Genomic DNA, 57671 nt, shown 5'->3' on the forward strand with positions numbered 1-57671 from the left:
GGATATTTACAACGCGGAGCGGCCGCATCATGCGTTGAAATACAGAACCCCCGATGCGGTACATAGGGGGTTCTGAGTAGAGAAATGCTAGTTGAAAATGTGTAAACCTATTTCAGGACTAGACATGCTTATGTCCACAGTCTGCCGAGGAGGCTCAACCCTTCGTCAGGTCCAGCCGGATGGCACCGACCGGTTTGCAGCAACAGGGCAGACATTCACCCGGGGAGACAAACGCCAGCGGCACATTGGGGTAGTGCACCGAGCCTGCCAGCAAGGGCGTGCGGCAGGCGCCGCAATAGCCGCTGCGGCACTGGAACTCCAGCTGATGGCCGTGGCGCTCCAGGGTCTCCAACACGCTCTCGCCGGGATGGGCGAGCAGGGTGCCATCACAGGTATGTACCAGCGGCACCTGTGGTGCCTCCTGCTGCGTTGCAGGCTGCAGGGCAGGGGCCAAGGTGTTGGTTGCGTCACTCACAGTTCAACGTCACCTGATAAATTGTCTGCATCTAGGTTTCTGCCGGTCTGACCGAGCAGCATATCGGGTAGCTGACTTACAGCTCGAAGTCACCGAGATCATCGGCGTGTACTTCGCTGTCAATCTGGCCGACCAGGTAGGAGCTCACTTCCACTTCCTGCGGGGCAACCTGCACGTTGTCGGACGACAGCCAGGTGTTGATCCAGGGGATCGGGTTTTGCTTTGCGCCGGCAAAGGCTGGCTGCAGACCGACCGCGTTCATGCGCAGGTTGGTGATGTACTCCACGTACTGGCAGAGGATGTCTTTGTTCAGGCCGATCATGGAGCCGTCCTGGAACAGGTACTCGGCCCACTCTTTCTCCTGAATGGCGGCTTCCTTGAAGATCTCGAAGCAGGCTTGCTCGCACTCGGCGGCAATCTCGGCCATCTCGGGGTCGTCCTGGCCGGTGCGCATCAGGTTCAGCATGTGCTGGGTGCCGGTCAGGTGCAGCGCTTCGTCACGGGCGATCATCTTGATGATCTTGGCGTTGCCTTCCATCAATTCGCGCTCGGCGAAGGCAAAGGAGCAGGCGAAGCTGACGTAGAAGCGAATTGCCTCCAGTGCATTGACGCTCATCAGGCACAGATAGAGCTTCTTCTTCAGCTCGCGCAGTGTGATGGTGCGCATCTGTCCGGCGACGCTGTGAGTCCCTTCACCGTGCAGGTTGTAGAGCGCGGTCGCTTCAATCAGGTCATCGTAGAAGCAGCTGATGGAGCCCGCGCGTTTGAGGATCTGCTCGTTGGTCACTATGTCATCGAACACCTGACCCGGGTTGTTGACGATATTGCGAATGATGTGGGTGTAGGAGCGAGAGTGGATGGTCTCCGAGAAGGCCCAGGTCTCGATCCAGGTTTCCAGCTCCGGAATGGAGACCAGCGGCAGCAGCGCCACGTTCGGGCTGCGACCCTGGATGGAATCCAGAAGAGTCTGGTACTTCAGGTTGGAGATGAAGATGTGCTGCTCGTGGGGCGGCAGCGCCTGATAGTCGATGCGGTCGTGGGAGACATCCACCTCTTCCGGGCGCCAGAAGAAGGAGAGCTGCTTCTCGATCAGCCGTTCAAAGACTTCGTGTTTTTGTTGATCATAACGGGCCACATTGACCGATTGGCCAAAAAACATCGGCTCTTTGAGCTGGTCGTTTTGGGTTTGGCAGAAAGTTGAATAGGCCATGGTTACCAGAATGTATTGAATGGATAAACAGGAGAGCGGGAGCTTGTCGCTCCCGCCCGGTTGTCAGATCTTGCAATAGCTTATATTTTACAAGCCCCACCGGCACAACCGTCATCTTGCATATCGGCTTGTGCGTCATCCGCCCCATCACGGGTGTTGTGATAGTAGAGGGTCTTGAGGCCGTATTTGTAAGCGGTCAGCAGATCCTTGAGCAACTGTTTCATCGGTACCTTGTTGCCTTCGAAACGGGCGGGGTCGTAGTTGGTGTTGGCGGAGATCGCCTGATCCACAAACTTCTGCATGATACCGACCAGCTGCAGATAGCCATCGACGCTCGGTTGCTTCCAGAGCAGTTCGTATTGATCTTTCAGGCGATGATACTCGGGCACCACCTGTTTGAGAATGCCATCCTTGGAGGCCTTGACCGAGACGAGGCCGCGCGGCGGCTCTATGCCGTTGGTGGCGTTTGAGATCTGGCTGGAAGTCTCGCTCGGCATCAAGGCGGTCAGGGTGGAGTTGCGCAGACCCACTGTCTTTATCTCTTCACGCAAGGTTTCCCAGTCCAGGTGCAGCGGCTCGTTGCACAGGTTGTCGAGATCCTTTTTATAGGTATCGATGGGCAAAATGCCCTGGGCATAGGTGGTCTCGTTGAACGCCGGGCAGGGGCCGAATTCGCGGGCCAGCTGCACGGAGGCTTTCAGCAGGTAGAACTGGATCGCCTCGAAGGTGCGGTGGGTCAGCGCCAGACCGGAGCCGTCGGAGTAGCGGGCGCCGTTCTTGGCCAGGTAGTAGGCGTAGTTGATGACGCCAATGCCCAGGGTGCGACGGTTCATGCTGCCTTTCTGGGCGGCCTTGAGCGGGTAGTCCTGATAGTCGAGCAGGGCATCCAGGGCGCGCACGGCGAGATCCGCCATCTCTTCCAGATCTTCCAGCTTCTCGATGGCACCGAGGTTGAAGGCAGACAGGGTGCACAGGGCAATTTCGCCCTCTTCGTCATCCACGTTGTTGAGCGGCTTGGTGGGCAGTGCAATCTCGAGGCAGAGGTTGGACTGACGTACCGGCGCCACGCTTGGATCGAACGGGCTGTGGGTGTTGCAGTGATCCACGTTCTGGATGTAGATGCGACCGGTGCCGGCGCGCTCCTGCATCATCAGCGAGAAGAGGTCGACCGCCTTGATGGTCTTCTTGCGAATGGCCGGATCCTGCTCGTACTTGACGTAGAGCGCTTCGAACTTGTCCTGATCCGCAAAGAAAGCATCGTACAGGCCAGGGGCATCGGACGGGGAGAACAGGGTGATGTCGCCGCCCTTGATCAGGCGCTGGTACATCAGCTTGTTGATCTGCACGCCGTAGTCCATGTGACGGACCCGGTTCTCTTCCACGCCGCGGTTGTTTTTCAGTACCAGCAGGCTTTCCACTTCGGTGTGCCACAGCGGGTAGAAGAGGGTGGCCGCACCACCGCGTACACCGCCCTGGGAGCAGCATTTGACCGCAGTCTGGAAGTATTTGTAGAAGGGGATGCAGCCGGTGTGGAAGGCTTCGCCGCCACGGATGGGGCTGCCCAGACCACGGATGCGGCCGGCGTTGATGCCGATGCCGGCGCGCTGGGAGACATAACGGACGATGGCGCTGGCGGTGGCATTGATGGAATCCAGGCTGTCATCGCATTCGATCAGCACGCAGGAGCTGAACTGACGGGTCGGGGTACGGACACCGCTCATGATGGGGGTCGGCAGCGAAATTTTGAAGGTCGACACCGCATCGTAGAAACGCTTGATGTAGCTCAGACGGGTATCTTTCGGATACTTGGAGAAGAGGCAGGCCGCTACCAGTATGTAGAGGAACTGCGGGCTCTCGTAGATCTCGCCTGTGACGCGGTTCTGCACCAGGTACTTGCCTTCCAGCTGCTTGACGGCGGCGTAGGAGAAGTTCATGTCACGCCAGTGATCCAGGTGCTCGTTGAGCTCCTCGAATTCGGCCTGGGTGTAGTCGGTCAGCAGGTGCTTGTCATATTTGCCCATGTCTACCAGACGGGCGACGTGCTGGTAGAGGTGGGGCGGCTCGAACTGGCCGTAGGCTTTCTTGCGCAGGTGGAAGATGGCCAGACGGGCAGCCATGTACTGGTAATCCGGACTTTGCTCGGAGATCAGGTCAGCAGTGGCCTTGATGACGGTTTCGTGGATATCGGCGGTACGGATACCGTCATAGAACTGGATGTGGGACTTGAGTTCCACCTGGGAGACCGACACGTTGTCGAGCCCTTCGGCGGCCCAATCCAGCACGCGGTGAATTTTATCCAGATCGATGGGTTCTTTGTGGCCGTTACGCTTCGTCACAAACAAGTTCATTGGCTGATGACCTTCAGTTGATTCCCGAAAAACCATCGCACTGCGCTGGCCTCGGCGCCGTGAACGGCTGCGGGAGGTGGGGGCGTATTGTGCGATGAATCACAAGATATAGTGTTATTTTGAGTTCGAGCTACAAGATAGTGAGGTCGCCCCCGCTTTGCAATCTGTGGATAAGGCATTAGCTGTGGATAAATTGTGGGTGTCGGGACCCATGTTAGTGGACGCTCACAGTGAGTGGGTTTTCATGCGTCCGATCCGGTAAATGCAAGTCTGATGATCGAACATGGAAAATTTAAATAACTTTTTTTGCTTGCGAAAACGGGGTGTTTTTACTAGCAAATTCAGTCTGGTTATCCCTTGTGCAGCAGGGGTCAAAAGGTGTCCTGTCCCAGTCTGTTGGCGGTTGCCAAATCGCAAAAAAGGGAGATCAATCCGGACCTCCCCTGGTCTCATCCTTGTGCCTGCAACGGTCGCCAATCGTGCTCATCTGGCCACCGATTGGCGATAAAGCTACCTTTATGATCCATCAATCTGGCTGTCTGGCGGCAAACAGGATTAGCTCAGCTCGTAACGCAGCCAGTGGTGCAGGGCCTGCACGGTATCGAAGTGCAGATCCGCACCCCAGTCGGCGGGATCCTCGTCCTCGTTCAGATAACCCCAGCCTGCGACGGCGGTGCGCATGCCCGCATTGCGGCCCGCCTCTATGTCACGCACATGATCCCCCACATAGAGGCAGTGGGCGGCGTCGACCCCCAACTGTTCACAGGCAAAGTACATGGGGGCAGGGTCGGGCTTGCGCACCGGCAGGGTGTCGGCACTGACCGTCACGCCGCAACTGGCAAGCTCGGGCAAGGTAGCCAGCAGCGGTTCGGTGAGAAAGCCCGGCTTGTTGGTGACTATGCCCCAGGGCAGTTTTTTCTCGTCCAGCCACTCTATGAGATTCACCATCCCCTCATAGGGTCGAGTGCCGACACAGAGGTTGGCCGCGTAGTAGTCGAGCAGGGCGGTGCGCAGGCGAGTGGCCCCCAGCTCCTCGAGCAGCTCATCGCCAAGCCCGGCTTTGAGCAGCCCAAGCGCGCCGTGGGAGGTGGTCTGTCGGATGATGGCGTCAGAGAGCGGCGCAAAGCCTTCGCTCACCAGCACATGGTTGACGGCGGCGCCCAAGTCCGGCGCCGTATCGAGCAAGGTGCCATCCAGGTCAAACAGCACACAGCGCAGCGGTACCGGCGTGTTATCGATCATCAGCCATGCTCCGGGCGGATGAACTCCACCATGTAGTTGACGTCGACATTCTTGCCAAGCTTGAACTGGTTGGAGAGCGGCGCGTAGTGCACCCCGCTCATGTCCCGTACCAAGAGGCCTGCTGCTTCACCCATGCGACACAGCTCGGCTGGGGTGATGAACTTCTTGTGATCGTGGGTACCTTTGGGAACCATCTTCATCAGGTATTCGGCGCCGATGATCATCATCAGATAGGCTTTCGGATTGCGGTTGATGGTGGAGACGAACACCCGTCCGCCCGGGCGCACCAGAGTGGCGATGGCGCGCAGCACCGAAGCCGGATCAGGCACATGCTCCAGCATCTCCATGCAAGTGACCACGTCATACTGGCCAGGGGCCTGGCCTGCGTGCTCCTCCGCCGTCATCTGCTGGTATTGGAGCTCCACCCCTTGTTCCAGGGCGTGCAGGCGGGCGACCCCAAGAGGCTCCTTGCCCATGTCGATGCCGGTGACGTGAGCACCCCGACGGGCCATGCTCTCGGAGAGAATGCCGCCACCGCAGCCGATGTCGAGGATGCGTTTGCCAAACAGGCCGCCGCTCTTGTCGGTGATCCAGTCAAGGCGCACCGGATTGATTTGATGCAGTGGCTTGAATTCGCCCTCCATGTCCCACCAGCGGGAGGCAATAGCTTCAAATTTGGCGATTTCTGTCAGATCGACATTGGCATCACTATTCATATTTTGTGGATCCTGTGGCAGGGCGCGCAGGTAGCAAGACTCGGGCGCAATCTATTGTCCTGGCGGGCATTATAACGGAGACACTTTGTCACACCAGCCCGACTTGTTACCCGGATTTGTGGCTTAAGGTATTTGGCTCAGTGTGTTACCATAGCGCGCTGTTTAAGCCAAAGAACAACTAATTAGGGATTAAGGCTTTCTATGAGCGATCTGGCCAGAGAGATCACGCCGATCAACATCGAAGAAGAGCTCAAGAGTTCCTATCTTGATTACGCCATGAGCGTGATCGTAGGACGAGCTCTGCCGGATGTGCGTGATGGCTTGAAACCGGTTCACCGCCGCGTTCTGTTTGCTATGAACGAGTTGGGGAACGACTGGAACAAGCCCTATAAAAAATCGGCCCGTGTGGTCGGTGACGTAATTGGTAAATACCACCCGCACGGCGACAGTGCCGTGTATGACACCATTGTCCGCTTGGCGCAGGATTTCTCCATGCGTTACATGCTGGTCGATGGTCAGGGCAACTTCGGTTCGGTCGACGGCGACAGCGCCGCCGCCATGCGTTACACCGAAGTGCGGATGGCACGCATCTCCCACGAGCTGCTGGCCGATCTGGACAAAGAAACCGTGGACTGGGTGCCCAACTATGATGGCACCGAGATGATCCCGGCTGTCATGCCCACCAAGGTGCCCAACCTGCTGGTCAACGGTTCATCCGGTATCGCGGTGGGCATGGCGACCAACATTCCTCCTCACAACCTCACCGAGATAGTGAACGGTTGTCTGGCGCTTATCGAGAATGGCAATCTCACCATCGATGAGTTGATGACCTACATCACAGGGCCTGATTTCCCCACCGGCGCCATCATCAATGGTCGTGCTGGCATAGTGCAGGCCTACCGTACCGGTCGCGGCTCCGTCTATGTGCGTGCCAAAGCCGAAGTGGAAGTGGACGACAAGACCAGTCGCGAGACCATCATCGTTCACGAGCTGCCTTATCAGGTGAACAAGGCGCGGTTGATCGAGAAGATCGCCGAGCTGGTCAAAGAGAAGAAGGTCGAGGGCATCAGTGCCCTGCGCGATGAGTCTGATAAAGACGGCATGCGCATCGTTATCGAGATCAAACGTGGCGAGTCTGGCGAGATTGTGCTGAACAATCTCTACAAGCACACCCAGCTGCAGACCACGTTCGGCATCAACATGGTGGCGCTCGATAACAACCAGCCCAAGGTGATGAACCTTAAAGACATTCTGGATGCGTTCCTGCTGCACCGCCGTGAGGTCGTGACCCGCCGGACCGTGTTCGAGCTGCGCAAGGCGCGGGATCGGGCTCACATCCTTGAAGGTCTGGCCGTCGCGCTGGCCAACATCGACCCCATCATAGAGCTGATCCGTCACTCCGATACGCCCGCAGACGCCAAAGCCAAACTGGTTGCCCGCGGTTGGGAGCTCGGCAACGTGGCCGCCATGCTGGAAAAAGCAGGCGATGACGCGGCCCGCCCCGAGTGGCTGGAGCCGGAATTCGGCATCCGTGAAGGTCAATACTTCCTGACCGAGCAGCAAGCCCAGGCCATCCTTGACCTGCGTTTGCACAAGCTGACCGGCCTCGAGCACGGCAAGATCCTGGAAGAGTATCAATCTCTGCTGGATCTGATTGCCGAGCTGCTGTTCATCCTGGCAAGCCCGGAACGGTTGATGGAAGTGATCCGCGATGAACTGCTGGCCGTGCGCGAGCAGTATGGCGACGAACGTCGCACCGAGATCAGCGCCTCCAGCGCCGAGATCAACATCGAAGATCTGATCACGCCGGAAGACGTGGTGGTTACCCTGTCTCACCAGGGTTACGTGAAATACCAGCCGATCACAGACTACGAGGCCCAGCGCCGCGGTGGTCGTGGCAAGTCGGCCACCCGGATCAAGGAAGAGGACTTTGTGGAACGTCTGCTGGTGGCCAACACCCATGACACCATTCTGTGCTTCTCCACCCGTGGCAAGGTCTACTGGCTGAAGGTGTATCAGCTGCCGGAGGCGTCCCGTGGCGCCCGTGGTCGTCCGATCATCAACTTGCTGCCGCTGGAAGAGGGTGAACGTATCACCGCCATCCTGCCGGTCAAAGAGTATGCCGACGACAAGTATGTCTTCTTCGCCACCGCTGATGGTACCGTGAAGAAAACCAGCCTGTCTGCGTTCAGCCGTCCGCTCTCCTCCGGTATTCGTGCCATCAACCTCAAAGAGGGTGATGAGTTGATCGGGGTGGACATCACAGATGGCAGCAACGAGATCATGCTGTTCTCCGATGCGGGCAAGGTGGTTCGCTTCAATGAAGGTAGCGGCCGCGCCGATGCAGCCGATGCTGATGTCAGCGATGATGTCGACGGAGATGACGAGAGTGTCATTGACGCTGGCAACGACGATGATGGCAGCGACAACGGCGAAGGCAGCGAGAGTACCGAAAGCAAGGGCACCTTCAAGGGCGTGCGTCCCATGGGCCGTACCGCCGGTGGGGTACGCGGTATCCGCCTGCTCAACGGCGACAAGGTGGTTTCCCTGATCGTCCCCCGTGGCGAGGGTGCCATCCTGACCGCGACCGAGAACGGTTACGGCAAGCGTACCGCGCTGACCGAGTACCCGACCAAGAGCCGTGGTACTCAGGGCGTTCGTTCCATCAAGGTGGACGAGCGTAACGGCAAGGTGATCGATGCGATCCAGGTTGACGATACCGACCAGATCATGCTGATCACCAATGGCGGCACCCTGGTCCGTACTCGCGTCTCCGAAGTGAGCATCATAGGTCGTAACACAGGTGGTGTTCGTCTGATCCGTACCGGTGAAGATGAAACCGTGGTCGGCCTGCAGCGCATTGCCGAGAGCGATGAGGAAGAGAACGACGTCATGGCCATTGACGGTGAGGTGTCTGAAGGCACCGACACCACGCAAGACGCCGGCTCTGCCGCCGCAGGATCCTCTGAAGGGTCTACTGAAGAGGGCGCAGCGAGCGACGAATAATCGCGCGTTTGCTGCCATGAAAAAGAGCGACCCTTGGGTCGCTCTTTTTATTGCTGTTTTGTGCCTTGCTGCTGCTTTTACATCCGCCCTGGGAGCCAGCTGATCGTGCCCGCTTAGACTCCTCTGCATTGCCGCACTCCCGCAATTTACCCCAAATCCTTCATGCTGGTGTCATCTCGCTGTCATTGGGCGGGGCCAAGCTGCCCCTTGTACTCAACAAGCATGCCAAGCGGGCCTGGCGCCTGCATCCATCAACAGGAGCATCTTATGACTAGCTGGGTAATGTGGGAGATCTGGTGGAGCCGGGTATGGGGCGAACATCAGCAAGGATCGCTGACAGAGGAGCATGAGGACGAAGTGGCCCATGAGCCTGCACGACTGCCCGCCGAATTGACTGCACAGGGCAAGGCCACGCACGCGCCTCGGCCAAGGGGTTGAGGCCCTGCTTGTCGGCATGGTTAACCTTGTGGTGCGCCGATTAAGGGGAGGCGTTGTGATCCTTGCCGATGCTGTCGGGGCGATCAGAAGAGCCGCAGTTGTTCACCCGGGCGGATAAAGCCGTCCCGCCGTAGCTGAAGATGGCGCTTGCCCAGGCCCAAACGCTTGTTGATGAGCCGAAAGCGCTGGGCGAGCAAGTCCGCAAACTGGCCCTCACCGCGCATGCGGGTGCCAAAGGCGGGGCTGTTGAGCCCGCCATCCCGACTGGCTCGCAACTGGTTCAGGATGGCCTCCTTCTGGCCGGGGTAGTGCTCCTCCAGCCAGTCGCTGAACAGTGTGGTCAGCTCGTGGGGCAATCGCAGCAGTATGTAGTCGGCGCTCTGGGCGCCGGCTTCGGCTGCCGCCTTGATGATTTGCTCGAGCTCAGGTTCGTTGAGGCGCGGGATCATGGGCGCTGCCAGCACGCCGACCGGTACTCCTGCCTGTGCCAGCTTTTCAATCACCTTGAGCCGACCCGTGCCTGTGCTGGCTCTGGGTTCCAGCTGACGGCGCAAGGTTTCATTTAATGTCGTCACCGACACCATCACCTGACAGAGTCCCTCCCGAGCCAGTTCGGCCAGCAGATCGAGGTCGCGCAATATCATGGCGCTCTTGGTGATGATGCCGACCGGGTGGCGATGGGCCTGCATCACTTCCAGCAATTGGCGGGTGAGGCGATAGTGATGCTCGATGGGCTGGTAAGGATCGGTGTTGGCGCCGAGCACTATGGTCTGTGGCTGATAGGTTGGCTTGGCAAACTCCCGGCGCAACAGCTCGGCGGCATTGAGCTTGGCAAACAGCCTGGTCTCGAAGTCGAGGCCGGGGGATAGCTCCAGATAGGCGTGACTCGGTCTGGCATAGCAGTAGATGCAGCCATGCTCACAGCCCTGATAGGGGTTGATGGATCGACCAAAGGGCACATCCGGCGAGCGGTTGTAACTGATGATGCTGCGGGCGGTTATCTCCTTCACCTCGGTGCGGGGATCACTGGCGGCAAATGCCGCTTCCCACTCGGGTTGAGCCCAGCCGTCATCGACCGCGTCGACCCGCTGGCCGCTGAAGCGGTGATCAACATTGTGGAAACTGCCTCGTCCTGCCATCACATCACACCGACACTGTTTATATATACAGTCATCTTGCAAGCCTCAGAGCCAAAACACAAGCTCTCGCCATCGCTTCCTTGCTTAAAGCAGCATGACAAATGGATCTCTTGCTTGATCCCCCTGATACATTTCGTTTACATAGACAAAATGCGAACTGGATCACGGAAATCATCATGAAACCCATTGTCTCCCGCTGGCTGTTTATCGGTGTACTTGGCCTGGTCATCTGGCGGCTGATCCCGCTCTCCACCGATCAGGAGCTGGCATCGGCCAATCGAGCCTGGCGTAGCGGCCAGTTCGAGACGGCGACAAAGATCTGGCAACCGCTGGCCGAGCAGGGGATCCCCCGGGCTCAGGCGCTGCTGGGCTGGAGCCACGAGGTGGGGCAGGGAACGGCGCAGGACATGGAGCAAGCCATCAGCCTTTATCGCCAGTCGGCGCAGGCCGGAGACGCCTTTGGCCAATACCGGCTGGCGGAGGTCTATCTGCGCGGCGCCGGGGTGAAGCGGGACCTGCGGGAGGCATTTCACTGGATGGAGCTGGCGGCCCGCAACGGTGACGTGCCCGCCATGCTCAAAGTCGGCGTGCTGCACCTGATGGGGGTAAGTGGTCGGGTCGATCTGCCCCAGGCCAAGCAGTGGCTCTATCAGGCTTCGCAGAAGGGCAACAAGCTTGCATTGAAGGTGTTGGAGGAGCTTGCCCTGGCCGAGGAGGGGAGCAGTACCTTCGATTTCAACTGGCAACCCCTTCTGGGTGAGTGACTGGCAAGCGATTCATTTGGTTGTAGAAAATCTCACCAAACTCGATACAGCCCCGCCTACTTCTGGTAGCATGGTCCGGTTTTTGGTTTGCCTTGTGCCGTTAAGCAAGCTGTTTGCGGCGCAGTGCGCCTCTGCAAAGTGCTGTAGAGAGCCAGAACATCACCCTTTTTGAATGATTTTTTCCATCCCGCATGTGCCCTTTGGTAGGGGGCACCACTGTATAAGGAAACACACAATGCCAATCATTACTCTGCCTGACGGCAGCCAACGTCAATTTGCCCACTCCGTTTCCGTCATGGACGTGGCCGCGGACATAGGTCCGGGTCTTGCCAAGGCGTGCATTGCCGGTCGGGTAAACGGTGAACTGGTGGATGCCTGCGAGCTCATTGAAGCCGATGCCTCCCTGGCCATCATCACCGCCAAAGACGAAGAAGGTCTGGACATACTGCGCCACTCCTGTGCTCACCTGCTGGGTCATGCCATCAAGCAACTCTGGCCCCAGACCAAGATGGCCATCGGTCCTGTCATCGACAACGGCTTCTATTACGACGTCGATCTCGACCGCACTCTGACCGACGACGATCTGGCTGCCCTGGAAGAGCGCATGCTGGCGCTGGCCGCTAAGGATTACGACGTCATCAAGAAAAAAGTCTCCTGGCAGGAAGCGCGCGACGTGTTCGAAGCCCGTGGCGAGACTTACAAGGTCGAGATCCTGGATCAGAATATTGCCCGTGATGACCAGCCAGGCCTGTATCATCACGAAGAGTACGTCGACATGTGTCGTGGCCCGCACGTGCCCAACATGCGTCACTGCCACCACTTCAAGTTGCAGAAGATGTCTGGCGCCTACTGGCGTGGCGATTCTAACAACAAGATGCTGCAGCGCATTTATGGCACGGCCTGGGCTGACAAGAAGCAGCTCAAAGGCTACCTGCAGCGTCTGGAAGAGGCGTCCAAGCGCGACCACCGCAAGATAGGCAAGCAGCTCGACCTGTATCACATGCAGGAAGAAGCGCCTGGCATGGTGTTCTGGCACAACGATGGTTGGACCATCTTCCGTGAGCTGGAAACCTTCATCCGTGGCAAGCTCAAAGAGTACGACTATCAGGAAGTGAAGGGGCCCTTCATGATGGACAGGGTGCTGTGGGAGCGTTCAGGCCACTGGGAGAAGTATGCCCAGGCCATGTTCACCACCCAGTCCGAAAACCGCGAATACGCCATCAAGCCGATGAACTGCCCGGGTCACGTCCAGATCTTCAACCAGGGTCTGAAGTCCTACCGCGATCTGCCGCTGCGTATGGCCGAATTCGGCTCCTGCCACCGCAATGAGCCGTCCGGCTCCCTGCATGGTCTGATGCGGGTGCGTGGTTTTACCCAGGATGACGCCCACATCTTCTGTACCGAAGAGCAGATCATGGAAGAGGTGTCCGCCTGTATCCGTATGGTCTATGACGTCTACGGTACCTTTGGTTTTGAAAATATCGTGGTCAAGCTCTCAACCCGTCCTGAGCAGCGTATCGGTTCCGATGAAGCCTGGGATCGCGCCGAGGCCGCCTTGGCCGAAGCTCTGGTGCTGAACGGCCTGAAATACGATCTGCAGCCGGGCGAGGGGGCTTTCTACGGTCCCAAAATCGAATTTACCCTGCATGATTGCCTTGATCGTGCTTGGCAGTGTGGTACCGTGCAGCTCGACTTTGCCCTGCCTGGACGTCTGGGTGCCACTTATGTGGGTGAAGACAACGAACGCCACGTACCGGTGATGATCCACCGGGCCATTCTGGGTTCACTCGAGCGTTTCATCGGTATTCTGACCGAAGAGTACGCCGGACTGTTCCCGACTTGGTTGGCTCCGACTCAGGCTGTGGTCATGAATATCACAGATAATCAGGCCGATTATGCGGTAAAAGTAGCCAAAGCATTGAATGATGCGGGTCTTCGCGCAAAAGCGGACTTGAGAAATGAGAAGATTGGCTTTAAAATCCGCGAGCATACTTTGAAGCGAGTACCTTTCATGCTGGTCTGCGGCGATAAAGAAGTTGAAGCCGGTAAGATTGCAGTACGGACTCGTAAAGGGGCTGACCTGGGCACTTATCCTGTTGAAGAGCTAGTTGCTCTGTTGACCCAGGAAGTTCAGACCCGCGGACAAAAGAAAGTGGAGGAATAAGCTATAAAAGGCGGAAAAAAACTGGGCAAGCAACCGCAAGCCCGCGCTCACCGGATCAATACCGAGATTCGTCTGAAAGAAGTTCGTCTCACTGGTATTGACGGAGAGCCTTTGGGTGTCGTCGAGATCCATGATGCACTGAACTTGGCCCTTGAGGCTGGAGTAGATCTGGTCGAGATCAGTCCTAACGCTGAACCGCCCGTTTGCCGCATCATGGATTACGGCAAATTCCTCTACGAAAAGAGCAAAACAACCAAAGAACAGAAGAAAAAGCAGAAAGTCGTCCAGGTCAAGGAAATCAAATTCCGTCCTGGTACTGACGAAGGCGACTATCAGGTAAAACTACGCAACCTGGTTCGCTTTCTAGAAGACGGGGACAAGGCTAAGGTCACCCTGCGCTTCCGTGGTCGTGAAATGGCTCACCAGGATCTTGGTATCAAGGTTCTGGAGCGCGTCAAGAACGATCTGGAAGAGTTGGCCGTAGTGGAGTCGTTCCCGAAAGTCGAAGGCCGTCAAGCTGTGATGGTCCTCGCACCCAAGAAGAAATCTTAAGGCCCACAAGAAATTGACTCATGGGTTTGCGCCCATGAGTTGGTTCGCCTTGCGATTTTGTTGTCACTCACAATGCGGAGTATGAAATGCCGAAGATGAAAACCAACCGGGGTGCTGCAAAGCGCTTCAAAAAGACTGGCTCGGGTCGCTTCAAGTGCAAGCATAACCACCTGCGTCACATCCTGACCAAGAAGAGCAGCAAGCGTAAGCGCAAGCTGGGACCGAAGTTCATGGTTTCCGCTGCCGACCACAAACGTGTTGTCGCTTGTCTGCCGTACGCATAAGGGGGGATGTAAAAAATGCCAAGAGTTAAACGTGGTGTGACTGCTCGAGCTCGTCACAAGAAAGTAATGAAAGCCGCCAAAGGTTACTACGGCGCCCGTTCCCGTGTTTACCGCGTAGCGGTACAAGCGGTAACCAAAGCTGGTCAGTATGCCTACCGTGACCGTCGCCAGAAAAAGCGTCAGTTCCGTCAGCTGTGGATTGCGCGTATCAACGCTGCAGCACGTCAGAACGGTCTGTCATACAGCCGTCTGATCAACGGTCTGAAGAAGGCTTCTATCGAGATCGATCGCAAGATCCTGTCCGATATCGCCGTTCACGACAAGTTGGCTTTCACCGCCCTGGTTGAAAAGGCTAAAGCAGCACTGGTTTAATCCGGTTCTGTTATGAAAGATAAAAGGAGGCTCAGGCCTCCTTTTTTGTTGTCTGCAATTTATCCAGTTCTGTTGTCAGACCCGACTGTTACCTCTGTATATCTGCAACATGATTTCATTATATGCCAACAAACTAGTATTTTTTCCCCATATTTAACGAGGAGAGGGAATCGGGTCAGCCTCTTCCCCGATAACAAAATGATTTCTAGGGAGAAAAGGCCACCTTAACTATGGTCAGCGAAGGGGCTTTTTTTGTATTATCCCCCTCTTGACCTTATTTAGCCTAACAGGCTCCTGTTTCGGGAGTGGTGACGAGGAAGACATGCAACAGCTTGAAGAAGTAGTCGGCCAGGCCAAGGCCGAAATTGAGGGCGTCAACGACGTTGCGACCCTCGACGAAATCCGGGTCAAATATCTGGGTAAAAAAGGCTTTTTTACCGAGCAGATGAAGACATTGGGCGCCTTGTCCGCCGAAGAGCGTCCTGCCGCGGGCGCCGTGATCAACCAGGCCAAGCAGCAGGTTCAGGATGCCCTGAACGCACGCCGTGATGCACTGGTGGAGCAGGAGCTGAACCAGAAGCTGGCTGCCGAGACCATCGATGTGAGCCTGCCGGGCCGTCGCATCGAGAACGGTGGTCTGCACCCTGTGACCCGTACCATTGAGCGCATTGAGCGCCTGTTTGGCGAGATGGGGTTCAAGGTGGAACGCGGTCCCGAAATTGAAGATGGCTTCCACAACTTCGATGCGTTGAACATTCCGGCTCATCACCCGGCACGTACCGATCACGACACCTTCTACTTCAATCCCGATCTGATGCTGCGTACCCACACCTCGGGTGTGCAGATCCGCACCATGGAACATCAGCAACCGCCGATCCGCATCATAGCGCCGGGCCGCGTCTATCGTAACGACTACGACATGACCCACACGCCAATGTTCCACCAGGTTGAAGGCCTGCTGGTTGACGAGCATGCCAGCTTTACCGAGCTCAAAGGCATACTGCACGACTTCCTGCGCAACTACTTCGAGGAAGATCTCACCATTCGCTTCCGTCCTTCCTACTTCCCGTTCACCGAGCCGAGTGCCGAAGTGGACGTCATGGGCAAGAATGGCAAGTGGCTGGAAGTGCTGGGTTGCGGCATGGTGCACCCGAATGTGCTGCGTTCGGTCGGCATCGATCCGGAAAAATACTCCGGCTTTGCCTTCGGCATGGGCGTTGAGCGCCTGACCATGCTGCGTTACGGGGTCAACGACCTGCGTGCCTTCTTCGAAAACGACCTGCGCTTCCTCAAGCAGTTCAAGTAAGGGCGAGAGAACATGAAATTCAGTAAATCCTGGGTGATGGAGTGGGTCCGCACCGAGTTGAGTGACAACGCACTGGCCGAGCAGATCACCATGGCCGGTCTGGAAGTGGACGCCGTGGAAGCGGTGGCCGGCCAGTTCAACAACGTGGTCGTGGGTGAAGTGGTCGAATGCGCCCAGCATCCGGACGCCGACAAGCTGCGGGTGACCAAGGTCAACGTGGGCGAAGCCGAACTGCTGGACATCGTCTGCGGTGCGCCGAACTGCCGCGCCGGCTTGAAAGTGTGCGTCGCCAAAGTAGGGGCAACCCTGCCGGGTGATTTCACCATCAAGAAAGCCAAGCTGCGTGGCCAACCGTCTCACGGCATGCTCTGCTCCTTCAGTGAGCTGGGTATCGACGTCGAGGCTGACGGCATCATCGAGCTGCCGGCCGATGCTCCCATCGGCACCGATATTCGCGACTATCTCAATCTGAACGACGTCTCCATTGACGTGGACCTGACTCCGAACCGTGCCGATTGCCTCGGTATCGCGGGGCTCGCCCGTGAAATCGGCGTGCTCAACAGTGTGGATGTGGTCGAGCCGACCTGGGCACCTGCTGTTGCCACCATTGATGCAACTTTCCCGATCCGGGTTGAAGCAACCGCCGATTGCCCCCGTTATCTGGGGCGCGTCATCAAGGGGCTGAACCTGCAGGCCAAGAGCCCGCTCTGGATGCAAGAGAAGCTGCGCCGTGGCGGCATTCGCTCCATCGACGCCATCGTAGACATCACCAACTACCTGCTGCTGGAATACGGTCAGCCGATGCACGCTTTCGATCTAGCTACCCTGGAAGGGGAACTGGTGGTGCGTCGCGCCCGTGCTGACGAGCCGATGACCCTGCTCGACGGCAACGAGGTGAAGCTCAAAGAGACCACCCTGGTGATTGCTGATGCCAAAGGCCCTGCCTGCATGGCCGGTATCTTCGGTGGCAACCGCACCGGTGTATCCGAGACCACCACCGACATCCTGCTGGAGTGCGCCTTCTTCGCGCCGCTCTCCATCACCGGCCGTGCCCGTGCTTACGGTCTGCACACCGACTCTTCCCATCGCTTCGAGCGCGGGGTTGATCCGGAGCTGCAAGCCAAGGTGATGGATAGAGCCACCCGTCTGCTGCTGGATATTTGTGGCGGAGAGTGCGGCGGCGAAGCGGGTCCGGTCATCGAGGTCAAATCCGATGCCCATCTGCCGAAAGCGGCCCCCATCAAGCTGCGTCGCAGCAAGCTCGACAAGGTGATCGGTATCAGCGTGGCTGATGCTCAAGTGGTCGAGATCCTGACCCGCCTCGGCATGCAGGTGACCGTGGATGCTGACGGTTGGACTGCGCTGGCACCCTCCTGGCGTTTCGATATCGCCATCGAGGAAGACCTCATCGAGGAAGTGGCTCGCATCTACGGCTACAACAATATCCCGAACCTGAAACCCGCCGCCTCTCTGGCGATGGTTGAGCAGGCAGAAGGGCAGGTGACCCTGAAGCGTGTGCGCGACCTGCTGGTTGATCGCGGCTTCCAGGAAGCGATCACCTACAGCTTCGTCGATCCCAAGACTCAGCAAACCCTGTTCCCGCAGAGCGATGCCATCGTACTGCCCAACCCGATCTCGGTCGAGATGTCCGCTATGCGTGTCTCTCTGTTCCCGGGTCTGGTGCAGGCGGTGGTCTACAACCAGAATCGTCAGCAGCCGCGGGTGCGTCTGTTCGAGCAGGGTCTGCGTTTCATCAAGGACGCGAGCGCCGAGAACGGCATCCGTCAGGAGCCGATGCTGGCCGGTATCATCACCGGCAACCAGAGCGACGAGCACTGGGACATCAAGAGCCGCGCAGCTGACTTCTTTGATTTGAAAGGGGATCTGGAAGCCGTGCTGGACTTGACTGCCGAAGGAGCTACTTTCAGCTTCGAGCGTACCGAGCACAGTGCCCTGCACCCGGGCCAGAGCGCAGCCATTTTGCGCAATGGCGAGGTGTTCGGCCATATCGGCGTGATCCACCCGAGCCTCGAGAAGAAGCTGGGTCTCAAGACCCGGGCCATCATGTTCGAGCTGGAATTGAACAAGCTGCTCCCTGCCAAGGTGCCGGTTGCTGCCGAGGTTTCTCGCTTCCCAGCCAACCGTCGTGATATCGCCGTGGTGGTAGACCGTCAGGTTCTGGCCGGTGATGTCCTCGCAGTAATTAAAAAAGTTGGCGGAAATCAGGTAGTTGGAATAAACTTGTTTGACGTATACCAGGGTGCTGGTATGGCCGAGGACAAGAAGAGCCTGGCCATCAGTCTTGTATTGCAAGACACCCAGCGCACTCTGGAGGAGAAAGAGATTGCCGAGACCGTAGACAATGTCGTGCGGGCCCTTGGTGAAGAGTTGAATGCATCCTTGAGGGATTGATCTATGGCGCTTACCAAAGCCGACATTGCAGAGCACCTGTTCACCCAACTCGGGATGAGCAAGCGTGAAGCCAAAGATATGGTGGAAGCCTTCTTTGAGGAAATCAGACAGGCGCTTGAGCGTGGTGAACAAGTCAAGATTTCAGGCTTCGGTAACTTTGACCTTCGTGAGAAGAATCAGCGTCCCGGACGCAACCCCAAGACAGGCGAGGATATTCCTATCAGCGCCCGTCGTGTGGTGACCTTCCGGCCTGGCCAGAAACTCAAGGCCAGGGTAGAAAATGTTGAACCCAACGAGTGACAAAAAGCCAGGCAAACGCCTGGCTTTTACTTTTTCATGATGAAATCCAACTTATTGTTCGGTCTGTTGCTGGCCATGCCGGTGCAGGCCATGACGCTGCCTCTGTCCCCCGCCACCCAGGCGTATGCCGACACTCTCACCTCGCTGACCATTTGTTACCCCGCCCTGATCCGGCCGCCCTATCTCGAGGAGTCGGGGGGGCTGCTTATCGATCAGCTGGACCGGCTGGCCGAACAGCTGCCGGTGCCCTTGCTGCACGAGAAGCTGCCAAACTGGCCCGCGGTTCAGCAGGCCCTGCTGGCGGGGCGCTGCGATCTCATTCCTGACATAGGTCCTTCACGGCAGGCGTTACCTGGCATGGCGCTCAGTCGTGCCCTGCTGGAAGCCGAGTCCGCCATTCTGTACAAGGGTGAGCTGGAGCGTGCCACCTTCCTGGTGTCACCCCTTTGGCAGGCGAGCGAGGTGCTCAAAACGCTTTATCCCCATTCGACCCAGCTGGTCCTGACCGATGCCGTCAACTGGTACTCGTCACTGGTAGCGGGCAAGGGAACTGCCTACCTCGGCGACTACCTGCAACTGCGTTACCTGATGCGCGAATACCCGGATGTGGGGCTGCGTCTGCGCCGTTTGCGCAGCGATGAGCTGGTGCTCAGCTATCGGCTGATGATGCGTGACAAGCCAGAGCTCAGGGAGCTGGTCGACATGGCGATCCGCTATATGCCGCCCGGGGGCGTCTACAAGGATCTCGAGCGCTATCTGGAGCAGGGAGAGCAGGACATCAACCCCTTGCACTTTACCGACAAGGAGCAGGCCTGGCTGGTCGGTACCTCCCGTGCTGTCAAGTTGGTGGTGAACCCTGCATTGATGCCTTATAGCGGCATCGACAAGCAGGGGCAGCTCAGTGGCTGGAGCGCCGATGTGCTGCGCCGGGTGAGCCAGCAGACCGGGATGATTTTTCATGTGGTGCCAGTCAAGGACACCGAAGACGCCCTGGCCAAGCTGCGCAGTGGCGAGGCAGACATGATGGCGGGTCTGCTGGAGACTCCAGCCTTGACTGGCGAGTTTGATTTCACTCGCATAGTGGTAGACAGTCGTTATGCCCTGGTCAGCCGCAAGTTGCGGTCTTTCGATCGACTCGAGGAGATCAAGGGCGAGGTGGTCGTGCCCGCCAGCCTCTATGATCCCGACATGCTGGCCCGTTTGGGCAAGCATGCGTGGCGCAAGAGCCAGACCCTTGAATCGGGTATTGCGGAGGTACAGGCAGGCAGGGCGGACGCCATGCTGGCCGAGCTGTATCAGTTGCAATATCCGCTTCGCAACAATCTGCTGGCTGGACTGGATATCAAGGAGCTGCCGGATCGTTTCGGGCTAGGGTTTGCCATCAGTCACCACAGCCCCAGGCTGGCCGGTGTGATGGAGCAGAGTCTGATGACGATCACAAGCCAGCAGAACGCTGATCTCAACCAGCGCTGGCGTCAGCTGGTGCTGACCCAGCAAAGTGGCGTCAGCTATGGCATCTGGCTGGGATCCGTGTTGCTTGCATTGCTGATCAGTGCTGGTGTCATCTGGTTGATCTGGCGCTCCCGCCAGCAGCTGGCGCGAGAAGTGAGCCGGCGTCAGGAGATGGAGCAGACCCTGGCACTGGAGAGTCAGTTCAGGGAGTCCCTGTTCCAGGCTCTGCCTGTGCCCGTCTTCCTGCGAAATGATCAGGGGGAGATCATCAAGCGCAACAAGCAGGCCAAACGGCTGGAAGCCCGCTATCTGGCCGAGCTCAGCCTGCCGCCGTCCCAGTTGCAGGGAACCGAAGGGGAAATGACCCTCGGCGATCAGGTGTTCTCCTATGCCCAGATCCCGCTGCGACTGGGCAAGCAGGCACCGGCGGGGGATCTGATCGCGCTCTCCGACATCAGCGCCCTGCGCGAGCGCACGCGTTTGCTGCATCAGGCCGAGCGACGTCTGCGCGCCCTTACCAATACGGTGCCTGGCGTCGTCATCCAGTTCCTCTTGCAGCAGGGGAAAATAACCCGGGTCGAATTTATCAGCCGTGGCAGTTACGAGCTGCTGGGCCTGGCCAGCCAGCAGATCCGCCGCCATCCCGACAGCGCACTCAGCCGTCTTGTACATCAGGACAGGCGTGAGATGCGGGCGCCCATGCTGGCCATGTTGCATGCCGGCCAACCTTTTTCCTACGCGCTGCGCTATGAACATCCGGTCAAGGGCACGCGCTGGCTGCAATGTTATGGTCGTGGCCGCAGCCAGCAGGAAGGGGGGTGGCGGGTTTACGGTGTGGTGCAGGATGTGACCGCCAGGGTCGAGCAGGAGCGTGCCTTGCAGGCATCCCATGAGCGGGCCGAACAGGCCGTCCTGGCCAAGGGGCGCTTCCTCGCGGCGGTGAGCCATGAAATTCGTACTCCCATGAATGCCATTCTGGGGCTGCTGGAGTGGCTCAATCACACCCCCTTGTCAGCGGAGCAGCACTCAGCGCTCTCCCATGTCAGACAGGCGGGGGACGAGCTGCTCGGTCTGCTCAACGATGTGCTCGATTTCAGCCGCAACGAGAACCGGCAGCTGGCGCTCTCTCCCCAGCCAACCGACCTGGTTGATTTGTGCGAGCATGTGGCAGCGGTTCACTGGTCCAAGGCCCGCTCCAAGCGGTTGCAGCTGCGACTGGATATCGACCATCACCTGCCCGCCCAGGTGGAGCTGGATCCCCATAGAGTGCAGCAGGTGCTGCACAATCTGCTCGCCAATGCCATCAAGTTCAGCTCTGCAGGTGAAGTCGTGCTGTGGGCACGCCGTCAAGACAACCGTCTGCTGTGCGGCGTGGATGATGACGGGCCGGGTATCAGCGACGATCTGCTGCCTCGCCTGTTCCTGCCATTCGAGCAGGGAGGAGAGGAGGGTCAGCCCAGGGCTCAGGGCACCGGATTGGGGCTGGCCATCAGCCGCCAGCTGATGGAGCAGATGGGTGGCGAGATCCGGGTCGAACCGCGTCCTCTCAGGGGCAGCCGTTTCACCTGCAGCTTGCCCTTGGTGCTGCTGCACGAGATGCCGCGCTGGCAACCGAGAGTGGCCAGCGTCAATATCCAGCTGAACGATGCGGAGCGTGCCTATCTCGTGCCCTGGCTTGGCGAGCTCGGCCTGACCGAGGATCCCGCTGGCCCATTGCTGCGCGCCGCCGAAGATGATCAGGGTCTGCGTTATTGGGACTGGCAGGGTGAGCCCTGGGTACCAGGCTCAGTGGTCAGCCTGTTGCAGCCCAGGCTGGTGTCCTCTGCCCTGGAGGAGATGAGTCTGCCAGGGCAGGGGATGCGGGTGTTGCTGGTTGAAGATCACGAAGTGAATCGGGTATTGATCAGCATGCAGTTGACCCAGCTGGGGGCCGAGGTACTGAGTGCGGCCAATGGTCGGCTGGCGCTCGATATCCTGCAGCACGAAACCGTGGATCTGGTGCTGACCGATCTGCAGATGCCAGTGATGGATGGTGCCCAGCTGTGCCAGCAGTTGCGGGATTCTGCGCGCTGGCATCATCTGCCTGCCTACGTTATCACCGCCGATCTCAGTGAACAGGCGGCGCAGCGACTGGCCAGCTGCGGTTGTCGAGGACATCTGGACAAGCCCCTGCTGCTTAAAGATCTGGCCAATTTACTGCGCAGCGTGCCAAGGCTTGCGGACACGAGTGTCCTCTTGTCCGCACCCTCTCCCGGCACCGCAGGCGAGGAAATGGGGGCCGGGTGGCATGAGCCGGCACTGCCCCCTTTGAGCCGCGAGTTGATAAACCTCTATCTGGAGGCAACTCGTCAAGATCTGGCTGACATTGAGCAGTGCATCACACAAGGAGATGCTGAAGCGCTTGATGCGGCTTTACACAAGATGAAGGGGGCGGCCAAAATGGTGGGCGCCACCCCGCTGATCCAGGTGATCGAGCAGTGGAAACGGGATCCACAACAACCCCTGATGTCCCCGCTGCGGCACGCTCTGGATGAAGTCTGCCGGCGATTAGGTGAGAGAGTCTGACATGATCATCACAGATGAAGAGTTATTGGCGTTGCTGAACTCGGAAGAGACCCAGGAGCGTTTTTTTTACCCGGTGACCCTCTATGCACTGGACGGTGTGGCCTATCAGGCGGCAAAAGCCGTTACCTTGCCCGAATTTGCCACTTTGCGTCGCACGCAACCCGATGCCCGCTGGCCGTGGGAGGGGTTGTTTGCTGCCGGTGCCATCGCCCTGTTTGATCCCGCCTCACACGCCGGTGCCGACTATCTGCCGCAGTTGATGAACCAGAGCGATGGCATCTATCGGCTCTCGGATGACTGGCTGACAGGGGTCCATGACAGGTACCAGCAGTGGCTGCAGTGGCTGGCACAGATGCAGATCTTGTTGCTGGAGGATCACCCGTTTCAAGGCGCCCATATCCAGCAGGAGATCCAGGGATTGGGTCTGTCCTGCCAATGGGTGCAGGATGGCGATGCCTGTATCCAGGCCCTGGAACAGGGGGGCGTCAAGCTACTCATCAGCGATCTCAGCCTGGTGGAGCAGGATGCCATCGGTCTGCTGATGAGCCAGCCTCAATATCAGCAAAGCGGCCTGCCCATCATACTGCTGTCGGCCCACGATCAGACCCTGATCGATGGGTCCCGCCGGCTGTTGCACGATGCGGGTTTCAATGTGGTGGCCGCCCTGGCCAAACCGTTGTTGAGCGATGATCTGCTGCGGCTGCTCAAGGCGCTCTATCTGGGGCCACAGCGGCAACAGCGGCTCAGTGGCCTGCGCCGTACCGTCCGCAGCTGGCAGGGGGAAGAGAAGGGGCTGCTCGGGCTCTTGTCCGACCCGCCATCCCCGCTGCCCATCTGGCTGGCGGTGACAGGTTTGCCGCCACGGTGGGAGCTGGTGCGGGATTGGCTGGGCAGACAGGGACGAGATGCCACTGAACTGACCCTGGTCATTCACCGCCGTGATCACCTGCTCAGCCAGGCGGAGCGGTTCGCACTGGTGCTGCAAGCCAGTCTGGCTGGCGTCAAGCTTGCGCTGCTGCTCGACAATGACCAGCATATGCCGTTTGATTTGCTGGAGAGGGTGCCATTGCAGCACCTGCTGCTGGGGCAGAGCCTGCTCCCGGGGCTCGAGGCCATGACGGCGGACTCCCTGCTGGGCCGCTTCACCCATAGGGCCAGGGAGCTTGGCATTGCCCTCTATCTGGATGATCCCTTCAATCTGCTAGACAGTACCCTGTGGCGCGATCGCGGCATGACAGGGCGCTGGTAACCCGTGCCCCGTTACCTCTGCTGGCCCCCCGATGAGGTGCGTTTGCGACGTAGCCTGGCCGGCTGGTTGCATCCGACGTCTCGGGCCTCCTTGCCCTTGATGATGGAAGTGGGCGGGGTCCCCTGTAGCTTGCAGGAGCTGGCTGGCGCCGATCCGGAATCGATCAGAGCCGCCTACGAGGTGTTGAGCGAGCAGAGCATTTACCTGCGCTTCATGCGGGCAAAACAGCCGGTTACCGAGGATCAACTGGCCTTCTTTCTCGACTATCCCAGAGCCCCCCAGATAGCGCTGCTGCTGACTGATGGTCAGGGGCGGCCGCTGGCCCAGGCCCAGTCCATACGTCGGCGGCTGCACCCGGACCGGGCCGAGTTCTCCTGTCTGGTCGCAGATCACTTCCAGCACAGAGGGGCGGGCCGGCGCATTCTGCTGGCGTTGGCACTGCTGGCGCGCGCCGAGGGCATTCGGGAGTGGACGGCGGAAGTATTGGCCCAGAATCGCCCCATGCTGGCGCTCCTGCGCGGGTTGGGGCTGCCGCTCACCCTGGTGACGGGGCGGGAGCTGGTGTTTGTCCGGCTCGATCTGAGCGTGCTCGATACCCTGTGAAGCGGGTATCCTCATAAGACCAAGGGTGAATAGGCTGCCTTTTCAGCCTGTGCTAAGGTCAGCCTTGTATGGGATCAGAGGGAAGCAGTCATGGTGCAATCAGCGAAACACATCGTCATTCTTACCGGCGCCGGTATCTCTGCCGAATCCGGCATCAAGACCTTCCGTGCCTGTGATGGCTTGTGGGAAGAGCACAGAGTGGAGGATGTGGCGACCCCGGAAGGGTACGCCCGGGATCCCGCCCTGGTGCAGGGTTTCTACAACTCGCGCCGTCATCAGCTGCAACAACCGCAGATCCATCCCAATCCTGCCCACTATGCCCTGGCCCGCCTCGAGCGCCTGTTGCCTGGCACAGTCACCCTGGTGACCCAGAATATCGACAACCTGCACGAGAGCGCGGGCAGCAAAAACCTCATCCACATGCACGGAGAGCTGCTCAAGGCCCGCTGTCCCGAGTCGGGCCAGGTGATCGAATGGCGCGGCGATCTCCATCAGGACGAACTCTGCTCCTGTTGCCAGTTCCCCCAGCCGCTGCGCCCGCACGTGGTCTGGTTTGGCGAGATGCCGCTGGGGCTGGATCGTATCTATGGCGCCCTGGCCCAGTGCGACCTTTTCATCTCCATCGGGACCTCGGGGGCCGTCTACCCTGCTGCCGGCTTCGTGCACGAGGCTGGCCTCAACGGCGCTCATACCATAGAGCTCAACCTGGAACCGAGCGAGGTGGGCAGCCAGTTTGACGAGAAGCGCTATGGACCGGCCTCTCTGCTGGTACCCGCTTTCGTTGACGAGTTGCTGGAGCGCTGCGGCGTGCATCAACCCAAACAGATAGAGGGTCACAACTGGATGGAGATGCGTGGATCCTGAGCTACTGTGTGATGTCACAGTTGCAATGAGAGAGTGAAATCGCGACACTGACAACCCAAATATGGGACGCAGATGGCGCAAATGATCATGACCCTAGTGAAGCAATGGATCGCTTTTTTCTTCCTGATGCTGGCCAGTGCCAGCGCATTGGCATCTATCCCCCTGATGACACTGGTGCTGCCCGATGGTCGGCAGATAACGCTCGATGACGCTGCACTGGCCGCCTTGCCACAAACCCAATTCAAGACAGCGACCCCCTGGACCACGGGCATGCATGACTACCGTGGCCCGACCCTGGCGGCCGTGCTGGCGGCGCAAGGAGTCAAGAATGTGAGCAAAATTGCCGTCTCGGCACTTAATGGCTATCAGCAGGTGGTGGATCCCGCCCTGTTTGAGGAGGCACCACTGACCCTGGTGCGCCATGAGGATGGCAAGCCGCTGACCCGCCGCAACAAGGGGCCGCTCTGGTTGCTGATCCCCCTTTCCAGTTACCCCAAGCTGGACATACCCCTCATTCATAACTGCATGGTCTGGCAGGTAACCCGCATCGAGATCATCGGTTGATGGGTCGTCAGCGTCACAATCTGCTCCTGGTCTCGATCACTCTGCTGTTTCTGTTCTCCTCGGGTTGCGGGCTCTATCTGCAGCACCGCCAGGAGCAGCTGGTCGATACCTTCTATCGCAACATCCACTGGAACATCAGCCAGGTGATGCTGGAATCCCAGCGTTTTCTCTACGACTTGCGCCTCTACCGGGCCGGGCAACTGGATATGGAGACCCTGAGCCTGGATTACGATCTGTTGTGGAACCGGCTGGATATCTTCCTCATCAGCAGCGAGACTGCCGATGCGAGGCAGCGTCACGGACTGGGCAAGGCCTTGGCCGAACTGTTCGAGCAGATTAAACTGCTCGAGCCCCAGATGCAGGCCGGGCAGTTGCGCGAAGGGACCGAGCTCGAGCAGTTGCAGACCAGGATTGCCGAACAGACCCATCAGATTGGGGTGGTGGGCGATCGGATCCTTTCCAGTCAGGAGCGGGAAGCCTCGGTCAACCAGATCCGCAGCAGCCTGTTTTGGCTGCAAATATGTCAGTTGATCCTGTTGGTGACCGGTGGTGCCCTGGTGTTTGCCCTCATTCGAGCCAACTTGCAAAACCGGCGCCTCTCTTTGCTCGACCCCCTGACCCAGCTCGGCAATCGCCGGGCCTTGCAGGAGCAGCTGACTCGCTCGTTGCAATCCTCCCGCGCTCAGGCGCTGGTGGTGCTTGATCTGAAGCGCTTCAAACAGGTCAACGATCTGCTTGGCTATCAGGTGGGGGACAGGTTGTTGCAAACGGTGGCGACCAAGCTGCAGCAGGCCTACAGCGGGCACGCCTATCGGCTGGGAGGGGACGAGTTTGCTGTGATCCTGACCGAAGACATACAGGGCATGGAGGAACAGATCCAGGCCCTGAAGCAACTGCTGCATTTCGAGTTCGTGACCCGGGAGAGCCGTTTCGAGCTGGCGTGCAGGCTGGGGGTCGCCCAGGTAGAGGAGACGCAGGATCCCAATCGACTGCTGGATCAGGCCATCCTTGCCCTCAATCAGGCCAAACGCGATGCCAATGAGGATATCGCCTGGTTTCAGCCAGGTATGTTGCAGCAATTGCAGCTGACCCAGCGTCAGTTGCACCAGCTGCGGGACTGGTTGGCACACCGGATACCATCCCCTCTGGTGGTCGATATGCCATGGCTGAGCAGTGAGAACGGGCTCAGGGTGAGGGGAGTGTTGCTGCGCTGGCAGGACAATCTGGCACCCTGCGAGATGAGCTGGCTGCAGGAGGGAGGCATACTGGGGCCCGTGATCGCGCGGCTATTGCAAGAGCATGAACAAGCCGCTCTCGGTGAGCCTCCACCCCTGCTGATAGCGCTCAATCATCAGGCCCAACTGGCCCATGTGCTGGCCTATCTACCCGCCACTGTACATGTTGAGCCGATCTTGCTGTTACCTGCCTTGCAACAGGATGCCAGCTTGCTGGCCAAGGTGAATCAGCGCGGTTGTACCCTGGCGCTGAGCGAGCTTGGCAGCAGCACGCCAACGCTGCTGGCCGCCGGCTGGCCGGTGCGCTACTGGTTGCCGGAGAGCGCAAGCCACACCGGCTTGTTGCAGCCGCTGGCACAGCAGTTGGGGTTGGTGCGCCTCATTCCGGCAGATGTTCAGGCTGCACGGCAGGCCTGACTGGCTGCGATAAAAAGGGCGATCCCATGGGTCGCCCTTTTTGCATGCGTCTTTCAGCGGGTCAGGGGGACGGGAAGGGCGCGCAGGATTGTCTGATCACCAGGTCTGGATCAACAGTGATCAGGTGGTTATCCACTGTCACCCCATTGATACGTGCCAGCAGCCGGGTAACGGCGAGGCGCCCCAGCTCCTCCTTGGGTTGATTGATGGTGGTGAGTGGCGGCGATAGATACTGCGCCAGCGCCACATTGTCATAACCGACGATGGAGATGTCCTGCGGTATGTTCAACCCCGCCTGATGGGCGGCACTGATGGCCCCCATGGCCATCATGTCGTTGAAGATAAACAGGGCGCTCGGCCGTTTGGGCTGGGCCAGCAGGCGCTGCATGGCATTGAAACCACTGGCACAGTCGAAATCTCCCTCCTGGATCCAGGCCGGATTGACGGCCAGACCCGCTTCCTGCATCGCCTGCTCAAAGCCAGCCTGTCGCTGATTGGCGGGGGCTCGGCTGTGGGGGCCCGTGATGCAACCGACATCGGTGTGACCGAGTGCCAGCAGATGGCGGGTGGCCAGATAACCGCCGCGATGGGAGTTGTCGGCGATGAGGTCCACGTCCTTGCTCTCCATGCCCCAGTCCATCACCACGACCGGCAGGCTCTTGAGCCAGTCGAGCTGGTTGAACACCTCCTGTTGCCCCTCGCTGCACATGATGAGCAGGCCGTCGACCCGCTTGCGCAACATCATCTTGAGGTAGGAGAGCGCCGTCTCGGCCTGACCTTCGGTGTTGCCCAGCATCAGGTTGTAGCCCTGCTCGAAGCAGTAGCGCTCCACCCCGCGCACCACCTCGGCAAAGAAGGGGTTGCTGGAGGTGGTGACCAGCATGCCGATACTGTTGGTCTCCTTCACCTTGAGGCTGCGGGCTACCAGGCTGGGGGCATAGTTGAGTTCGCGCATGGCGGCAAAGACCCGCTCACGGGTTTCTTGTGCCACGAAGCGGGTCTCGTTGATGACATGGGAGACGGTAGTGGTGGAGACCTCTGCCCGCGCCGCCACCTCCTTGATGTTGGCCATCAGTGCCCCTGCGCAGTCTGGGCAAGCAGGAAGGCGTCGACCTCAACCTTGCTTGGGATCGAGCTCTGGGCGCCGAACTTGGTGACAGAAAGCGCCGCCGCACCGTGGGCAAAGCGCACCGCAGCGTTGAAGCCCGCTCCGGCAAGCTCGGCGGCCAGCAGTGCGCCGTTGAAGGTATCGCCTGCGGCCGTGGTGTCTACTGCCTCAACCCGAAAACCCGGGATGAGCTGTTGCTGCCGGGCGTTGCTGCAATAGACCCCTTGGGAACCCAGGGTGATCATCACATCGCTTATTCCCATCTGGTGGAAGCGGTCGGCCGCCAGAGCCGCGCTGGCCTCGTCGCTCACCTTGACGCCGGTCAACAGCTCGGCTTCGGTCTGGTTGGGGGTGATGAGATCCACCAGCGCCAACAGCTCGGCCGGGAGCGGGCGGGCAGGCGCCGGATTGAGTACCACCCGGGTGCCGTGGGATCTAGCCAGCTTGGCGGCTTCAAACACGCTTTCAAGCGGCACTTCCAGCTGCAGCAGCAGGGTATGGGCATCGGCAATCATGGCTTCATGGCGTTTGACCATGGCAGGAGAGAGGGCGCCGTTGGCCTCGGCGGAGATGCCTATGCTGTTTTCCCCCTCGTCGCTCACATAGATGATGGCGATGCCGGTGGGCAAGGTCTCATCGAGTTCTACTGCACTGACGTCTATGCCATCTTGCTCGAAACCCTGGCGCATCTGCTGGCCGATGGCGTCATCACCGATGCGGGCAATAAAGGAGACAGGGGCGCCGAGACGTGCGGCAGCCACCGCCTGATTGGCCCCCTTGCCACCCGGGACCACTTGATAGCTGTGGCCGGTCAGGGTTTCACCGGGGCGAGGAAAATGAGGGACGCGCAGTACATGATCCGCATTGACACTGCCCAGAACAACGAGACGATTCATTCTTATCACCCTTGATTTGGAACATCTTGGTTTGAGTGGGCCCAAGCCAAGATGCACAGCTGATGGAAACTCAAGAAACAAAGGGGGAGGCCAAGCTCCCCCCTGTCACATTACTTGCTGACGATTTGCAGCGGTACCGGGATGGATTTTTCTACCGGTTGACCCTTGAGTACCTTGTCGGCGGTTTCCACGCCGATGGCACCGATCAGGGCCGGTTGTTGCGCTACTGTGGCGGCCAGTTTGCCACGGGAAACGGCGGCCTTGCCATCATCAGTGCCGTCGAAGCCGACGATCATCACCTCTTTGCCGGCAGCCTGTACGGCGCGGATGGCACCCAGCGCCATTTCGTCGTTCTGGGCAAACACGGCTTGCACACCCGGGTGCGCGGCCAGCAGGTTTTCCATGACGTTCAGCCCCTTGGTGCGGTCAAAGTCGGCAGGCTGGGAGGCCAGCACTTCCAGCTTGTTGGCAGCCACGGCCAGGGCGAAACCTTCGCCACGGTCACGAGCGGCGGAGGTACCTGCGATCCCCTCTAGCTGGATTACCTTGGCGCCAGCACCCAGTTTCAGGGTGATGAAGTCGCCAGCCAGCTTGCCGCCAGCCACGTTGTCGGAGGCAATGTGGGCTTTGACCTCACCCTGGGCGGCACCGCGATCCAGGGTCAGCACAGGGATGTTGGCCTTGTTGGCCAGGCGGATGGCATTGCCAACGGCCTCGGAGTCGGTCGGGTTGATCAGGATGGCGTTGACCTTGCGCACGGTGAGATCTTCCACGTTGGAGAGCTCCTTGGCCGGGTCATTCTGGGAGTCCAGTACCACCAGTTCATAACCAAGCTCCTTGGCTTTGGCTTCGGCCCCCTCTTTCATGGTGACGAAGAAGGGGTTGTTGAGGGTGGAGACCACCATCGCCAGGGTCTGATCGGCGGCCTGGGCGGTGCCCAGCACAGACATGATGGCGGCAGCGAGCAGGGTATTGAGCTTTTTCATCATTTCATTCCTTGTGTGTGTGGCATGGCTTAGGTTGTTATCGATTGCTTTTGTTATCGACCATCACGGCGAGCAAAATGACGCTGGCCTTGGCGATCATCTGGTAATAGGACGAGACGTCGAGCAGGTTGAGGGCATTGTTCAGGAAGCCGATGATGAGGGCCCCTATCAGGGTTCCCATGATGCGACCCTTGCCCCCCATCAGGCTGGTGCCACCCAGCACAACGGCGGCGATGGCGTCCAGCTCGTAGCCCATGCCGGCCGTCGGCTGGGCAGAGGAGAGGCGGGAGGTGACAATGAGGCCAGCCAGCGCCGACAGCATGCCACACAGACCATATACGGCGAGTTTGACCCTGGCCACATTGATGCCGGAGAGTCGGGTGGCAGATTCGTTGCCGCCCAGGGCATAGATGTAACGGCCCAGACGAGTGTGGTTGAGCAGGTACCAGGCCAGCAGGAAGACGATGGCCATCAGCCAGATGGGCACAGGCAGACCAAGCAGGTAACCAGTACCGAGCCAGGCGAAGTGATCGGATCCCTCGCTAAAACCGGTGGAGATGGGGCGCCCCTCGGTATAGACCATGGTCACGCCGCGCAGGGCTGTCATGGTGACCAGGGTGGCGATGAATGCCTGCACCTTGCCCTTGGCAATGATGAGGCCGCTGATGCCGCCGAGCAGGGCACCGGCCCCCAGGGTCAGTGGCACCACCAGCGCTATGGGCAACTCCATCGCTACCATGGTGGCAGCCAGAGCGCCGCACAAGGCCAGCACAGAGCCGACAGACAGATCGATGCCGGCGGTGAGGATGACCAGCGTCATGCCGACCGCCATGATGGCGTTGACCGACGTCTGGCGCAGTATGTTGAGCAGGTTGTCGGCGGTGAAGAAGTTGGGGCTCAGGAAGGAGACCACGCCAATCAACACCAGCAGGGCGACCAGGGATTTGTTCTCAATCCACCAGGCCTTGCTCATGATGCCGCGGCGGGAAAGGGTTTGGGTTGTCATTGAAAGGCCTCTTGCTCTGATTGCCACTGTTTACCGACTGCCGCCGCCATCAGTTTCTCCTGATTGGCGTCCGCGGACATGAATTCTGCGCTGATGCGCCCTTCGTGCATCACCATGATGCGATCGCTCATGCCGAGCACTTCCGGCATCTCGGAGGAGACCAGGATGATGCTCATCCCCTCCTGCTTGAACTGGTTGATAAGCTGGTAGATCTCTTTCTTGGCCCCCACGTCGACGCCGCGGGTCGGCTCATCCAGGATCAATACCTTGGGCTTGGTCAGCAGCCCCTTGGCGATGGCCACCTTCTGCTGGTTGCCACCGGAGAGCAGCTTTATCAGCTGCTCCTGACTCGGGGTCTTGATGTTGAACAGGCGCACATAGTCGCTCACTGCCTGGCGCTCGGCCTTGCCGTCGATCTTGCCGCCGCGGATGAACTCATCGAGGGCGCACAGGCTCATGTTTTCCCGCACCGAGAGTTCCAGTACCAGCCCATCGCCCTTGCGATCTTCGGAGATATAGGCGATGCCGACGGCCAGCCCATCGGCAGGGGTGCGTGGCACCATGACCTTGCCATCGACCTCGACAGCGCCGGCGCTGATGGGGCTGGCGCCGTAGATAAGCTTCATCAGCTCGGTACGGCCAGAGCCCATCAGACCGCTAAAGCCCAAAATCTCCCCCTGACGCAGGGAGAAGTTCACCCCGCGCACGCCGGGGCCAGCCAGATTTTTCACCTGCAGGCTGACAGGGCCAAGCTCACGCGCAAGGCGCGGATACTGCTCTTCCAGCCGCCGACCCACCATCATCTCGATGATCTTGTCTTCATCCAACTCGCTCACCGCCTTCTCGCCGATCCACTTGCCATCGCGCAACACGGTAACCCTGTCGCAGATCTGGAAGATCTCCTTGAGGCGATGGGAGATATAGACGATGCCACAGCCCTGCTGGCGCAGCTCGCGGATCACTACAAACAGCTGCTCGGTCTCGGTGTCGGTCAGCGCATCTGTGGGTTCATCCATGATGATGACGCTGGCATCGAACGAGAGGGCCTTGGCAATTTCCACCATCTGCTGTTCACCAATCGACAGCTCTCCGAGCCGGGTATCCGGACTGTGCTTGACGCCGAGACGACCGAGCAGGCTGCTGGCGCGTTCGCGCAGCTGCTTGTGGTCAATGCTGCCAAAACGGGTACGCGGTTCGCGGCCAAGGAAGATGTTGGCGGCAATGGAGAGCTCCGGCAGCAGGTTCAGCTCCTGGTGAATGATGCTGATGCCCTGATCCTGGGAGTCGCGGGGACCCTTGAAGTGCACAGGCTGGCCGCGGTAACTGACGCTGCCCGCATCGGCTTGATAGATGCCGGTCAGCACCTTCATCAGGGTGGACTTGCCGGCGCCATTCTCGCCGAGCAAGGCCATCACCTGGCCCGGGTAAACCTTGAGTCCTGCCTCATCGAGGGCGCGGACACCGGGAAAGGTCTTGACGATCCCGGTCAGCTCCAGAATGGGCGAGGGGGGCGTGTCAACGCTCCCGGTGAGCCCCGAAAGGGGGGAGGGAGTTGTGCTCATTGCAGCTTCCTTGAAGAGGCTTAAAACGCCACGCCGGCGCAGAGAATGAGGTTGGCATAGGGTGTTACTTCGCCGCTGCGTACTATCGCCTTGCTCTGGCGGGAGCGGGTCTTGAACTCCTCATGCAGGCAATATTCGATGGTAATGGGTTTGCCTTGCTCGAGCGCGTGGGTCTCGATCTGATCGAGCAGGGCTTGATGGGCGTCAGGGCTGATCAGCTTTATCTCGCTGGCCATGATCACTTTTTCTACCACAAGATCCGTCAGTAGCGCTTTCAGCACTGTCTGCAGATTGGGGGTGCCCGCCATCAGCGCCAGATCGATGCGCTCTGGCCCCGCCGGAATGGGTAATCCCGCATCGCACACTGTGATCTCGTCGGTGTGGCCCATCTGTGCCACCAGGGCACTCAAGGGAGCATTGAGCAGTACGCCTCGTTTCATAACAGCACCTCGGCAGACTTGCGTCTGCGTATCTGATGTTTATCCAGGCAACCGGTTACGCAACCGGTTGCGTCATGAGGTAAACGATAGGCGCTAAGGCACGCTTGATCTACAGGGAGATGGCAGAAATGTGAAAACGATCTCAATGCCGGGGGGAAAAGGATGAAAAGAGGTGCCAGACAGCGTACAGGCACCCATATGCAGAGGATTGAAGGAGCGCGGGATCAGAGGGCCAGGGCCTGCTGCACGCCGGGGCGTGTGAGCATCTGTTGATAGTGGGCTGCTACCCTGGGGAACTCGCTGATGGCCACCCCATCGCTCTCGAGCCAGCCGGCAACCACGAACAGGTAAATGTCGGCAAGGCTGAAGCGCTCCCCCAGCACCCAGGGGCCGACCAGATAGTGGCGTTCAATTTCGGCAAAGCCATCGCGCATGTTTTGCGGCACCTTGGCCTGCATGGCGGCGACAGCCTGTTCATCATCGGCCCAGCGGCTGCCGCGGCGTCCGTGGGCATGGGAGACATGCACGGTGGAGGCAAGGAAGCTGTTGACATCCTGCATGCGGGCCAGCAGGAAAGGGTCATCCAACGGGGCAAGCTTGGCATCGGGAAAGCGCTGCGCCACATAGAGCAGCAGTGCCGGGGTTTCAGTCAGCATGCCGCGCTCGGTAACAAGCGCCGGCACCCGGCCTTTGGGATTGATGGCGAGATAGGCGGCAGAGCGCTGCTCCCCCGCCGCCAGATCAAGTCGCTTGACCTGATGGTGGGCCTGGGCCTCGGTCAGCGCTATGTGTACGGCCATGGCGCAAGTGCCAGGGGCGAGATACAGGGTCAAATCAGACATGCATGTCTCCTTGTGAAGTGTGTTCTCCTCGCGTCATCCGGATGGGGAAGGGCGGAGGCAGTCAGCAAATGCGGTATATCTGTTGGCATCCTACGCCCATCACAACGGCGGGCCAAGGCGGGAAAGGAAGGAGGTGAACCGGCCTGCGCTTATGAAATCAAAGGCTTTCCCACCAGCAGATAAGGGGAAAAACGGCTACGCATACCGGGTCAAATCGCTATAATGTGCCCCCTGAATAGTGTTTTTCTGATGTTGGATAGTCCATTGAGTAATAAAATGCGGATCGGTGGTTCCCTCGAGCAATCCCTGAGTCAGGGATATCGCCTCGACCTCAAGGGGGTACTGCAAGAGAGTTGGCAACAGACGCGCCGTACCGGTTTTGGCCTGCTGCTGGCCATAGTCGGGGTTACCTCCATCTGGATGTTGCTGAGCAATACCCTGCTGGCGCCTTACGTCAATCAGGAAGGGGGGATGGATATTGCCCTGGTGCTGAGTCTGCTCATCACCATCATGATGGCCCCCATGACCTCGTCCCTCGACATGCTGGGATTGCAGCAATCGGTCGGCGTCCGTGCCCGTCCGAGCCAGGTATTCGATTTCTTTCGCCACTTCCTGCGCCTCGGCAGCCTGAGCCTGCTGGGCAGCATGATCACCAGCTTGTTCGGTCCCCTGTTTGAACTGGTGGGCTTGCCGGTGATGCTGGCGTTCATACCGTCTGCGCTGATCGGCATGGGGCTGGTGTTTACCGTGCCGCTGGTGCTGGAACGCGGCTTGTCACCGGTGCAGGCCATTCTGGTGTCGCTCAAGTTGTTTGTTCGCGGCTGGCCCAGCATAGTGCTGCTGCACGGTGTCATGCTGGCGCTGTTTTTCCTGGCGCTGCTCCCCATGGGCCTGGGGCTTATCTGGGTGGCTCCTCTCTACTTCAACTGCAAGGGGATCCTCTATCGGGATCTGTGCGGGGTCGCGGTAGAAGTGACCGAAGTGAGCGAAGGTCCCGATCATTTCAGCGCTTGACCGGCGTATTCAGTGCCAAGAGATGGCACACCAAGATTTCAACGCATGACGAGTGCGTGATGCAAAAGGATGGCACATGAAGATGGCTCGACATGGCGTAGCGGCAAGCTTGCTGCTGTTGCCCACTCTGGGGTTGGCACAGCCTTCACTGGATCTGCAATACAGTACTTTCTACAGCCAGATGAAGACCTTTGCCAAGGGGGAGTTTGGTCATGCCAGGCTGGGGTTTTATCTGACCGATCAACAAAATGGACAGCGTTGCCTGCTTACCTCGGCCCGGGTTTCTACCCTGGATCGGGACGTAGCTGCCGAGGTGACGGTAGACAGCGAGCTGCGGTTGCCCTACGACGATGATCTCAATCTGGACAAGGCGACCGTGGTGGTGGGCTTGACCGAGGCGCACGCTGCCTGCGATCTTTCGGTGCAGGTGATGGCCGATGCCCCGCCCGTGTCAGGCAGCCAGTGGGAGCTCAAGGTGGCCGAGGTGGTCAAGCGCCAGCAGGATATGCAGGCCCTGCTGAGCAAGCTGGCCGGCATGGTCGGCAAGTATTTCCTGCCCGAGATGGCGGGTGTGCGGGTGACACTGGTGCAACCGGCTGGCACTGCCTATCTGGTTGATGGCGCCCGCCAGCTGCCGCTCTCCTGGCAAGAGGGGCAGTTGCTGCTGAGCAACGCACAACTGGCAGACTTCGCCGCGGGCAAGCTGCAACTGAAGGGGGACATACTGCGACTGACCCCCTGGTTGCACAAGGGCTGAGCAAGCGTCACGCCAAAAAGATAAAAAGGAGCGCCAGGCGCTCCTTTTTCGTTGCAGATTTCGTTACCGATTGTGCAGTGCCTAGCGCACTTCAATCACATCCAGCACGTCCATCTCGTCGATGTTCAGCAAGGGGGCTGTCGGCAGTTCGGGCGGATCAAATGCCTTGTCGCCGCCATCTATGATGCCGGAGTCTCGGTTGATGCTCTTGAAGTCGAACAGCTTGTGATCGAGCAGGTGGCTCGGGATCACGTCCTGAATGGCGGTGAACATGGTTTCGATACGACCTGGGAAGCGGCGATCCCAATCCTGCATCATCTGCTTGATGGCCTGACGCTGCAGGTTCTCCTGCGAGCCGCACAGGTTGCAGGGGATGATGGGGAAGGCCTTGACCTCGGCGTAACGTACCAAGTCTTTCTCCTTGCAGTAGGCCAACGGTCGGATCACCACGTTCTTGCCATCGTCGCTCACCAGTTTGGGCGGCATGGACTTGAGCTTGCCGCCGTAGAACATGTTGAGGAACAGGGTTTCAAGGATGTCATCCCTGTGATGGCCGAGGGCAATCTTGGTGCAGCCCAGCTCTTGCGCCGTGCGATAGAGAATACCTCGGCGCAGGCGGGAGCAGAGGGCGCAGGTGGTTTTGCCTTCCGGTACCTTGTCCTTGACGATGGAGTAGGTATCTTCTTCGACGATCTTGAAGTCAACGCCCAGGGTCGCCAGGTACTCAGGCAGCACATGCTCGGGGAAGCCAGGTTGCTTCTGATCCAGGTTGACGGCCACCAGATCAAAATGGATGGGGGCGCTTGCCTTCAGGCTCATCAGGATGTCGAGCATGGCAAAGCTGTCTTTGCCGCCGGACAGGCACACCATGATCTTGTCGCCCTCTTCAATCATGTTGAAGTCGGCGATGGCCTGACCTACGTTGCGCCGCAGGCGCTTTTGCAGTTTGTTGAAACTGTATTTATCTTTGGCGTTCAGCTCTTCTAGCATGCTCGTAAAACCCGGGACACAAATAAGCGCGTTATTATAGCCATGTCCCGGGGGAGGGCAAGGTGCCAGGATGAAAGGCGCCTTATGATTGACGACGCCGGCTGTCTACCGGGCAGCTGTAATCGTCGGGTTTGAGGATCAGGATGTCGCAGGAGAGTCTGTCCACCACATGTTCGGCGGTATTGCCGAGCAGGGCGGCAGAGAGGCCGGTGCGACCGACACACCCCATGATCATCAGGGTGGCTTGCAGGTCGTCAGCCAGGTCGGGCAACACCTCTTCCGGCAATCCTTCCGCCACCCGGGTCCACAGATGGCCTATGCCATATTTGTCGGCATGGCTCAGCAGCAGGCTCTCATGGTGTTTGCGAATAGCCTCGTTGTAAGCATTGGGGTCGAACTCCGGCAACTCTATGGCCACATTGACCGGGGTACCGGGATAGGTATTGACCAGATAAAGGTTGGAGCCGAGCAACTCGGCGATGCCAATACCTTCCTCCGTGATCCGTTCGTTCAGCACTTTCTGATCCTGATCGTCGCTGGAGCAGTTGATGGCCGCAATGATGTTGCCACCCCGTTGCCAGTGGCCCTCTTTGACCAGCAGGACAGGACAGGGGCACTTGCGCAGCAGATGCCAGTCGGTCGGAGTAAAGATGAAGGTTTGCAGGAAGGAGTGATGATGGGTCGCTTTGACCACCAGATCGTGGCGATTCTCCAGTACTTCCTGAATGACACACTCGAAGGGACGATTGTGCCAGACCACCTTGACTTCGTAGTCCAGTCCCTTGGCACGGTAGGGTTTGAGAATGTCGTCTAGCCATTCACGACGCTGGGCGATCACGCCGTGGCGCATCTCTTCCCGTTCATCCACCGACAGCATGGCGGTCATTTCGTACGAGAAGTCATAAATAGTGAGTAACAGGGTCAGTTGAGCGCCTTCATCGAGCTCAGCTACTTTGACCGCACGTTCGAGGGCAACTTGCCGCTCTTCTTCCGGGTTGATAACAACCAGAATTTTTCGGTACTTGACCATGTTCTCTTCCTCCTTGGCAAAAATACCAATGATGACAGACCTTTAGCCATTACAGCTTAGCTCAGGAGGAGGCTGGGGGACATGTGCCGGATCAAATTTCAGACTAAACCGATCCGGCAACGAGGGCAGACAGAGGGGAAATTAACCGCAGGCAGGACGGGGGGCGCCAGCCATGACGCCGAGGGCCATCTGATCCAGCACGGTAATGTATTTGCCTTTGACGCTGATGAGGCCGGACTTCTGAAAACGGCCAAGCAGACGGCTGATGGTCTCCACCGTGAGGCCGAGATAGTTGCCGATATCACCCCGGGTCATGGAGAGGCGGAATTCCTTGGCGGAGAAGCCGCGCTCGGAGAAACGCACCGATAGATTGTGCAGGAAGGCGGCGAGGCGCTCTTCCGCATTCTTCTTGGAGAGCAGCAGTATCATCTCCTGATCGCCCATGATTTCGTTGCTCATCAGTCGCATGATTTGCTGGCGCAACTTGGGCATTTTGCCGGAGAGATCGTCGAGTACGTCGAACGGGATCTCGCACACCATGGCCGTTTCCAGCGCCTGGGCAAAGGACGGATGCGCATGCTTGTGAATGGCATCAAAGCCAACCAAGTCCCCTGCGAGGTGAAAAGCGGTGATCTGCTCGTCACCCTGTTCTGTGATGGTGTATGACTTGATGGTCCCGGAACGGATCGCATAGAGCGACTTCAGCTCATCGCCGGCTTTGAACAGCTCCTCACCCTTCTGGATCGGCTTCTTGCGCTCAATGATGCTGTCGAGCTGATCGAGTTCACTGTCGTTCAGAGTGAAGGGAATGCAGAGCTGGCTGATGCTGCAATCCTGGCAATGAATTGCACAGCCACCGCTCTGAATACGTCTGCCAGGTTTCTTTTCCGGGATCATAGGCTCATACGAATAATTGATTTATATCAAACAAGTTTACCATCAACTCATCCGTTTTGGATAGGGTTTCAAAAGGACGCTATCCCGACCCAGAGGGTATGCAGCCCATATGCAATGAGCAAAATAGCCCCGCCTTGACGCAAACTGCGCAAGGTCAGCCAGTAGCGCAGCCGGTCCGCCAGTCCCCCCAGTGCAAAGAGTGTCGGCAGGGTTCCCATGCCAAAGCAGAGCATGATCAGTGCCCCGCCACTGGCAGAGCCAGCTGCGGCACTCCAGGTCAGCATGGAGTAAACCAGACCGCAGGGCAGCCAGCCCCATATCATGCCGAAAGGGAACGCCTGCCAGGCCGAGGTGAAGGGAAGAAACTTGCCTGCCAGCGGCTTGAGCCGTGGCCAGAGTCGGGCACCGATCCGCTCGAGCAGCAGTATGCCTTGCCACCAGCCGGCAAGGTACAGGCCTAGCGCTATCATCAAGAGCGCCGCCATCAGCCGCAATCCGGCGATGGCATGTTTGCCTGCACCGAGCTCGCTGGTGGTGGCCAGCAGCCCGCCTACCAGAGCGCCAGCGATGACATAGCTGAGGATCCGCCCCAGGTTGTAGTTGAGGAGATAGCCAAGTCGGCCCCAAAAGTGCTGTTTCTCGGGGGGAATGGCCATGGAGAGGGCGGCCGAGACGCCACCACACATGCCGATGCAGTGGCCAGAGCCTGCGAGCCCCACCAGCAGGGCCCCTACCAGATCAAGGCTGGCGGTCATCGGACTTTGACTCGATGGGTTTCTGGGCAGGTTTGTCTTCATCAAACAGTATGTTGGATCCCTGGCGGTCGAGATCTTCAAACTGCTCGGAGCGAATGGCCCAAAAGAAGACGGCGCCTGCGATGATGACAAACAGGATGGCGATGGGGATCAGGACGAAGATGATGTTCATGATGCAAGCCTTGCTATGAGAGTGGTCATGGTAAACCAGTTACCGCCCAGGATCCCTCTTCATTCAATGTGTTGGCGCGCTCATATTCGCATGAGCACGCCGTCTTCACGGTTCAGCGATTGAGCCTCATGGAGTTGGTGACCACGATGAGGGAGCTCAAGGACATGCCAGCCGCCGCCAGATAGGGGGGTAACCAGCCGCTGGCCGCCAGCGGCAACACCAGCAGGTTGTAGCCGATGGACCAGGCGAAGTTCTCCTTGATGATCTTGCGAGTGCGGATGGCCAGGGTGCGGGCGTCCAGCAGGCGCGACAGGTCATCGGCCAGCAGGATGGCATCTGCGCTGTTTTTCGCCAGATCCGTGCCGCCCGCCATGGCAAAAGAGGCGTGGGCTCCAGCCAGTACGGGGGCATCGTTGATGCCGTCACCCACCATGATGCTGATATCACCTTCAGCTTCGCGCGCCTTGAGGTAGGCCAGCTTGCCATCCGGGGGGACGCCTTTTACCAGCTCATCCACTCCAAGCTCGCGGGCCACTTCGTCGGCCTGGGCAGAGCTGTCACCGGTGAGAATGGTGGTCTGCAAACCGGCGGCCTTGAAGGCCTGGATCAGGGCCCTGGCATCCGGGCGCAGTATATCGGCCAGGATAAAGCGGGCCAGCACTCGGGATTCATCCGCCAGATAGATGGCAAGGCCCTGGCTGGCGGTGTGCTCTGTGGGCAGAGCCAGCCAGCGGGCGCTGCCGATGCGATAATGCTTGCCTGCCACACCCCCCTCAATACCGTGGCCGATGACTGGGACCACCTCGCTTGCAGGCAGCAAGACGTCGTTGGCTGCCGTGCTTTTAAACGCGCGGGCGATGGGGTGCTCGGAATAGGCTTCCAGTGCCCGGGCGATGGCGAGGCATTTATCTTCGCTCAGCTCCGCCAGCGCCGTTGTGCTGGTCAGGCTGATATTGCCCGTGGTCAGGGTGCCGGTCTTGTCCATCACTATCCGGTTGGCCTTGGTCAGCACGTCCAGCACATGGCCGCGACGCAACAAAATACCGGAGCGAGTGAGGCGTGCGGTGGCCGAGGTGAGGGCGGTCGGCGTGGCCAGCGACAGGGCGCAGGGACAGGTGGCGACCAGCACGGCCAGGGTGACCCAGAAGGCTTGCTCCGGTTGATGGAAGTGCCAGAAGGTCCACACGGCTGCGGCAATGATCAACAGCACCAGGATGAAGTGGCGGGAGAGCACATCCGCCATCTGGGCGATGGCTGGCTTGTCGTCCAGCGCATGATCCTGCAGCCGCATGATCTGGGCGATGCGCGACTCTTCGATGCGATGGCTGACCCTGATCTGAAGCGGTGCATCCGTGTTGATGGTGCCGGCATAGACGCTGTCGCCCACCTGCTTGAACAGTGGCAGTTGCTCGCCGGTCAGCATGGATTCGTTGAGGCTGGCCTGTCCCTCGACAATGATGCCGTCCGCCGGCAGGGTAGCACCGGCCAGCACTCGTACCCGATCGCCGGCCTGCAAGGTCTTGGCCGCCACCTCGTGTTCACCCTCCTCATCAATGCGGGTGGCCATGATGGGCACCAGCCGTGCCAGGTTGGAGCTGGACTCGGACGCCTTGCGCCGGGCCCGCAACTCCAGAAAACGTCCCAGCAGCAAGAAGAAGACAAACATGGTGATGGAGTCGTAATAGACCTCACCCGTGTTGAAGACGGTGGCCCACATGGAGGCGACGAAGGCGCCGATCAGTGCCAGCGACACCGACACGTCCATGGAGAGGTGGCCCTGTTTCAGGCTGCGCCATGCCCCCACGTAAAAGGGCTGGGCCGAATAGATCATGATGGGGGTCGAGAGCAAGAGGCTGATCCACTTGAAGTAGACCATGAACTCATCCTCGACACTGATGAAGAGATCCATGTAGAGCGCCACGGCGCACATCATCACCTGCATGGACCCCAAGCCCGCCAGCGCCAGCCGGAACATGTAGTTGCGCACTTCTTTGGCGTAGATAGCCTCTTGGGTGTGGGTCTGGAAGGGGTAGGCTCGATAGCCTATCTTGGCGAATCCCTTGAGAATGTCGCTCAACGAAAGCTGGTCCGGATCCCACTTGATGCGCGCGCGGTGAGTAGTGGTGTTGACGTTGATGTAGTGCAGACCGGCAAGGCCGGTCAGATGGCGTTCGATAAGCCAGGCACAGGCGGCGCACGTAAGCCCCTCAACGCTGAGCTGGATTTCTCGCACCCTGTGGCTGCCCGTGCCGCTGTTGGTGACAAAATCCTGTTGCACTTCGGCAAGATCATAATGGGTGAGGGCCGCCAGCTCTTCGGGCACCAATTCTCCCCTGGTACCGGGCGCTGTGCGGTGATCGTAATAGCTGGAGAGGCCGCACTCCATGATGGTTTCTGCCACGGCATGACAGCCCGGGCAGCACATGGGTTCCACTATGCCCTTTATCTCGAGGGCATAGTGGCTGGCGGCGGGAACCGGCTCGCCGCAATGAAAGCAAGCCTTCATGGTGTGTTACCCCGGGGGATGGCGAGCAGGGCACCTGGACTGTTGGCGGGAACCGGCTCGCCACAGTAAAAACCGCCTGTCATGACTTAACGCCCTTTGGGATCGAGTTCGACGGGGGCTGTGGTCGGGAGCTGGACTGTCTCTTGCAACCGCCACTCATGGTTGAAGGCATCGACCCGTATATGCCACTTGCCACTCAAGGGCTGGTCGAGCAGCAGGCGATAAACGCCGCTGGCGTCAGCAGTCACCATGTGTTCGCTGTCCATGCCGGCCAGGGTCGGGTGAAACAGGGAGAGGTAGAGGGCCTGACGGGGTGGGATCTCTCCTGAGAGGGGCTTGAGAGTCAGCTCGTTGCCGTTCACTTCCAGCGCAATGCGGATATTGAGCGCTTCGGATCGATCGAACTTGCTCAAGTCCTGATTAATCTCTTTGCCTTGTTTGTAATAATCTTCTGCGACCAGATTGACCCCATCCTTGCTGGCGATGATTGCCGTGCTGATGCCGGCAATCACGGCGGCGGCCGGGAGGGCGATGATAAACCAGGGCCAAAATTGGCGATACCAGGGTTGGGACATAGTGCTACTACCGTGAAACCTGTGATTAACGAAATAGAGGGGATTTAGCCAACACAAGATAACAAAAAGCCTCGAAGAGTCGAGGCTTTTTGCTGAGTAATCACGTGCTTATCACATGTTACTGCTGATTTTACTTGTCGGTGTGAGACAAGCTGTAAACGTAGGAGGCAAGCAGGTGCACCTTGTCTTCACCCAGAATATCCTGCCAGGCTGGCATCACACCGTGACGACCGTGGGTGATGGTCTGCTCGACCACCTGACGGGAACCGCCATACAGCCAGATGTTGTTGGTCAAGTCCGGGGCACCGAAGGCGATCCCTCCCTTGGCATCCGGACCGTGACAAGCGGCGCAGACGGCAAAGCGTGCTTCCCCTTTCTTGGCTTCCACCAGGTCAACCTTGCGACCGGACAGACCCAGCACGTAGGAGGCCACTTCCTTGACGCCATCCTTGCCCAGGATCTCGCCCCAGGCAGCCATCACACCCTGACGACCGCCCATGATGGTGGTTTTGATCTGGGCAGGCTCTCCGCCCCATTGCCATTCGCTGTCGGTCAGGTTCGGGAAACCGCGACCGCCGCGGGCATCGGAGCCGTGGCACTGGGAACAGTTCTGCAGAAACAGGCGTTGTCCGACTTTCAGTGCTTCCGGATCCTTGGCGATCTCGGTGATATCTTTGTAAGTCTTGCCGTCTGTCTGATAGGTCAGCTCGCGGAACTTGGCGCCGTAGATCTCGTCAGCCTTGAGCAGCTCACGGTCATACTCCACCGCACGTCCTTCAGCCTTGGCAGAGGCTGCCGCCGCCTTGGACTCCGCCAGGGAGCGAACATCCTGATTGGAGCTCTGCCAGCCCAGCAGACCCTTCCAGTTGCCCAGGCCCGGGAAGGCCAGCAGGTAGACCAAGCCGGTGACGATGAAGAAGATGAACATATAGGTCCACCACTTCGGCAGCGGATTGTTGATCTCTTCGATGCCGTCGAAGGCGTGTCCCATGGACTTGCCTTCCTCTACACCCATCTTGTCCCGCAGGCACCACACCAGCAGCAAGAAGCAGCCGAGAATGGTTCCCAGACTTATGACGGTCACAAAAATGCTAAACAAAGTGCTCATTATTGTTTCGCTCCTGCGTTCTTGTTATCAGCACCGGGTTGCTCGTCATCGGCAAAAACCAGGTTGGCTGCCTCGTCGAAAGAGGCCTTGCGGCGTTTGCTGTATGCCCAGACAATGATGCCGATCATGATGGCCATCAACAGCAGGGTATAAAGGCCGCGAAATGTGCCGTAATCCATATCCTGACTCCTTATTTCAGGGCATGACCCAGTGATTGCAGATAGGCTACCAGCGCATCGAGCTCTGTCTTGCCCTTCACGGCGTCGCCTGCACCTTGCACGTCGGCCTCTGTGTAGGGCACGCCAAAGTGATCACGGAACAGGGCCAGCTTTTTGCCGGTCAGTTCACCTGTCATCACAGTGGTATCGAGCCAGGGGTAGCCAGGCATGTTGGACTCAGGCACCACATCGCGCGGGTTGATGAGGTGAGCACGGTGCCAGTCGTCAGAGTAACGACCGCCCACACGGGCCAGGTCCGGACCCGTACGCTTGGAGCCCCACAGGAAGGGGTGCTCCCACACACTTTCACCAGCGACCGAATAGTGACCGTAACGCTCGGTTTCGGCCCGGAACGGGCGGATCATCTGGCTGTGGCAGTTGGTACAGCCTTCGCGAATGAAGATGTCGCGTCCTTCCATCTGCAGGGCGGTATAGGGCTTGAGGCCCTCCACCGGCTCAGTGGTCTGCTTTTGGAAGAACAGCGGGGTGATTTCAACCAGCCCCCCCAGGCTGATGGCGAAGATGATGCCGACCACCAGCATGGGTACGCTCTTTTCAAAGATCTCGTGACGGTTATTGTTGCTCATGGGTTGACCTCTTCAATCATGCGGGCGTGGCGACAGGTTCCAGGGAACCCTTGGGCGCAGAGATGGTGCGGTAGGCGTTGTAGGCCATCAGCAACATGCCGGTGACGAAGAAGCAGCCTCCCAGGAAGCGCACGAAATAGAAGGGATAGGATGCCTGCAGCGCTTCAACGAAGCTGTAGGTCAGGGTGCCGTCATCGTTGACTGCACGCCACATCAGTCCCTGCATCACGCCGGAAATCCACATGGCAACGATGTAGAGTACTGTCCCCACGGTCGCCAGCCAGAAGTGCACGTTGATAAGGCGAATGCTGTACATGCGGCCCTGATCGAACAGGTTCGGGATCAGGTGATATATGGCACCGATGGATACCATGGCAACCCAGCCCAGGGCACCAGAGTGAACGTGGCCCACTGTCCAGTCGGTGTAGTGGGAGAGGGCATTGACTGTCTTGATCGCCATCATGGGGCCTTCGAAGGTGGACATGCCGTAGAACGACAGGGACACGATCAGGAAGCGCAGAATGGGGTCATAACGCAGTTTGTGCCAGGCACCGGACAGGGTCATGATGCCGTTGATCATGCCACCCCAAGAGGGAACGAACAGGATCAGGGACATCACCATGCCCAGAGACTGAGCCCAGTCAGGCAGGGCGGTATAGTGCAGATGGTGAGGACCGGCCCAGATATAGAGGGAGATCAGCGCCCAGAAGTGCACTATGGAGAGGCGGTAGGAGTAAACCGGACGTCCCGCCTGCTTGGGCACGAAGTAGTACATCATGCCAAGGAAACCGGCAGTCAGCAGGAAGCCAACCGCGTTGTGGCCATACCACCACTGCACCATGGCATCCATGGCACCGGAATACATGGAGTAGGACTTCATGCCGGAAAGCGGCACTTCCATGTTATTGACGATGTGCAGCACGGCAACCGTGATGATGAAGGCGCCGAAGAACCAGTTCGCCACATAGATATGGGAGGTGGTGCGCTTGACCAGGGTGCCGAAGAAGACCACGGCATAGGCAACCCAGACCACTGTGATGGCAATATCAATCGGCCATTCCAGCTCTGCGTACTCCTTGGCGGAGGTGAATCCCATCGGCAGCGAAATGGCGGCAGAAAGGATAATCGCCTGCCAACCCCAGAACACGAAGGAGGCAAGCTTGCCTCCAAACAGTCTGACCTGACAGGTGCGTTGCACCACATAGAAGGAGGTCGCCATCAGTGCGCTACAGCCAAATGCGAAGATAACCGCATTGGTGTGCAGAGGGCGCAGGCGGCTGTAAGTCAGCCAGGGAGTGTCGAAGTTGAGGGCAGGCCAGATCAGCTGGGCTGCTATCAGTACGCCAACCGACATGCCGACAATTCCCCAGACAATTGTCATGACGGTGAACTGGCGAACAACGGTGTAGTTGTACTCAGGATGGTTAGTTATATGGCTCATCGTTGTATTCCGCTTCCGATGCTGCTGTTGTTTGATTTTTGTGTCCAGTGACATGGACCGACATCATTGGCTACTGCTCTGCCTCTTGTTAACAACTGTTAATGAAAGGAAAAGCAAAAAGTAGCTAAATGAAAATTCAATGGGAATGATACTGAACCGACAGGTAAAATAACAGTATAAACAGTGATATATTTGGCTCCGTCGGGTCCCGCCTGCTTAATAAATTACCTTGCGCGAGATCACGAAAATGTCATTTTTCAGGCATCTTAAAAGGTTGTTTTTTCATGAAAGAGAGACTCACTTCACGCAAAATTGTGCACTTGGCGATCGTCCTGGCTATTTTGCTCGGATTGGTTGCCTATCGAACCTGGTTTGGCGGGGGGCAGGCCCAGGTGGCCGGATCAGAAAAAGATCAAATCTGCGATCTGTCTCACACCTCATGCAGCACTGTTCTGGGTGACAAACCCTTGACCGTCAGTATCGCGTCGCTGCCGGTACAGGCCGAACATGACTTCATGATACTGCTTCAGGGCGGGGATCCGGGGATCAAACCGGTAAAAGCCTGGCTGGAGGGACGGGACATGTTCATGGGCACCATACCGCTCAGTTTCGAGTCCACAAGCACTGGCTGGCAGGGGACGACCATGGTGGGATCCTGTACCTCGGCGATGATGATCTGGCAGCTCAATATCGAGTGGAGCAATGGCCAGCGCCAGCAGCTGGCGCTCTCGGTTGCCCGCTAAATCCTCTTCTTTAATAAAGAAGAGGATGGGGTTGAAGTGAAAATTGATTTGAAATTTTCAGGCAGGGCGTTACCTTGCACAGATTATCAAGGAGTGAAGTTCATTTAATCATGATTGAAAAACAAGCATTTTATCGCGGACTCAACCAGCAAGCGCAGGCGCTGCTGGAAGGGGAGCCGGACCTCATTGCCAATCTGGCCAATCTCTCCGCCTTGTTGGCACTGGAGCTGACCGACATCAACTGGGTGGGTTTCTACCTGTTGCAGGGGGATACTCTGGTGCTCGGGCCCTTCCAGGGCAAACCGGCCTGCGTGCGTATTCCGGTCGGGCGTGGGGTATGCGGCACTGCGGTTGCTGAGGGTAAAACCCAGCTCATTGACGATGTGCATCAATTTGAAGGGCATATCGCTTGCGATGGTGCCAGCAATGCCGAAATCGTGATCCCGGTGCGCCGTGGTGGCGAGATCATCGGCGTGCTCGATATAGACAGTCCAATTTTTAACCGTTTTGATGAGAAAGACCGGATTGGACTCGAAGAAACGGTGCAAATATTGGAAAGCATGCTCTAAGTCATTGCTAGATGGTTCGCAAAAGGCCCCAAGCTCTCTATAATGGGGCCTTTGTTGTGTTGTGCTCGGGCGTACCCGCGCGTTTATATGAAAGCCAAGGTTATACATGGAAAACACTGAAAAGCTGAAGAACAGTAAAGAGATCGTTGCCTACCTGGTCGAGAAGTTCCCGGCCTGCTTCATCGCTGAAGGAGAGGCCAAGCCGCTCAAGATTGGCATCTTCCAGGATTTGGCCGAGCGTCTCGCTGACGATGCCAGAGTCTCCAAGACCATGCTGCGCTCTGCACTGCGTCAATACACCTCCAGCTGGCGTTACCTGCATGGCCTCAAAGCCGGCCAGGCCCGTGTCGATCTGGACGGCAACCCGGGCGAGCTGCTCACCGAAGAGCACATCGAGCACGCCAAGCAAGCGCTGAAAGAGAGCAAAGAGCGTGTCTTTGCCAGCCGTCGCACCAACAATAAAGAAGAGAAGGCCAAGCAGCCCCGTCGTCCTGCCCCGCGCAAGGCCGATGCTGCCGCCAAATCTGACAAGCCCAAGGCCGCACCCAAGGCAGTCGTTGCCGATGCGCCTCTGGTGAAGGTCGATGCCGCCAATCTGAAAGTGGATCAGGGTGTCAGGGTCGTGCTGGGCAAGTCTCCGGTGCCGGCGACCATCAAGGAAGTGACCAAGGATGACGTTCAGGTCCAACTGCAGACCGGCATGATGCTGCGGGTCAAATTTGAGCATCTGGTTCTCTAAGGAGACAAATGTTGAAGCATGGCGTAATTCGTTTTTCCCTCGTTGCCTGTAGCCTGGCGCTTGCCGGGCTTGCACAGGCCATCGAGCCGGTGCTCAAGGAAAGTGATTTGCCTGTGTTGGCTCAAGAGAGCCAACATGCTACGGCTAGCAAGCGAATTGCCAATTTGTTTACCCGCTCGCATTACAAGCAGTTCAAGCTGGACGATGCCTTTTCCTCCGTGATTTACGACAAGTATCTGGAGAATCTGGACTACAGCCGAAACCTGTTTTTGGCCTCTGATATCAGCCGCTTTGAAAAGTACCGTAACGGCTTTGACACCGATCTCGAAAGAGGACGGCTGGCGCCTGCTTACGAGATGTTCAATCTGAGTCAGCAGCGGCGCTATGAGCGGTTCGAATACGCCCTCAAACTGCTCGATACCCCTTTCGATTTTACCCAGCCCGACAATTACCTCTTTGATCGGGAAGGGGCGGCTTGGCCCAAAGATGAAGGCGAACTCAACGAGTTGTGGCGCCAGCGGGTCAAGTTCGATGCCCTGAGCCTCAAGCTCAGCGGCAAGGAGTGGCCCGAGATCAAGGAGCTGCTTGGCAAGCGTTACAACAACGCCATCAAGCGGATGTCCCAGACCGAGAGCGAGGATGTGTTCCAGCTCTTCATGAACTCCTTCGCCCGTGCCATCGAACCGCACACCAGTTATCTCTCCCCGCGCAGTGCCGATCGCTTCAATACCGAGATGAACCTCTCGCTGGAAGGCATCGGAGCCGTGTTGCAGGCAGAGGATGACTTTACCGTCATTCGCTCCCTGGTGCCGGGTGGCCCGGCTGCCAAGTCCAACCACCTCAAACCCGATGACAAGATCACCGGGGTAGGGCAGGACGATGGCAAGATTGTCGATGTGATTGGCTGGCGTCTTGATGACGTGGTCGAGCTCATCAAGGGACCCAAAGGCAGCAAGGTCAAGCTGGAGATCCAGCGCGGCAAGGGCGCCGGCGTCAAGACCGAGCAGATCGAGCTGACCCGCGACAAGGTGCGCCTGGAAGACAGGGCCGCCAAGTCCAAAGTGATCACAGCGGAAGGCAAGAAAATTGGGGTGCTCGAAATCCCGAGTTTCTACGTCAACCTGCACGATGACGTGATCAAGGAGATCTCCAGCCTCAACAAGCAGAAGATCGAAGGCCTGATCGTCGATCTGCGCGGCAACGGCGGCGGTGCGTTGACCGAAGCCTCTGCCCTGAGCGGTCTCTTCTTTGCTGGCGGGCCCGTGGTGCAAATTCGTGATCACATGGGCCGTATCACGGTCAATGGCGATGACGATGGCAACATCTATTACGGTGGCCCCATGTCGGTGATGATCGACAGGTACAGCGCGTCTGCATCCGAGATCTTTGCCGCTGCCATGCAGGATTATAGTCGCGCCCTGATCCTCGGCGAAAACTCGTTTGGCAAAGGCACAGTGCAGCAGCATCGCAGCCTCGCCAAGGTCTATGACTTCTACGAGCAGCCCCTGGGTCACGTGCAATACACCATTGCCAAGTTCTACCGGATCAACGGTGGCAGCACCCAGAACAAGGGCGTCGCTCCCGACATCGGTTTCCCCACTGCGGTAGCACCGGATGAGACGGGTGAAAGTCGCGAGTTCAACGCCTTGCCCTGGGACAAGATTGCCTCGGCCAGTTACGAAAAACTCGGTAACTTCACCAGCCTCTTGCCCAAGCTGAAAACGGCCCACGAGGCACGGATCGCCAAGGATCCCGAGTTTGCCTATGTGATGCAGGACATCGCCGACTACAAGGTGGAGCAGGACAAGAAGTCTGTCTCCCTCAATGAGGCGGAACGTCTGGCAGAGCAGGCCAAGCAGGACGAGAAGGCGCTGTTGCGCACCAACGAACGTCTGGCACGCCTTGGCAAACCTGCGGTGAAGAGTCTCGACGAATTGCCGGCAGATTTTGAAGCCCCCGACGAGTATCTGATCGAAGCGGCCAATATCACGGCGGACCTGGCCAAACTCAGCAAACAAGGCTGACGTTGGCTTGGCAATAACAGGTACACAAGGGCGACTCAGGTCGCCCTTTCTTTTGGCTGAATGCAAACTATTTGACCCTGCCAACCGGTTGTGACAGCCTCTGACACGTCAATTACAAGCGTGGAAGCAAACAATAATGACCGATCACTCCCAGGCCATGACGGCCAAATATCGCCAGGATTATCAGGCTCCGCTCTACTGGATCGACAGCATCGATCTGGACTTTCAACTGCAGGAGCCGCTGACCCAGGTCACCGCCATCTCCCGTCTGCGCCGTAACGGTGAACATAATGAGCCGCTGGTACTGGATGGTGAGGGGCTCTCACTGCACAGTGTCAGCGTGGATGGCGTGCCTTATCAAGAGTACGAACAGGGGGAGAATACCCTGACCCTGTTCAACCTGCCGGCCGAATGTGTGCTGACCATAGTTACCCTGCTGGATCCTGCCGCCAACACGGCGCTGGAAGGACTCTACAAGTCAGGTGATGCCTACTGCACCCAGTGCGAGGCTGAAGGTTTTCGCCGCATCACCTATTATCTGGACCGCCCCGACATACTGGCCCGTTACAGCACCCGGATCACTGCCGACAAGGCCAAGTATCCCTTCCTGCTTTCCAACGGCAACAAGGTCGACAGCGGTGAGCTGGATGGCGGTCGCCACTTCGTGCAGTGGCAGGATCCCTTCCCAAAACCGAGCTACCTGTTTGCTCTGGTGGCCGGTGACTTTGATGTAGAGCGCAGCCACTACACCACCAAGAGCGGCCGCAAGGTGGCCCTCGAGATCTTCGTTGACAAGGGCAACCTGGACAGAGCCGGTTTCGCCATGGAGAGCTTGATCAACTCCATGCGCTGGGATGAGCAGCGCTTTGGCCTCGAGTACGACCTCGACATCTATATGATCGTCGCGGTGGACTTCTTCAACATGGGCGCCATGGAGAACAAGGGGCTGAACGTCTTCAACTCCAAGTTCGTGCTGGCCAACCCGGCCACCGCCACCGACAGCGATTACCACGGTATCGAGCGGGTCATAGGTCACGAATACTTCCATAACTGGACCGGCAACCGGGTCACTTGCCGCGACTGGTTCCAGCTCAGCCTCAAAGAGGGGCTGACGGTGTTCCGGGATCAGGAGTTCTCTTCCGATCTGGGATCCCGTGGTGTCAACCGCATCAACAATGTGCGCACCGTGCGCGGTCCGCAGTTTGCCGAAGATGCCGGCCCCATGGCCCACCCCATCCGCCCGGATGTGGTGATCGAGATGAACAACTTCTACACCCTGACCGTCTACGAGAAAGGGTCGGAAGTGATCCGCATGCTGCATACCCTGCTGGGAGAAGACAATTTCCAGGCGGGTATGCGCCTCTATTTCGAGCGCTTTGACGGTCAGGCGGTGACCTGTGATGATTTCGTGCAGGCGATGGAAGATGCCTCTGGCGTGGATCTCGGTCGGTTCCGCCGCTGGTACAGCCAGTCCGGCACCCCTGAGCTGACAGTGACGGATGAGTACGATGCTGCCAGCGGCGTCTATCGCCTGCATGTGAGCCAGCACACGCCGCCGACTCAGGATCAGCCGCAGAAACTGCCGCTGCACATCCCCCTCGACATCGAGCTGTATGACCAAAATGGCGCCGTCATCCCGCTGCAATATCAAGGCAAGGAAATAGGCCAGGTGCTCGACGTGCTCGAAGCAGAGCAGACCTTTATCTTCGATAAGGTGCCAGTCAAGCCGGTTCCCTCTTTACTGCGGGACTTCAGTGCGCCGGTCAAGCTGCATTATGACTACAGCGAGGATGCGCTGGCCTTCCTGATGCGCCACGCCCGCAACGAATTTGCCCGTTGGGATGCGGCCCAGATGTTGATCAACAAGGCGGTGATGGAAGGGGTTGTGCAGGTGCAGCACGGGCAGGGAGTCGACGTCTCCGAGACCCTGCTGGCAGCCTTTGTCGCCATCCTGGATGACGCCTCGCTGGATCCGGCACTCAAGGCCGAGATCCTTGCCCTGCCGGGGGAAGCTACCCTGGCCGAGCTGTTCGAGGTGGCCGATATCGATGCCATCCATCAGGTGCGGGATGCTATTCATGCTCGTCTTGCCGCCGCGTTCGGCGCTCGATTGGCAACCACCTATGCGAGCCTGCAACTGCAAGGCTATCAGGTGGTGCATGCCGATATGGCAAAGCGTGCGCTCAAAGGGGTTGTGCTCGGTTATCTGGCGGCACTGGATGCCGCGCACGCTGATGCGCTGGTGCGCCAGCAATACGCCAATGCCGACAACATGACCGATACCCTGGCGGCGCTGCAGGTGGCCAACGGCTATCTGCTGCCGTGCCGTTCCGAACTGCTGGCCGATTTTGAAGGCAAATGGGCCAGGGATGGGCTGGTACTGGACAACTGGCTGCGACTGGTGGGCAGCAAACCGGCGACCGATGTCCTCAGTGAGGTTCGTCAGGCGATGGCCCATCCCACCTTCAGCATTCGCAACCCGAACCGGCTGCGAGCACTGATCGGCAGTTTTGCCATGAGCAACCAGGTGCAGTTCCACGCCATCGATGGCAGTGGTTACCGTTTCCTGACCGATATCCTCATCGAGCTCAACGAGGTCAATCCCCAGGTTGCTTCTCGCCTCATCACACCGCTCATTCAGTTCAAGCGACTGGATGAAGGGCGCAAGGCCCTGATCCGCGCAGAGCTGCTCCGGCTGTTCAACCTGGACGGACTGGCACGGGATCTGTTCGAGAAGGTGAGCAAGGCACTACAGCAGTAAGTGTTGACGGGGCAGGGGAGCCTGGCTCTCCTGCCCTTTTTGTTGAAAACACCATCGAGCAAGGCGCCGCAGTGACCGCATCATGGTCGGGCGCTATCGAGAAGGAGTCAGTGTTGAAGCAGTTTACCTTTCGGCTGTCACTCAGTAGCGATGACATACTATTGATGTATCAGGGGCACGCCAGGCGGCTGGTGGTACGTACCGAACAGGGGCTCACCATAGAGCTGGCCTTGGAAAAAATCCGGCCATTTGTCACTATCAGTGGGGTATACGGCTATTTTCGGCTGAAAACACAGGATGATTATCGCTTTATCAGCCTTGAACGCATAAGTTAACAAAATTCGAACAGGATCCCGAGTAATTATCTGCTTTCAGTCACTATCTATCCGGTAAATCCGTAATCACCCAGTGGGATTTTCTGTTTTTTGCCAAATTGGCAAAATATTTCACAGCTCAAGCCGTGATCTGCCCCTTGTTTTTAACAAGTCGTTATCACCTTTGCTCGCCTTCCTTGATCCAAGACATTACACTTCGCAGCAACTCTGTACCGGTGGGCATCCAGGGTGGATGTCTTTCCGTCGGTGGTTCATGTCGTCCGATAAGGAATATAGCAATGGCATTGAAAGACGCCCCTACCTCAGTTCTGCTCGAAAACGTTCTCAGCCTGATCCATCAGAAGTTGCCCAAGAAGAGTGCCTCCCTGGTCGAATGCTTCGTTGCCAAGTTCTACGGCAACATGGCCAGCACCGATCTGCACGATCGCAATGACAGCGATCTCTACGGCGCCGCGCTCAGCCTGTGGAATGCGCTCAACCAGCGTACCAGCACACAACCCTACATCCGGGTCTACAACCCCGAGCTGACCCGCCACGGTTGGCAGTCTCCCCACACCATAGTCGAGATCATACTGCAGGATTCACCCTTCCTGGTGGACTCCATCCGGATGGCACTCAAGCGTTTGAACATCACGGCGCACATGATGCTGCACCAGCCGCTGCACCTTATTCGTGGCAACGAAGGCAAGATCAGCGCCATTCTGGATCTCGACAATACGGCCGGACAAACTTCGGTCGAAACCGCCTTCCTCATCGAGATCGATCACCTGACCGGTGATGAGCAGATGGATGGGCTGGCTGCCGAGCTCAACTCGGTTGCCGGGGAAGTGGCACTGGCGGTGGGGGACTGGCAACCCATGCTGGGTCGCCTGAACGAGATCATCGACGAGCTGCCCAAGCGCAAGAACCCGGTCAGCAAGGAGGAGGTCAACTCCTGTGTGGCTTTCCTCAAGTGGGTGGCCGCCCACAACTTCACCCTGATGGGATATCGCCGCTATGACGTCAAGGCGGTGGAGGGCGATCACGAGATACTGCCGCTGCCGGAATCCAGCCTGGGCCTGATGAAGAACTCCATCAAGGATGAGGGGCAGCGCCTTGGCAATATGCCGGCCAGCGCCCGCCATGCTGCGTTGAGCTCCGACCTGCTTATCCTCACCAAGTCAAACAGCAAGTCCCGTGTCCACCGCCCTGCCTATGTGGATTACATCGGCATCAAGCGCTTTGACGAGCACGGCAAGGTAGTAGGGGAAGATCGTTTCATCGGTCTCTACGCTTCTTCCATCTACAACACCAGTGCTACCCAGATCCCGCTTATCAGCCACCGGCTGGAACGCATCATGGCTTCCTCCGGTCATGAGAAGGGTTCACACGCCTACAAGGCGCTGCTCAACGTGCTGGAAACCTACCCCCGCGACGAGCTGATCCAGGCTCGCGAAGAGGAGCTGCTGGCCACCGGTCTCGGTGTGCTGGAGATGCAGGAGCGGGACATGTTGCGCTTGTTTGTGCGCCGCGACGTCTACGGTCGTTTCTTCTCCTGCATGGTCTATGTCACCAAGGAGCGCTACAACACGGCGCTGCGAGTCAAGACCCAGCAGATTTTGCAGAAATATTTCGGCAGCAGCGAAGAGGTGGAGTTCAACGTCTACTTCTCCGAAGGTGTGCTGGCGCGGACCCAATACATAGTGCGGGTCAACAATAACAACGTGGATGTGGACGTGAACGAAGTACAGAACAACCTGATTGAAGCGGCCCGTAGCTGGGACGACCGACTCGACTCCGTGCTGCTCTCCCATTATGGCGAGGCCCGCGGCAATGCCTTGCGTGGCCGTTTCAGCAGCGCTTTCCCCCGTGCCTACAAAGAAGATGTGCTGCCTGGATCTGCCGTGGCTGACATCATGGCGCTGGACAATCTGAGCGAAGCCGAACCGCTGGGCATGCTGTTTTACCGCGCTCAGGAAGAAGAGAACGATCGCCGGGTTCGCCTCAAGCTGTTCCATCGCACCGAGCCCATTCACCTCTCCGATGTGCTGCCCATGCTGGAAAACATGGGGCTGCGGGTGATCGGTGAGACCCCGTATCAGGTGCGTACCCCTTCAGGGGATATATTCTGGATCCTCGATTTCTCCATGCTGCTGCGCGGTGAACAGCCCTTTGATCTGGAGCAGAGCCAGCAGCGCTTCCAGGAAGCCTTCGCCGCCGTCTGGAACAAGGGGCTGGAAGATGACGGCTTCAACCGTCTGGTACTGGGGGCCGGCCTCACGGGTCGTCAGGTTTCTGTGCTGCGTGCCTACGCAAAATACATGCGCCAGACCGGGGTCTCTTTCAGCCAGTCCTATATCGAAGAGACCCTCACCCGTTATCCTGACATCGCCCAACTGCTGTTTACCCTGTTCGAGCAGCGCCTCGATCCTGCCAGCAAGCAAGATGCCAAGGTACAGGCCAAGCTCCATGATCAACTGGCAGCCAAACTGGATCAGGTCGCGAACCTGGACGACGATCGCATCATCCGCCGCTTTGTGGAGATGATCGACGCCACCCTGCGCACCAACTACTACCAGTTGGACAAGGCTGGGCAGATCAAGCCCTACATCTCCTTCAAGCTGGCACCGGCCAGCATTACCGACATGCCGTTGCCGCTGCCCAAATTCGAAATCTTCGTCTACTCACCGCGGGTGGAAGGGGTGCATCTGCGCTGGGGCAAGGTGGCCCGTGGTGGCCTGCGCTGGTCCGATCGCAAGGAAGATTTCCGCACCGAGGTGCTGGGTCTGGTCAAGGCACAGCAGGTGAAGAACACCGTCATAGTGCCGGTGGGCGCCAAGGGCGGCTTCTACTGCAAGCAGATGCCGGTGGGGGCCGCCCGCGCCCTTATCCAGGAAGAGGGCAAGGCCTGCTATCGCCTCTTCATCCGCGGTCTGCTCGATGTGACCGACAACATTATTCAGGGCGAGGTGATCCCGCCCAAATCCGTGGTGCGTCACGACGAGGATGACTACTACCTGGTGGTGGCGGCTGACAAGGGGACGGCCACCTTCTCCGACATCGCCAACGAGATAAGCCAGGAGTATGGCCACTGGCTGGGCGATGCCTTCGCCTCCGGCGGCTCGGTCGGTTATGACCACAAGAAGATGGGGATCACGGCCCGTGGTGCCTGGGAATCGGTCAAGCGTCACTTCCGTGAAATCGGCATCAATTGCCAGACCACCGACTTCACCTGCGTAGGGGTGGGTGACATGGCCGGCGACGTGTTCGGCAACGGCATGCTGCTCTCCGAGCACACCCAGCTGGTGGGTGCGTTCAACCACATGCACATCTTCATCGACCCGACCCCCGATGCCGCCAAGAGCTTCGTCGAACGCAAGCGCCTGTTCGAACTGCCTGGCTCCAGCTGGGATGACTACAACCGTGACCTCATCTCGGCAGGGGGGGGCATCTTCCTGCGCTCGGCCAAGTCCATCAAGCTGAGCCCGCAGATCCAGACACTGCTTGGTACCGACAAGGCCAGCATGGCCCCGAACGAGCTGATCAAGGCGCTGCTCTGCCTGAATGTGGACCTGCTCTGGAACGGCGGTATCGGCACCTATGTGAAGAGCGCCCGCGAGAGCGACGCCGAAGTGGGGGATCGCAGCAATGATGTGCTGCGGGTCAATGGTCGCGACCTGCGTGCACGCATCGTCGGTGAGGGTGGCAACCTGGGCTTTACCCAGCTCGGCCGGGTGGAATACGCCAGCCAGGGTGGGCGCATCAACACCGACTTCACCGACAACGTGGGCGGGGTGGATTGCTCCGACAACGAGGTCAATATCAAGATCCTGCTCAACCAGCTGGTGGCTGCCGGTGATATGACCCTCAAGCAGCGCAACCAGATGCTGTATGAGATGACCGACGATGTGGCGCAAATTGTCATTACCAACGCCTACCGCCAGTCCCAGTCCA

The 57671-nt window shown here is 58.6% G+C and carries 49 protein-coding genes (1 of these 49 running past the window's edge); 25 read left to right on the forward strand and 24 right to left on the reverse strand.

Translation table 11 applies throughout. The annotated features are described in order from the left end of the window. Window positions 1-154 precede the first annotated feature (154 nt). From yfaE to ubiG, 5 genes are all read right to left on the reverse strand, one after another. Entirely contained in the window at window positions 155-475 is a 321-nt protein-coding gene (gene yfaE / locus GWQ31_RS09140) for a class I ribonucleotide reductase maintenance protein YfaE (RefSeq protein WP_275909180.1), read from the reverse strand. 76 nt (window positions 476-551) lie between these two features. Further along, complete coding sequence (gene nrdB / locus GWQ31_RS09145) at window positions 552-1685, reverse strand: class Ia ribonucleoside-diphosphate reductase subunit beta (RefSeq protein ID WP_021140537.1); 1134 nt, start codon at window positions 1683-1685, stop codon at window positions 552-554. Window positions 1686-1765: 80 nt separating this feature from the next. Continuing rightward, window positions 1766-4033, reverse strand: a complete 2268-nt coding sequence (gene nrdA / locus GWQ31_RS09150; RefSeq protein ID WP_017411669.1) for a class 1a ribonucleoside-diphosphate reductase subunit alpha — start codon at window positions 4031-4033, stop codon at window positions 1766-1768. A 555-nt stretch (window positions 4034-4588) separates the two neighbouring features. Further along, on the reverse strand, window positions 4589-5275 hold the full coding sequence (locus GWQ31_RS09155; protein ID WP_275909181.1) for an HAD-IA family hydrolase: 687 nt from the start codon (window positions 5273-5275) through the stop codon (window positions 4589-4591). Then, window positions 5275-5991, reverse strand: a complete 717-nt coding sequence (gene ubiG, locus GWQ31_RS09160; protein WP_042866469.1) for a bifunctional 2-polyprenyl-6-hydroxyphenol methylase/3-demethylubiquinol 3-O-methyltransferase UbiG — start codon at window positions 5989-5991, stop codon at window positions 5275-5277. The genes GWQ31_RS09155 and ubiG overlap by 1 nt, the downstream gene beginning before the upstream one ends. A gap of 201 nt (window positions 5992-6192) precedes the next feature. Here ubiG and gyrA point away from each other — a divergent pair, with 201 nt between their 5' ends. Next, a complete protein-coding gene (gene gyrA / locus GWQ31_RS09165; RefSeq protein ID WP_275909182.1) occupies window positions 6193-8997 on the forward strand; it encodes a DNA topoisomerase (ATP-hydrolyzing) subunit A in 2805 nt (934 codons plus the stop codon). 267 nt (window positions 8998-9264) lie between these two features. Next, window positions 9265-9435 (forward strand): hypothetical protein, encoded by a 171-nt coding sequence (locus GWQ31_RS09170; protein WP_192895752.1) that lies wholly within the window; start codon window positions 9265-9267, stop codon window positions 9433-9435. An 83-nt stretch (window positions 9436-9518) separates the two neighbouring features. Here GWQ31_RS09170 and GWQ31_RS09175 read toward each other — a convergent pair whose 3' ends face one another. Continuing rightward, window positions 9519-10574: a PA0069 family radical SAM protein gene (locus GWQ31_RS09175; RefSeq protein ID WP_275909183.1), complete on the reverse strand. Its 1056-nt coding sequence runs from the start codon at window positions 10572-10574 to the stop codon at window positions 9519-9521. Between the two features lie 176 nt (window positions 10575-10750). On the opposite strand from GWQ31_RS09175, the gene GWQ31_RS09180 reads away from it, so the two are divergent. The 14 genes from GWQ31_RS09180 to GWQ31_RS09245 all read left to right on the forward strand — a co-directional run bounded on the left by GWQ31_RS09180 (window position 10751) and on the right by GWQ31_RS09245 (window position 27677). Continuing rightward, window positions 10751-11338: a tetratricopeptide repeat protein gene (locus GWQ31_RS09180; RefSeq protein ID WP_275909184.1), complete on the forward strand. Its 588-nt coding sequence runs from the start codon at window positions 10751-10753 to the stop codon at window positions 11336-11338. 235 nt (window positions 11339-11573) lie between these two features. Next, window positions 11574-13502, forward strand: coding sequence for a threonine--tRNA ligase (gene thrS, locus GWQ31_RS09185; protein WP_005315531.1), 1929 nt, complete (start codon window positions 11574-11576; stop codon window positions 13500-13502). A gap of 21 nt (window positions 13503-13523) precedes the next feature. Beyond that, window positions 13524-14054, forward strand: a complete 531-nt coding sequence (gene infC, locus GWQ31_RS09190) for a translation initiation factor IF-3 (protein ID WP_155603220.1) — start codon at window positions 13524-13526, stop codon at window positions 14052-14054. An 86-nt stretch (window positions 14055-14140) separates the two neighbouring features. Further along, window positions 14141-14338 (forward strand): 50S ribosomal protein L35, encoded by a 198-nt coding sequence (gene rpmI, locus GWQ31_RS09195; protein WP_005315535.1) that lies wholly within the window; start codon window positions 14141-14143, stop codon window positions 14336-14338. Window positions 14339-14353: 15 nt separating this feature from the next. Beyond that, window positions 14354-14710, forward strand: a complete 357-nt coding sequence (gene rplT / locus GWQ31_RS09200; protein WP_005300683.1) for a 50S ribosomal protein L20 — start codon at window positions 14354-14356, stop codon at window positions 14708-14710. Between the two features lie 322 nt (window positions 14711-15032). After that, complete coding sequence (gene pheS / locus GWQ31_RS09205; RefSeq protein ID WP_005315542.1) at window positions 15033-16016, forward strand: phenylalanine--tRNA ligase subunit alpha; 984 nt, start codon at window positions 15033-15035, stop codon at window positions 16014-16016. A gap of 12 nt (window positions 16017-16028) precedes the next feature. Next, window positions 16029-18428 (forward strand): phenylalanine--tRNA ligase subunit beta, encoded by a 2400-nt coding sequence (gene pheT, locus GWQ31_RS09210; RefSeq protein ID WP_275909185.1) that lies wholly within the window; start codon window positions 16029-16031, stop codon window positions 18426-18428. A gap of 3 nt (window positions 18429-18431) precedes the next feature. Continuing rightward, the gene (gene ihfA, locus GWQ31_RS09215) at window positions 18432-18728 is read left to right on the forward strand and encodes an integration host factor subunit alpha (RefSeq protein ID WP_005300715.1); all 297 of its coding nucleotides are present in this window, start codon (window positions 18432-18434) and stop codon (window positions 18726-18728) included. A 54-nt stretch (window positions 18729-18782) separates the two neighbouring features. After that, entirely contained in the window at window positions 18783-22745 is a 3963-nt protein-coding gene (locus tag GWQ31_RS09220; RefSeq protein ID WP_275909261.1) for a transporter substrate-binding domain-containing protein, read from the forward strand. A gap of 1 nt (window position 22746) precedes the next feature. Further along, window positions 22747-23994: a response regulator gene (locus GWQ31_RS09225; RefSeq protein ID WP_275909186.1), complete on the forward strand. Its 1248-nt coding sequence runs from the start codon at window positions 22747-22749 to the stop codon at window positions 23992-23994. A gap of 3 nt (window positions 23995-23997) precedes the next feature. Next, window positions 23998-24597 (forward strand): GNAT family N-acetyltransferase, encoded by a 600-nt coding sequence (locus GWQ31_RS09230; RefSeq protein WP_275909187.1) that lies wholly within the window; start codon window positions 23998-24000, stop codon window positions 24595-24597. A 90-nt stretch (window positions 24598-24687) separates the two neighbouring features. After that, window positions 24688-25461 carry a Sir2 family NAD+-dependent deacetylase gene (gene cobB / locus GWQ31_RS09235; protein WP_005315566.1) on the forward strand — a complete coding sequence of 258 codons (774 nt, stop codon included), beginning with the start codon at window positions 24688-24690 and terminating at the stop codon, window positions 25459-25461. Window positions 25462-25548: 87 nt separating this feature from the next. Then, window positions 25549-26025 carry a hypothetical protein gene (locus tag GWQ31_RS09240; RefSeq protein WP_275909188.1) on the forward strand — a complete coding sequence of 159 codons (477 nt, stop codon included), beginning with the start codon at window positions 25549-25551 and terminating at the stop codon, window positions 26023-26025. Beyond that, a complete protein-coding gene (locus tag GWQ31_RS09245; RefSeq protein ID WP_275909189.1) occupies window positions 26025-27677 on the forward strand; it encodes a GGDEF domain-containing protein in 1653 nt (550 codons plus the stop codon). The genes GWQ31_RS09240 and GWQ31_RS09245 overlap by 1 nt, the downstream gene beginning before the upstream one ends. Window positions 27678-27738: 61 nt before the next feature. Here GWQ31_RS09245 and GWQ31_RS09250 read toward each other — a convergent pair whose 3' ends face one another. The 7 genes from GWQ31_RS09250 to GWQ31_RS09280 all read right to left on the reverse strand — a co-directional run bounded on the left by GWQ31_RS09250 (window position 27739) and on the right by GWQ31_RS09280 (window position 34517). After that, the gene (locus GWQ31_RS09250) at window positions 27739-28749 is read right to left on the reverse strand and encodes a substrate-binding domain-containing protein (protein ID WP_212539479.1); all 1011 of its coding nucleotides are present in this window, start codon (window positions 28747-28749) and stop codon (window positions 27739-27741) included. Then, window positions 28749-29681 (reverse strand): ribokinase, encoded by a 933-nt coding sequence (gene rbsK, locus GWQ31_RS09255; protein WP_275909190.1) that lies wholly within the window; start codon window positions 29679-29681, stop codon window positions 28749-28751. The genes GWQ31_RS09250 and rbsK overlap by 1 nt, the downstream gene beginning before the upstream one ends. Window positions 29682-29791: 110 nt before the next feature. Continuing rightward, on the reverse strand, window positions 29792-30667 hold the full coding sequence (rbsB, locus tag GWQ31_RS09260; RefSeq protein ID WP_275909191.1) for a ribose ABC transporter substrate-binding protein RbsB: 876 nt from the start codon (window positions 30665-30667) through the stop codon (window positions 29792-29794). Between the two features lie 37 nt (window positions 30668-30704). Continuing rightward, window positions 30705-31673, reverse strand: coding sequence for a ribose ABC transporter permease (gene rbsC / locus GWQ31_RS09265; protein WP_021138712.1), 969 nt, complete (start codon window positions 31671-31673; stop codon window positions 30705-30707). After that, window positions 31670-33235 carry a ribose ABC transporter ATP-binding protein RbsA gene (rbsA, locus tag GWQ31_RS09270; RefSeq protein ID WP_275909192.1) on the reverse strand — a complete coding sequence of 522 codons (1566 nt, stop codon included), beginning with the start codon at window positions 33233-33235 and terminating at the stop codon, window positions 31670-31672. The genes rbsC and rbsA overlap by 4 nt, the downstream gene beginning before the upstream one ends. 20 nt (window positions 33236-33255) lie before the next feature. Continuing rightward, complete coding sequence (rbsD, locus tag GWQ31_RS09275) at window positions 33256-33675, reverse strand: D-ribose pyranase (RefSeq protein WP_275909193.1); 420 nt, start codon at window positions 33673-33675, stop codon at window positions 33256-33258. 224 nt (window positions 33676-33899) lie between these two features. Continuing rightward, window positions 33900-34517: a glutathione S-transferase family protein gene (locus tag GWQ31_RS09280; RefSeq protein WP_275909194.1), complete on the reverse strand. Its 618-nt coding sequence runs from the start codon at window positions 34515-34517 to the stop codon at window positions 33900-33902. A gap of 276 nt (window positions 34518-34793) precedes the next feature. On the opposite strand from GWQ31_RS09280, the gene GWQ31_RS09285 reads away from it, so the two are divergent. Continuing rightward, window positions 34794-35531 (forward strand): hypothetical protein, encoded by a 738-nt coding sequence (locus GWQ31_RS09285; protein WP_005315577.1) that lies wholly within the window; start codon window positions 34794-34796, stop codon window positions 35529-35531. Window positions 35532-35607: 76 nt separating this feature from the next. Further along, complete coding sequence (locus GWQ31_RS09290) at window positions 35608-36288, forward strand: DUF2987 domain-containing protein (protein WP_275909195.1); 681 nt, start codon at window positions 35608-35610, stop codon at window positions 36286-36288. Window positions 36289-36369: 81 nt separating this feature from the next. On the opposite strand, the gene ttcA is transcribed toward GWQ31_RS09290, so the two are convergent. The 11 genes from ttcA to ccoN form a co-directional block, all read right to left on the reverse strand. Beyond that, window positions 36370-37278, reverse strand: coding sequence for a tRNA 2-thiocytidine(32) synthetase TtcA (gene ttcA / locus GWQ31_RS09295; protein WP_005315582.1), 909 nt, complete (start codon window positions 37276-37278; stop codon window positions 36370-36372). Window positions 37279-37360: 82 nt separating this feature from the next. Beyond that, a complete protein-coding gene (gene uspE, locus GWQ31_RS09300; protein ID WP_005315586.1) occupies window positions 37361-38308 on the reverse strand; it encodes a universal stress protein UspE in 948 nt (315 codons plus the stop codon). Between the two features lie 141 nt (window positions 38309-38449). Beyond that, window positions 38450-39205, reverse strand: coding sequence for an FNR family transcription factor (locus tag GWQ31_RS09305; protein ID WP_005315591.1), 756 nt, complete (start codon window positions 39203-39205; stop codon window positions 38450-38452). A 68-nt stretch (window positions 39206-39273) separates the two neighbouring features. Beyond that, window positions 39274-39960, reverse strand: a complete 687-nt coding sequence (locus tag GWQ31_RS09310; protein WP_275909196.1) for a sulfite exporter TauE/SafE family protein — start codon at window positions 39958-39960, stop codon at window positions 39274-39276. Next, window positions 39944-40132, reverse strand: a complete 189-nt coding sequence (gene ccoS / locus GWQ31_RS09315) for a cbb3-type cytochrome oxidase assembly protein CcoS (protein ID WP_005315597.1) — start codon at window positions 40130-40132, stop codon at window positions 39944-39946. Before ccoS ends, GWQ31_RS09310 begins: the two co-directional genes overlap by 17 nt. A 112-nt stretch (window positions 40133-40244) precedes the next feature. Continuing rightward, complete coding sequence (locus GWQ31_RS09320) at window positions 40245-42638, reverse strand: heavy metal translocating P-type ATPase (RefSeq protein ID WP_275909197.1); 2394 nt, start codon at window positions 42636-42638, stop codon at window positions 40245-40247. Between the two features lie 86 nt (window positions 42639-42724). Then, window positions 42725-43213, reverse strand: a complete 489-nt coding sequence (locus tag GWQ31_RS09325; RefSeq protein WP_275909198.1) for a FixH family protein — start codon at window positions 43211-43213, stop codon at window positions 42725-42727. A 130-nt stretch (window positions 43214-43343) separates the two neighbouring features. Next, complete coding sequence (gene ccoP, locus GWQ31_RS09330) at window positions 43344-44321, reverse strand: cytochrome-c oxidase, cbb3-type subunit III (protein WP_005315607.1); 978 nt, start codon at window positions 44319-44321, stop codon at window positions 43344-43346. Next, on the reverse strand, window positions 44321-44500 hold the full coding sequence (locus tag GWQ31_RS09335) for a CcoQ/FixQ family Cbb3-type cytochrome c oxidase assembly chaperone (protein WP_005315611.1): 180 nt from the start codon (window positions 44498-44500) through the stop codon (window positions 44321-44323). The genes ccoP and GWQ31_RS09335 overlap by 1 nt, the downstream gene beginning before the upstream one ends. An 11-nt stretch (window positions 44501-44511) precedes the next feature. After that, window positions 44512-45126, reverse strand: a complete 615-nt coding sequence (gene ccoO, locus GWQ31_RS09340) for a cytochrome-c oxidase, cbb3-type subunit II (protein ID WP_005315614.1) — start codon at window positions 45124-45126, stop codon at window positions 44512-44514. 16 nt (window positions 45127-45142) lie between these two features. Further along, window positions 45143-46567 carry a cytochrome-c oxidase, cbb3-type subunit I gene (gene ccoN, locus GWQ31_RS09345; protein WP_034523587.1) on the reverse strand — a complete coding sequence of 475 codons (1425 nt, stop codon included), beginning with the start codon at window positions 46565-46567 and terminating at the stop codon, window positions 45143-45145. Between the two features lie 284 nt (window positions 46568-46851). Here ccoN and GWQ31_RS09350 point away from each other — a divergent pair, with 284 nt between their 5' ends. The 7 genes from GWQ31_RS09350 to GWQ31_RS09380 form a co-directional block, all read left to right on the forward strand. Then, a complete protein-coding gene (locus GWQ31_RS09350) occupies window positions 46852-47310 on the forward strand; it encodes a hypothetical protein (protein ID WP_005315624.1) in 459 nt (152 codons plus the stop codon). Window positions 47311-47420: 110 nt separating this feature from the next. Continuing rightward, window positions 47421-47879 carry a GAF domain-containing protein gene (locus tag GWQ31_RS09355; RefSeq protein ID WP_005315627.1) on the forward strand — a complete coding sequence of 153 codons (459 nt, stop codon included), beginning with the start codon at window positions 47421-47423 and terminating at the stop codon, window positions 47877-47879. 106 nt (window positions 47880-47985) lie between these two features. Next, window positions 47986-48618: an RNA chaperone ProQ gene (gene proQ, locus GWQ31_RS09360; RefSeq protein ID WP_017412180.1), complete on the forward strand. Its 633-nt coding sequence runs from the start codon at window positions 47986-47988 to the stop codon at window positions 48616-48618. An 8-nt stretch (window positions 48619-48626) separates the two neighbouring features. After that, window positions 48627-50642, forward strand: a complete 2016-nt coding sequence (prc, locus tag GWQ31_RS09365) for a carboxy terminal-processing peptidase (RefSeq protein WP_275909199.1) — start codon at window positions 48627-48629, stop codon at window positions 50640-50642. Window positions 50643-50778: 136 nt separating this feature from the next. Further along, window positions 50779-53403 carry an aminopeptidase N gene (pepN, locus tag GWQ31_RS09370; RefSeq protein ID WP_275909200.1) on the forward strand — a complete coding sequence of 875 codons (2625 nt, stop codon included), beginning with the start codon at window positions 50779-50781 and terminating at the stop codon, window positions 53401-53403. Between the two features lie 113 nt (window positions 53404-53516). Next, complete coding sequence (locus GWQ31_RS09375) at window positions 53517-53738, forward strand: DUF2835 domain-containing protein (RefSeq protein ID WP_005315647.1); 222 nt, start codon at window positions 53517-53519, stop codon at window positions 53736-53738. 278 nt (window positions 53739-54016) lie between these two features. After that, on the forward strand, window positions 54017-57671 hold the 5' portion of the coding sequence (locus tag GWQ31_RS09380; protein ID WP_275909201.1) for an NAD-glutamate dehydrogenase. 1187 nt of this gene lie beyond the right edge of the window; only the first 3655 of its 4842 coding nucleotides appear in the window; its start codon is at window positions 54017-54019; its stop codon lies off the right edge, out of view.

The organism is Aeromonas sp. 2MA4, from assembly GCF_029237305.1.
GTDB lineage: Bacteria > Pseudomonadota > Gammaproteobacteria > Enterobacterales > Aeromonadaceae > Aeromonas > Aeromonas salmonicida.

What these genes read in the sequence shown, in the direction of transcription:
- pheT (WP_275909185.1), top strand. Translation starts at nt 16,029, where the DNA reads ATGAAATTCAGTAAATCCTGGGTGATGGAGTGGGTCCGCACCGAGTTG.
- rbsD (WP_275909193.1), bottom strand. Translation starts at nt 33,675, where the DNA reads ATGAAACGAGGCGTACTGCTCAATGCTCCCTTGAGTGCCCTGGTGGCA.
- rbsB (WP_275909191.1), bottom strand. Translation starts at nt 30,667, where the DNA reads ATGAAAAAGCTCAATACCCTGCTCGCTGCCGCCATCATGTCTGTGCTG.
- GWQ31_RS09335 (WP_005315611.1), bottom strand. Translation starts at nt 44,500, where the DNA reads ATGGATTACGGCACATTTCGCGGCCTTTATACCCTGCTGTTGATGGCC.
- GWQ31_RS09350 (WP_005315624.1), top strand. Translation starts at nt 46,852, where the DNA reads ATGAAAGAGAGACTCACTTCACGCAAAATTGTGCACTTGGCGATCGTC.
- pheS (WP_005315542.1), top strand. Translation starts at nt 15,033, where the DNA reads ATGCAACAGCTTGAAGAAGTAGTCGGCCAGGCCAAGGCCGAAATTGAG.
- GWQ31_RS09180 (WP_275909184.1), top strand. Translation starts at nt 10,751, where the DNA reads ATGAAACCCATTGTCTCCCGCTGGCTGTTTATCGGTGTACTTGGCCTG.
- ttcA (WP_005315582.1), bottom strand. Translation starts at nt 37,278, where the DNA reads ATGCTAGAAGAGCTGAACGCCAAAGATAAATACAGTTTCAACAAACTG.
- rpmI (WP_005315535.1), top strand. Translation starts at nt 14,141, where the DNA reads ATGCCGAAGATGAAAACCAACCGGGGTGCTGCAAAGCGCTTCAAAAAG.
- nrdA (WP_017411669.1), bottom strand. Translation starts at nt 4,033, where the DNA reads ATGAACTTGTTTGTGACGAAGCGTAACGGCCACAAAGAACCCATCGAT.
- GWQ31_RS09175 (WP_275909183.1), bottom strand. Translation starts at nt 10,574, where the DNA reads ATGGCAGGACGAGGCAGTTTCCACAATGTTGATCACCGCTTCAGCGGC.
- gyrA (WP_275909182.1), top strand. Translation starts at nt 6,193, where the DNA reads ATGAGCGATCTGGCCAGAGAGATCACGCCGATCAACATCGAAGAAGAG.
- GWQ31_RS09155 (WP_275909181.1), bottom strand. Translation starts at nt 5,275, where the DNA reads ATGATCGATAACACGCCGGTACCGCTGCGCTGTGTGCTGTTTGACCTG.
- GWQ31_RS09290 (WP_275909195.1), top strand. Translation starts at nt 35,608, where the DNA reads ATGAAGATGGCTCGACATGGCGTAGCGGCAAGCTTGCTGCTGTTGCCC.
- GWQ31_RS09170 (WP_192895752.1), top strand. Translation starts at nt 9,265, where the DNA reads ATGACTAGCTGGGTAATGTGGGAGATCTGGTGGAGCCGGGTATGGGGC.
- GWQ31_RS09250 (WP_212539479.1), bottom strand. Translation starts at nt 28,749, where the DNA reads ATGGCCAACATCAAGGAGGTGGCGGCGCGGGCAGAGGTCTCCACCACT.
- pepN (WP_275909200.1), top strand. Translation starts at nt 50,779, where the DNA reads ATGACCGATCACTCCCAGGCCATGACGGCCAAATATCGCCAGGATTAT.
- ccoN (WP_034523587.1), bottom strand. Translation starts at nt 46,567, where the DNA reads ATGAGCCATATAACTAACCATCCTGAGTACAACTACACCGTTGTTCGC.
- ccoP (WP_005315607.1), bottom strand. Translation starts at nt 44,321, where the DNA reads ATGAGCACTTTGTTTAGCATTTTTGTGACCGTCATAAGTCTGGGAACC.
- prc (WP_275909199.1), top strand. Translation starts at nt 48,627, where the DNA reads ATGTTGAAGCATGGCGTAATTCGTTTTTCCCTCGTTGCCTGTAGCCTG.
- rbsA (WP_275909192.1), bottom strand. Translation starts at nt 33,235, where the DNA reads ATGAGCACAACTCCCTCCCCCCTTTCGGGGCTCACCGGGAGCGTTGAC.
- GWQ31_RS09240 (WP_275909188.1), top strand. Translation starts at nt 25,549, where the DNA reads ATGACCCTAGTGAAGCAATGGATCGCTTTTTTCTTCCTGATGCTGGCC.
- GWQ31_RS09305 (WP_005315591.1), bottom strand. Translation starts at nt 39,205, where the DNA reads ATGATCCCGGAAAAGAAACCTGGCAGACGTATTCAGAGCGGTGGCTGT.
- GWQ31_RS09280 (WP_275909194.1), bottom strand. Translation starts at nt 34,517, where the DNA reads ATGTCTGATTTGACCCTGTATCTCGCCCCTGGCACTTGCGCCATGGCC.
- GWQ31_RS09245 (WP_275909189.1), top strand. Translation starts at nt 26,025, where the DNA reads ATGGGTCGTCAGCGTCACAATCTGCTCCTGGTCTCGATCACTCTGCTG.
- GWQ31_RS09285 (WP_005315577.1), top strand. Translation starts at nt 34,794, where the DNA reads ATGCGGATCGGTGGTTCCCTCGAGCAATCCCTGAGTCAGGGATATCGC.
- GWQ31_RS09320 (WP_275909197.1), bottom strand. Translation starts at nt 42,638, where the DNA reads ATGAAGGCTTGCTTTCATTGCGGCGAGCCGGTTCCCGCCGCCAGCCAC.
- GWQ31_RS09355 (WP_005315627.1), top strand. Translation starts at nt 47,421, where the DNA reads ATGATTGAAAAACAAGCATTTTATCGCGGACTCAACCAGCAAGCGCAG.
- thrS (WP_005315531.1), top strand. Translation starts at nt 11,574, where the DNA reads ATGCCAATCATTACTCTGCCTGACGGCAGCCAACGTCAATTTGCCCAC.
- proQ (WP_017412180.1), top strand. Translation starts at nt 47,986, where the DNA reads ATGGAAAACACTGAAAAGCTGAAGAACAGTAAAGAGATCGTTGCCTAC.
- ccoS (WP_005315597.1), bottom strand. Translation starts at nt 40,132, where the DNA reads ATGAACATCATCTTCGTCCTGATCCCCATCGCCATCCTGTTTGTCATC.
- rbsK (WP_275909190.1), bottom strand. Translation starts at nt 29,681, where the DNA reads ATGAATCGTCTCGTTGTTCTGGGCAGTGTCAATGCGGATCATGTACTG.
- GWQ31_RS09310 (WP_275909196.1), bottom strand. Translation starts at nt 39,960, where the DNA reads ATGACCGCCAGCCTTGATCTGGTAGGGGCCCTGCTGGTGGGGCTCGCA.
- rplT (WP_005300683.1), top strand. Translation starts at nt 14,354, where the DNA reads ATGCCAAGAGTTAAACGTGGTGTGACTGCTCGAGCTCGTCACAAGAAA.
- GWQ31_RS09325 (WP_275909198.1), bottom strand. Translation starts at nt 43,213, where the DNA reads ATGTCCCAACCCTGGTATCGCCAATTTTGGCCCTGGTTTATCATCGCC.
- cobB (WP_005315566.1), top strand. Translation starts at nt 24,688, where the DNA reads ATGGTGCAATCAGCGAAACACATCGTCATTCTTACCGGCGCCGGTATC.
- GWQ31_RS09225 (WP_275909186.1), top strand. Translation starts at nt 22,747, where the DNA reads ATGATCATCACAGATGAAGAGTTATTGGCGTTGCTGAACTCGGAAGAG.
- nrdB (WP_021140537.1), bottom strand. Translation starts at nt 1,685, where the DNA reads ATGGCCTATTCAACTTTCTGCCAAACCCAAAACGACCAGCTCAAAGAG.
- uspE (WP_005315586.1), bottom strand. Translation starts at nt 38,308, where the DNA reads ATGGTCAAGTACCGAAAAATTCTGGTTGTTATCAACCCGGAAGAAGAG.
- ubiG (WP_042866469.1), bottom strand. Translation starts at nt 5,991, where the DNA reads ATGAATAGTGATGCCAATGTCGATCTGACAGAAATCGCCAAATTTGAA.
- ccoO (WP_005315614.1), bottom strand. Translation starts at nt 45,126, where the DNA reads ATGAGCAACAATAACCGTCACGAGATCTTTGAAAAGAGCGTACCCATG.
- rbsC (WP_021138712.1), bottom strand. Translation starts at nt 31,673, where the DNA reads ATGACAACCCAAACCCTTTCCCGCCGCGGCATCATGAGCAAGGCCTGG.
- ihfA (WP_005300715.1), top strand. Translation starts at nt 18,432, where the DNA reads ATGGCGCTTACCAAAGCCGACATTGCAGAGCACCTGTTCACCCAACTC.